The organism is Nitratireductor sp. XY-223, from assembly GCF_004959855.1.
GTDB lineage: Bacteria > Pseudomonadota > Alphaproteobacteria > Rhizobiales > Rhizobiaceae > Hoeflea_A.
This window is the reverse complement of the sequence record NZ_SPNT01000002.1, coordinates 683,261-734,422: the sequence shown is the minus strand read 5'-3', so window position 1 is coordinate 734,422 and position 51,162 is coordinate 683,261. Positions and strand designations below refer to the sequence as shown.

57 protein-coding genes (2 of these 57 only partly in view) are annotated in these 51,162 nt (G+C 63.0%); 26 read left to right on the top strand and 31 right to left on the bottom strand.

Translation table 11 applies throughout. The features are described 5' to 3' along the window. Together ftsY and E4M07_RS10040 are read left to right on the top strand one after the other, a co-directional pair. On the top strand, nucleotides 1–1,218 hold a 1,218-nt coding region (ftsY, locus tag E4M07_RS10045; protein WP_136658491.1), incomplete at its 5' end, for a signal recognition particle-docking protein FtsY. A 14-nt stretch (nucleotides 1,219–1,232) separates the two neighbouring features. Continuing rightward, a complete protein-coding gene (locus tag E4M07_RS10040; RefSeq protein WP_136658166.1) occupies nucleotides 1,233–1,883 on the top strand; it encodes a septation protein A in 651 nt (216 codons plus the stop codon). Here the strand turns inward: E4M07_RS10040 and E4M07_RS10035 are convergent. From E4M07_RS10035 to E4M07_RS10015, 5 genes are all read right to left on the bottom strand, one after another. Continuing rightward, complete coding sequence (locus tag E4M07_RS10035) at nucleotides 1,880–2,578, bottom strand: metallophosphoesterase family protein (protein WP_136658165.1); 699 nt, start codon at nucleotides 2,576–2,578, stop codon at nucleotides 1,880–1,882. The two genes, E4M07_RS10040 and E4M07_RS10035, sit on opposite strands and share 4 nt — an antisense overlap. A 33-nt stretch (nucleotides 2,579–2,611) precedes the next feature. Beyond that, on the bottom strand, nucleotides 2,612–3,232 hold the full coding sequence (locus E4M07_RS10030; RefSeq protein WP_136658164.1) for a DsbE family thiol:disulfide interchange protein: 621 nt from the start codon (nucleotides 3,230–3,232) through the stop codon (nucleotides 2,612–2,614). Beyond that, entirely contained in the window at nucleotides 3,222–3,401 is a 180-nt protein-coding gene (ccmD, locus tag E4M07_RS10025) for a heme exporter protein CcmD (RefSeq protein ID WP_169054181.1), read from the bottom strand. The genes E4M07_RS10030 and ccmD overlap by 11 nt, the downstream gene beginning before the upstream one ends. Continuing rightward, entirely contained in the window at nucleotides 3,395–4,156 is a 762-nt protein-coding gene (locus tag E4M07_RS10020; protein WP_136658162.1) for a heme ABC transporter permease, read from the bottom strand. Before E4M07_RS10020 ends, ccmD begins: the two co-directional genes overlap by 7 nt. 95 nt (nucleotides 4,157–4,251) lie before the next feature. After that, complete coding sequence (locus E4M07_RS10015; protein ID WP_169054155.1) at nucleotides 4,252–5,508, bottom strand: cytochrome P450; 1,257 nt, start codon at nucleotides 5,506–5,508, stop codon at nucleotides 4,252–4,254. A 154-nt stretch (nucleotides 5,509–5,662) separates the two neighbouring features. Between E4M07_RS10015 and E4M07_RS10010 the strand changes: the two genes are divergently transcribed. Then, entirely contained in the window at nucleotides 5,663–6,568 is a 906-nt protein-coding gene (locus E4M07_RS10010; protein WP_169054154.1) for a DMT family transporter, read from the top strand. A 9-nt stretch (nucleotides 6,569–6,577) separates the two neighbouring features. On the opposite strand, the gene E4M07_RS10005 is transcribed toward E4M07_RS10010, so the two are convergent. Together E4M07_RS10005 and E4M07_RS10000 are read right to left on the bottom strand one after the other, a co-directional pair. After that, the gene (locus E4M07_RS10005) at nucleotides 6,578–7,540 is read right to left on the bottom strand and encodes an ABC transporter substrate-binding protein (protein WP_169054153.1); all 963 of its coding nucleotides are present in this window, start codon (nucleotides 7,538–7,540) and stop codon (nucleotides 6,578–6,580) included. A 149-nt stretch (nucleotides 7,541–7,689) separates the two neighbouring features. Further along, nucleotides 7,690–7,914 carry a hypothetical protein gene (locus E4M07_RS10000; RefSeq protein ID WP_136658158.1) on the bottom strand — a complete coding sequence of 75 codons (225 nt, stop codon included), beginning with the start codon at nucleotides 7,912–7,914 and terminating at the stop codon, nucleotides 7,690–7,692. A 70-nt stretch (nucleotides 7,915–7,984) separates the two neighbouring features. Between E4M07_RS10000 and E4M07_RS09995 the strand changes: the two genes are divergently transcribed. Next, nucleotides 7,985–8,860, top strand: coding sequence for a LysR substrate-binding domain-containing protein (locus tag E4M07_RS09995; protein WP_136658157.1), 876 nt, complete (start codon nucleotides 7,985–7,987; stop codon nucleotides 8,858–8,860). Between the two features lie 4 nt (nucleotides 8,861–8,864). Here E4M07_RS09995 and E4M07_RS09990 read toward each other — a convergent pair whose 3' ends face one another. The 3 genes from E4M07_RS09990 to E4M07_RS09980 form a co-directional block, all read right to left on the bottom strand. Further along, nucleotides 8,865–9,305 (bottom strand): hypothetical protein, encoded by a 441-nt coding sequence (locus E4M07_RS09990; protein WP_136658156.1) that lies wholly within the window; start codon nucleotides 9,303–9,305, stop codon nucleotides 8,865–8,867. 167 nt (nucleotides 9,306–9,472) lie between these two features. Then, nucleotides 9,473–10,942 (bottom strand): carboxypeptidase M32, encoded by a 1,470-nt coding sequence (locus tag E4M07_RS09985; protein ID WP_136658155.1) that lies wholly within the window; start codon nucleotides 10,940–10,942, stop codon nucleotides 9,473–9,475. 97 nt (nucleotides 10,943–11,039) lie between these two features. Next, nucleotides 11,040–11,621 (bottom strand): TetR/AcrR family transcriptional regulator, encoded by a 582-nt coding sequence (locus tag E4M07_RS09980; protein ID WP_136658154.1) that lies wholly within the window; start codon nucleotides 11,619–11,621, stop codon nucleotides 11,040–11,042. A gap of 114 nt (nucleotides 11,622–11,735) precedes the next feature. On the opposite strand from E4M07_RS09980, the gene E4M07_RS09975 reads away from it, so the two are divergent. After that, nucleotides 11,736–12,365 (top strand): glutathione S-transferase family protein, encoded by a 630-nt coding sequence (locus E4M07_RS09975; protein ID WP_136658153.1) that lies wholly within the window; start codon nucleotides 11,736–11,738, stop codon nucleotides 12,363–12,365. A gap of 3 nt (nucleotides 12,366–12,368) precedes the next feature. Here the strand turns inward: E4M07_RS09975 and E4M07_RS09970 are convergent, their stop codons facing one another. Genes E4M07_RS09970 through E4M07_RS09960 form a run of 3 tightly spaced genes read right to left on the bottom strand, consistent with a single transcriptional unit; the run spans nucleotide 12,369 to nucleotide 13,749 of the window. Next, on the bottom strand, nucleotides 12,369–12,812 hold the full coding sequence (locus E4M07_RS09970) for a hypothetical protein (protein WP_136658152.1): 444 nt from the start codon (nucleotides 12,810–12,812) through the stop codon (nucleotides 12,369–12,371). Continuing rightward, nucleotides 12,809–13,351 (bottom strand): cytochrome b/b6 domain-containing protein, encoded by a 543-nt coding sequence (locus E4M07_RS09965; RefSeq protein ID WP_136658151.1) that lies wholly within the window; start codon nucleotides 13,349–13,351, stop codon nucleotides 12,809–12,811. Before E4M07_RS09965 ends, E4M07_RS09970 begins: the two co-directional genes overlap by 4 nt. A gap of 29 nt (nucleotides 13,352–13,380) precedes the next feature. Then, entirely contained in the window at nucleotides 13,381–13,749 is a 369-nt protein-coding gene (locus E4M07_RS09960; RefSeq protein WP_136658150.1) for an antibiotic biosynthesis monooxygenase family protein, read from the bottom strand. Nucleotides 13,750–13,831: 82 nt separating this feature from the next. Here E4M07_RS09960 and E4M07_RS09955 point away from each other — a divergent pair, with 82 nt between their 5' ends. Further along, nucleotides 13,832–14,266, top strand: a complete 435-nt coding sequence (locus tag E4M07_RS09955) for a MarR family transcriptional regulator (protein ID WP_136658149.1) — start codon at nucleotides 13,832–13,834, stop codon at nucleotides 14,264–14,266. Here E4M07_RS09955 and ccmB read toward each other — a convergent pair whose 3' ends face one another. After that, entirely contained in the window at nucleotides 14,267–14,926 is a 660-nt protein-coding gene (gene ccmB, locus E4M07_RS09950) for a heme exporter protein CcmB (protein WP_136658148.1), read from the bottom strand. It abuts the gene before it with no gap. Continuing rightward, complete coding sequence (gene ccmA / locus E4M07_RS09945; protein ID WP_136658147.1) at nucleotides 14,926–15,597, bottom strand: heme ABC exporter ATP-binding protein CcmA; 672 nt, start codon at nucleotides 15,595–15,597, stop codon at nucleotides 14,926–14,928. The genes ccmB and ccmA overlap by 1 nt, the downstream gene beginning before the upstream one ends. 281 nt (nucleotides 15,598–15,878) lie before the next feature. On the opposite strand from ccmA, the gene acnA reads away from it, so the two are divergent. Continuing rightward, nucleotides 15,879–18,569, top strand: coding sequence for an aconitate hydratase AcnA (gene acnA / locus E4M07_RS09940; RefSeq protein WP_136658146.1), 2,691 nt, complete (start codon nucleotides 15,879–15,881; stop codon nucleotides 18,567–18,569). Between the two features lie 151 nt (nucleotides 18,570–18,720). Here acnA and E4M07_RS09935 read toward each other — a convergent pair whose 3' ends face one another. Beyond that, a complete protein-coding gene (locus tag E4M07_RS09935; RefSeq protein WP_136658145.1) occupies nucleotides 18,721–19,257 on the bottom strand; it encodes a peroxiredoxin-like family protein in 537 nt (178 codons plus the stop codon). A 105-nt stretch (nucleotides 19,258–19,362) separates the two neighbouring features. On the opposite strand from E4M07_RS09935, the gene E4M07_RS09930 reads away from it, so the two are divergent. Beyond that, nucleotides 19,363–20,130, top strand: a complete 768-nt coding sequence (locus tag E4M07_RS09930; protein ID WP_136658144.1) for an AraC family transcriptional regulator — start codon at nucleotides 19,363–19,365, stop codon at nucleotides 20,128–20,130. Nucleotides 20,131–20,138: 8 nt separating this feature from the next. On the opposite strand, the gene E4M07_RS09925 is transcribed toward E4M07_RS09930, so the two are convergent. Beyond that, nucleotides 20,139–23,213, bottom strand: coding sequence for an efflux RND transporter permease subunit (locus E4M07_RS09925; protein ID WP_136658143.1), 3,075 nt, complete (start codon nucleotides 23,211–23,213; stop codon nucleotides 20,139–20,141). Between the two features lie 10 nt (nucleotides 23,214–23,223). After that, nucleotides 23,224–24,339, bottom strand: a complete 1,116-nt coding sequence (locus tag E4M07_RS09920; RefSeq protein WP_169054152.1) for an efflux RND transporter periplasmic adaptor subunit — start codon at nucleotides 24,337–24,339, stop codon at nucleotides 23,224–23,226. A 265-nt stretch (nucleotides 24,340–24,604) separates the two neighbouring features. On the opposite strand from E4M07_RS09920, the gene E4M07_RS09915 reads away from it, so the two are divergent. Both E4M07_RS09915 and E4M07_RS09910 read left to right on the top strand, forming a co-directional pair. Continuing rightward, a complete protein-coding gene (locus E4M07_RS09915) occupies nucleotides 24,605–25,366 on the top strand; it encodes a thioredoxin family protein (RefSeq protein WP_246660402.1) in 762 nt (253 codons plus the stop codon). Between the two features lie 113 nt (nucleotides 25,367–25,479). Continuing rightward, nucleotides 25,480–25,863 carry a DUF2794 domain-containing protein gene (locus E4M07_RS09910; protein ID WP_136658141.1) on the top strand — a complete coding sequence of 128 codons (384 nt, stop codon included), beginning with the start codon at nucleotides 25,480–25,482 and terminating at the stop codon, nucleotides 25,861–25,863. Nucleotides 25,864–25,866: 3 nt separating this feature from the next. Here the strand turns inward: E4M07_RS09910 and E4M07_RS09905 are convergent, their stop codons facing one another. The 4 genes from E4M07_RS09905 to E4M07_RS09890 all read right to left on the bottom strand — a co-directional run bounded on the left by E4M07_RS09905 (nucleotide 25,867) and on the right by E4M07_RS09890 (nucleotide 30,690). After that, a complete protein-coding gene (locus tag E4M07_RS09905) occupies nucleotides 25,867–26,415 on the bottom strand; it encodes a GNAT family N-acetyltransferase (RefSeq protein WP_136658140.1) in 549 nt (182 codons plus the stop codon). An 85-nt stretch (nucleotides 26,416–26,500) separates the two neighbouring features. Then, the gene (locus E4M07_RS09900; protein WP_136658139.1) at nucleotides 26,501–27,235 is read right to left on the bottom strand and encodes a Bax inhibitor-1/YccA family protein; all 735 of its coding nucleotides are present in this window, start codon (nucleotides 27,233–27,235) and stop codon (nucleotides 26,501–26,503) included. Nucleotides 27,236–27,412: 177 nt separating this feature from the next. Beyond that, nucleotides 27,413–29,911: an ABC transporter permease gene (locus tag E4M07_RS09895; RefSeq protein ID WP_136658489.1), complete on the bottom strand. Its 2,499-nt coding sequence runs from the start codon at nucleotides 29,909–29,911 to the stop codon at nucleotides 27,413–27,415. A gap of 71 nt (nucleotides 29,912–29,982) precedes the next feature. Further along, entirely contained in the window at nucleotides 29,983–30,690 is a 708-nt protein-coding gene (locus E4M07_RS09890) for an ABC transporter ATP-binding protein (protein WP_136658138.1), read from the bottom strand. 72 nt (nucleotides 30,691–30,762) lie between these two features. Here E4M07_RS09890 and E4M07_RS09885 point away from each other — a divergent pair, with 72 nt between their 5' ends. The 3 genes from E4M07_RS09885 to E4M07_RS09875 all read left to right on the top strand — a co-directional run bounded on the left by E4M07_RS09885 (nucleotide 30,763) and on the right by E4M07_RS09875 (nucleotide 32,629). Then, nucleotides 30,763–31,413 carry an arylesterase gene (locus E4M07_RS09885; RefSeq protein ID WP_136658137.1) on the top strand — a complete coding sequence of 217 codons (651 nt, stop codon included), beginning with the start codon at nucleotides 30,763–30,765 and terminating at the stop codon, nucleotides 31,411–31,413. A 148-nt stretch (nucleotides 31,414–31,561) separates the two neighbouring features. Then, a complete protein-coding gene (gene thpR / locus E4M07_RS09880) occupies nucleotides 31,562–32,161 on the top strand; it encodes an RNA 2',3'-cyclic phosphodiesterase (protein WP_136658136.1) in 600 nt (199 codons plus the stop codon). 27 nt (nucleotides 32,162–32,188) lie between these two features. Further along, on the top strand, nucleotides 32,189–32,629 hold the full coding sequence (locus E4M07_RS09875) for a cupin domain-containing protein (protein ID WP_136658135.1): 441 nt from the start codon (nucleotides 32,189–32,191) through the stop codon (nucleotides 32,627–32,629). A gap of 6 nt (nucleotides 32,630–32,635) precedes the next feature. Here the strand turns inward: E4M07_RS09875 and E4M07_RS09870 are convergent, their stop codons facing one another. Continuing rightward, complete coding sequence (locus E4M07_RS09870; protein ID WP_136658134.1) at nucleotides 32,636–33,508, bottom strand: LysR family transcriptional regulator; 873 nt, start codon at nucleotides 33,506–33,508, stop codon at nucleotides 32,636–32,638. A 92-nt stretch (nucleotides 33,509–33,600) separates the two neighbouring features. On the opposite strand from E4M07_RS09870, the gene E4M07_RS09865 reads away from it, so the two are divergent. Further along, entirely contained in the window at nucleotides 33,601–33,966 is a 366-nt protein-coding gene (locus E4M07_RS09865; protein WP_136658133.1) for a cupin domain-containing protein, read from the top strand. Here E4M07_RS09865 and E4M07_RS09860 read toward each other — a convergent pair. Then, a complete protein-coding gene (locus tag E4M07_RS09860) occupies nucleotides 33,963–34,445 on the bottom strand; it encodes a low molecular weight protein-tyrosine-phosphatase (RefSeq protein WP_136658132.1) in 483 nt (160 codons plus the stop codon). The two genes, E4M07_RS09865 and E4M07_RS09860, sit on opposite strands and share 4 nt — an antisense overlap. Nucleotides 34,446–34,469: 24 nt before the next feature. Between E4M07_RS09860 and E4M07_RS09855 the strand changes: the two genes are divergently transcribed. From E4M07_RS09855 to E4M07_RS09835, 5 genes are all read left to right on the top strand, one after another. Next, nucleotides 34,470–34,772, top strand: a complete 303-nt coding sequence (locus E4M07_RS09855) for a 4a-hydroxytetrahydrobiopterin dehydratase (RefSeq protein ID WP_136658131.1) — start codon at nucleotides 34,470–34,472, stop codon at nucleotides 34,770–34,772. A gap of 99 nt (nucleotides 34,773–34,871) precedes the next feature. Next, complete coding sequence (locus tag E4M07_RS09850; protein ID WP_136658130.1) at nucleotides 34,872–35,264, top strand: YkvA family protein; 393 nt, start codon at nucleotides 34,872–34,874, stop codon at nucleotides 35,262–35,264. A 243-nt stretch (nucleotides 35,265–35,507) separates the two neighbouring features. Beyond that, nucleotides 35,508–36,011, top strand: coding sequence for an invasion associated locus B family protein (locus tag E4M07_RS09845; RefSeq protein ID WP_136658129.1), 504 nt, complete (start codon nucleotides 35,508–35,510; stop codon nucleotides 36,009–36,011). A 132-nt stretch (nucleotides 36,012–36,143) separates the two neighbouring features. Further along, nucleotides 36,144–37,385, top strand: coding sequence for a 23S rRNA (adenine(2503)-C(2))-methyltransferase RlmN (gene rlmN, locus E4M07_RS09840; RefSeq protein WP_136658128.1), 1,242 nt, complete (start codon nucleotides 36,144–36,146; stop codon nucleotides 37,383–37,385). 15 nt (nucleotides 37,386–37,400) lie between these two features. Continuing rightward, entirely contained in the window at nucleotides 37,401–37,847 is a 447-nt protein-coding gene (locus tag E4M07_RS09835; protein ID WP_136658127.1) for a hypothetical protein, read from the top strand. On the opposite strand, the gene E4M07_RS09830 is transcribed toward E4M07_RS09835, so the two are convergent. Beyond that, nucleotides 37,844–38,629, bottom strand: a complete 786-nt coding sequence (locus tag E4M07_RS09830; RefSeq protein WP_136658126.1) for an FkbM family methyltransferase — start codon at nucleotides 38,627–38,629, stop codon at nucleotides 37,844–37,846. The genes E4M07_RS09835 and E4M07_RS09830 overlap by 4 nt on opposite strands. 31 nt (nucleotides 38,630–38,660) lie before the next feature. Then, a complete protein-coding gene (locus E4M07_RS09825) occupies nucleotides 38,661–39,302 on the bottom strand; it encodes a LysE family translocator (RefSeq protein ID WP_136658125.1) in 642 nt (213 codons plus the stop codon). 159 nt (nucleotides 39,303–39,461) lie between these two features. Here E4M07_RS09825 and E4M07_RS09820 point away from each other — a divergent pair, with 159 nt between their 5' ends. From E4M07_RS09820 to ppa, 6 genes are all read left to right on the top strand, one after another. After that, the gene (locus tag E4M07_RS09820) at nucleotides 39,462–40,679 is read left to right on the top strand and encodes an argininosuccinate synthase (protein WP_136658124.1); all 1,218 of its coding nucleotides are present in this window, start codon (nucleotides 39,462–39,464) and stop codon (nucleotides 40,677–40,679) included. Nucleotides 40,680–40,797: 118 nt separating this feature from the next. Next, nucleotides 40,798–42,840, top strand: coding sequence for a M3 family metallopeptidase (locus tag E4M07_RS09815; protein ID WP_136658123.1), 2,043 nt, complete (start codon nucleotides 40,798–40,800; stop codon nucleotides 42,838–42,840). A gap of 114 nt (nucleotides 42,841–42,954) precedes the next feature. Next, nucleotides 42,955–44,778 carry a translational GTPase TypA gene (gene typA, locus E4M07_RS09810; RefSeq protein ID WP_136658122.1) on the top strand — a complete coding sequence of 608 codons (1,824 nt, stop codon included), beginning with the start codon at nucleotides 42,955–42,957 and terminating at the stop codon, nucleotides 44,776–44,778. A gap of 171 nt (nucleotides 44,779–44,949) precedes the next feature. Then, nucleotides 44,950–45,456, top strand: a complete 507-nt coding sequence (locus E4M07_RS09805) for a GNAT family N-acetyltransferase (protein WP_136658121.1) — start codon at nucleotides 44,950–44,952, stop codon at nucleotides 45,454–45,456. A 47-nt stretch (nucleotides 45,457–45,503) separates the two neighbouring features. Beyond that, nucleotides 45,504–46,649 carry a hypothetical protein gene (locus tag E4M07_RS09800; RefSeq protein ID WP_136658120.1) on the top strand — a complete coding sequence of 382 codons (1,146 nt, stop codon included), beginning with the start codon at nucleotides 45,504–45,506 and terminating at the stop codon, nucleotides 46,647–46,649. Nucleotides 46,650–46,779: 130 nt separating this feature from the next. Continuing rightward, nucleotides 46,780–47,304 (top strand): inorganic diphosphatase, encoded by a 525-nt coding sequence (ppa, locus tag E4M07_RS09795; protein WP_136658119.1) that lies wholly within the window; start codon nucleotides 46,780–46,782, stop codon nucleotides 47,302–47,304. 5 nt (nucleotides 47,305–47,309) lie between these two features. Here ppa and E4M07_RS09790 read toward each other — a convergent pair whose 3' ends face one another. The 4 genes from E4M07_RS09790 to E4M07_RS09775 all read right to left on the bottom strand — a co-directional run bounded on the left by E4M07_RS09790 (nucleotide 47,310) and on the right by E4M07_RS09775 (nucleotide 49,763). After that, entirely contained in the window at nucleotides 47,310–48,674 is a 1,365-nt protein-coding gene (locus E4M07_RS09790; RefSeq protein WP_136658118.1) for a M23/M56 family metallopeptidase, read from the bottom strand. Further along, a complete protein-coding gene (locus E4M07_RS09785) occupies nucleotides 48,674–49,039 on the bottom strand; it encodes a BlaI/MecI/CopY family transcriptional regulator (protein ID WP_136658117.1) in 366 nt (121 codons plus the stop codon). The genes E4M07_RS09790 and E4M07_RS09785 overlap by 1 nt, the downstream gene beginning before the upstream one ends. A gap of 113 nt (nucleotides 49,040–49,152) precedes the next feature. After that, complete coding sequence (locus tag E4M07_RS09780) at nucleotides 49,153–49,503, bottom strand: DUF167 family protein (RefSeq protein ID WP_246660401.1); 351 nt, start codon at nucleotides 49,501–49,503, stop codon at nucleotides 49,153–49,155. Continuing rightward, nucleotides 49,473–49,763: a YggT family protein gene (locus E4M07_RS09775; protein ID WP_136658116.1), complete on the bottom strand. Its 291-nt coding sequence runs from the start codon at nucleotides 49,761–49,763 to the stop codon at nucleotides 49,473–49,475. The genes E4M07_RS09780 and E4M07_RS09775 overlap by 31 nt, the downstream gene beginning before the upstream one ends. A gap of 151 nt (nucleotides 49,764–49,914) precedes the next feature. On the opposite strand from E4M07_RS09775, the gene E4M07_RS09770 reads away from it, so the two are divergent. Next, nucleotides 49,915–51,162, top strand: partial view of an MFS transporter gene (locus E4M07_RS09770; protein ID WP_136658115.1) — the 5' portion only. The gene runs 9 nt beyond the window's last position; the window shows 1,248 of its 1,257 coding nt (coding positions 1–1,248); its start codon is at nucleotides 49,915–49,917; its stop codon lies off the right edge, out of view. After that, nucleotides 51,157–51,162, bottom strand: partial view of a glutamine amidotransferase gene (locus E4M07_RS09765; RefSeq protein WP_136658114.1) — the 3' end only. 762 nt of this gene lie beyond the right edge of the window; 6 of the gene's 768 nt are visible here — the last part of the coding sequence; the start codon falls outside the window, past its right edge; the stop codon is at nucleotides 51,157–51,159. The two genes, E4M07_RS09770 and E4M07_RS09765, sit on opposite strands and share 15 nt — an antisense overlap.

Here is a 51,162-nt window from a genome sequence, read left to right as displayed (position 1 = left end):
CCTGAGCCTGAGCCTGAGCCTGAGCCTGAGCCTGAGCCTGAGCCTGAGCCTGAGCCTGAGCCTGAGCCTGAGCCTGAGCCTGAGCCTGAGCCTGAGCCTGAGCCTGAGCCTGAGCCTGAGCCTGAGCCTCGAAAGGCTGAATCCCCTGCCGCTGAAATCAACCCCGGCGACGGCCAATCCACAGATGCTGTTCCACGTGAATCCTCCGGCTCTGGCAAAGTGGCGATATCGGCGGGCGTCACACCGCCGGAAGCACCCGCGCCGGAACCGTCGCCCGACGAACAGCCTCGGCCGACATGGTTCCGCAGGCTGCGACAGGGCCTGTCGCGCACCTCGGCGCAGCTCACCGACCAGATCAGCGGCATCTTCACCCGCCGCAAGCTCGACGAGGACACGCTGCAGGACCTGGAGGACGTGCTCATCCAGTCCGACCTCGGTGTCGAGACGGCGCTGCGCATCACCGACACGCTGGCCGCCGGCCGCTACGGCAAGGACATCTCCCCCGACGAGGTGCAGGACATCATGGCGAGCGAGATCGAGAAGGTTCTCGAGCCGGTCGCCCTGCCGCTGGAACTCGACCTTACCCACAAGCCACACGTCATCCTGGTGGTCGGCGTCAACGGCACCGGCAAGACGACGACCATCGGCAAGCTCGCCGCCAAACTCGCCGATGGCGGCCTGAAGGTCATGCTCGCCGCCGGCGACACGTTCCGCGCCGCGGCCATCGAACAGCTGAAGATCTGGGGCGAGCGCACCAATTCGCCGGTGGTCTCGTCAAAGCTCGGCGCCGATGCCGCGGGCCTCGCCTTCGACGCCTTCGAAAAGGCCCGCGAGGCCGGCACCGACGTCTTGATCATCGACACCGCCGGCCGGCTACAGAACAAGGCCGAACTGATGGACGAACTGGAGAAGATCGTCCGCGTTCTCGGCAAGCAGGACCCCGAGGCGCCACACACCGTGCTGCAGACGCTTGATGCGACGACCGGCCAGAACGCGCTCAACCAGGTGGAGATCTTCCGCAACGTCGCCGGCGTCAACGGCCTTGTCATGACCAAGCTCGACGGCACTGCCCGCGGCGGCATCCTCGTGGCGATATCCGCCAAACACAAGCTGCCTATCTATTTCATCGGTGTCGGCGAGAGCGTCGACGACCTGGAGCCCTTCGAGGCGGGCGATTTCGCCAACGCCATCGCCGGCCGCGCGCCGGCCGAAACGTGAGGAGATTGGCCCGCATGAGCCAGCCCGTATTCGAACGCGACCCGTCCGATCCGGACCGCCAGGAGATTAACCCGGTGCTCAAGCTAGCGCTGGAACTGGGCCCGCTGCTGGTCTTCTTCTTCGCCAATGCGCGAGGCGAGTGGCTGGTCGAAAAGTTCCCGCCGCTCGCCGCCTTCGGCGGTCCGATTTTCCTGGCGACGGGCCTGTTCATGATCGCCACGGCCATCGCGCTGACAACCTCCTGGCTCTTGACCCGTACCTTGCCGATCATGCCGCTGGTCTCCGGCATCGTCGTCTTCGTTTTCGGCGCGCTGACGCTGTGGCTGCACAACGACACCTTCATCAAGATGAAGCCGACCATCGTCAACGGCCTGTTCGCCAGCGTCCTTCTCGGCGGCCTCGTCTTCGGCAAATCGCTGCTCGGCTACGTCTTCGACAGCGCCTTCAGGCTCGATGCCGACGGCTGGCGCAAGCTGACCCTGCGCTGGGGCCTGTTCTTCGTGTTCCTCGCCATCGTCAACGAGATCGTGTGGCGCAATTTCTCCACCGATTTCTGGGTCGCCTTCAAGGTGTGGGGCATCATGCCGATCACCATCGCGTTCACGATGAGCCAGATGCCGATGATCATGCGCCACACCATTCCGGACGAGGATGAAAAGGCCTAGGACGCGCTTTCGGCGATCAGGAAACGCGGGCCGTCCGCTTCTCCGAGCACCACGGCCGTCAGCCGCCCGGTAAAGAATGCGCCGGTATCGATGCCGATGCGGTTGGGCCGGATATCCGGCTCGGCGACCGGCGTATGGCCATGGACGACCAGCCGGCCATGGTCCCGGTCGCTGTCGAGGAAACGGTCGCGGATCCACAAGAGGTCCTGCTCCGCTTGCTCCTCAATCGGCCGGCCGGGAACAATGCCGGCATGCACGAACAGATAGTCCGGCGTCGCATGATAGAGCGGCAAACGCCTGAGCCAGGCAAGCCGCTCCAGACCCACGGCACCGATCAGGCTCCCGGACTGTCCGCTGCTGTTCGCATCGAGGCCGAATGAGCGAAGGGTCGCCTCGCCGCCATTGCCCATCCAGTGCAGCCAGGTGCGCGGATCGTCGGCATCGACGCAGGCAAGCAGCATCGCCTCGTGATTGCCCTTCAGGCAGACCAGTTCGAAACCGTCAAGGCCGCGCATCAGCCGGTCGATGACGGCGGCGCTGTCCGGGCCGCGGTCGACATAGTCGCCGACCAGGACCACCGTGGCCGGCCGGTCCGCATGCCGCCGGCCCCGGTCGGAAACGATACGCGCCAGCATCGCCTCCAGGAGATCGTCCCGGCCATGCACGTCGCCGATGGCGTAATGGATCCTGTTCATCGATCATCCGATCGCCGGTTCCGGCGGGATCGCCTAGGACTGTTTGGCGGGCACCGACAGGGCCTTTTCGATCGCCGGCATCAGCCGGTCGCGCACCGCATCCGGGGTAAACGGCCCGATCTGCTTGAAGACGATCGTGCCGTTGCTGTCGAGCAGGAAGGTCTCCGGAATGCCGTAGACACCCCAGTCGATGGCCGCGACCCCCCTCGGATCGATCCCGACCGCCGTGTACGGATTTCCGAGTTCGCCGAGGAAACGCAGTGCGTTGGACGTCTGGTCCTTGTAGTTGATGCCGACGAGGTTGATGCGGCCGTCTTCGGCAAGCGCCATGAGCAGCGGATGCTCCTGCCGGCACGGGAGGCACCAGCTTGCCCAGATATTGACGAGCGTGACCTTGCCCTCGACCTGGGCATCGGTCAGCGCCGGTATCTGGGCGCCGTCGCTTTTCAGGCCTTCGAGCGGCGGCAGGTCGAGCGCTGGCGCCGCGGTGCCGATCAGCACGGACGGCACCTCCGAGACATCGCGTCCCGACGTAAGCTGGCTGTAGAAGATGACCGCCAGCACCGCGAAGGAGATCAGCGGAACGAAGGCGATGAAGCGGCGCTGGCTGCGCCTCGCCGGCGATGCGCCGTTGTTGCCGGTTTCACTGGACATGGCCACCCCCGGCATTTTCCGCGGAACGGCGGCGCACGCCCCGCGCCTCGAGTTCGGCCAGTTCCTGCCGCCGCCCGCGCTGGTCGATAAGAACCCATAAGATGAGCGCCGCAATCGTCAGCGCGGTCGCGCCGTACGCGATCAGGACAAAGGCGAGATGGCTCATGATGCCTGCACCGAACGCGCCGCCTGCCGGCGCAGCGAGGCGACCCGCCGCCGCCAGATTTCATTGCGCATCGCCATCAGGTGCAATGTGAAGAACAGCATCGTAAAGGCGAGCACCATGACAAGCAGCGGATAGAGCATAGTCGGATGGATCGTCGACCCGTCCAGCCGGATGACGCTGGCGGGCTGATGCAGCGTGTTCCACCAGTCGACGGAAAACTTGATGATCGGGATGTTGATCGAGCCGACGAGGATGAGGACGGCGGCGACCCGCGCGGCGCGCGCCGGATCGTCCATGGCCCGGTAGAACGCGATCAGCCCGAGATACATCAAAAACAGCACGAAGACCGAGGTCAGCCGCGCGTCCCAGACCCACCAGGTGCCCCACATGGGCTTGCCCCACAGCGACCCGGTCAGCAGTGCGAGGAAGGTGAAGGCGGCGCCGATCGGCGCGGCCGCCTTGGCCGAGACATCGGCCAGCGGATGCCGCCACACCAGCGTCCCGATCGCCGAGACGGCCATCACAGCGTAGCAGAACATGGCGATATAGGCCGACGGCACATGGATGAACATGATGCGCACCGTCATGCCCTGCTGGTAGTCCTCGGGCGCCTGGAAGCTCATGACGAGCCCGACGGCAAAGAGCACGCCGGTGATGCCCGCCATCCACGGCAGCACGCGCGCCACGGCGTTCAAAAAACGCGTGGGATTGGCGAGGCCCGAGACGAAATTGGCGGCGCTGGTGATCATCGTGGTCATTGTTTACCGTTTGGAAAGGTTCCAGACAATGCTGCAGGCGGCGCAAAATAGGCAATTTGCCGTGATCGCGCGAGGCGCCAATTGCCGCAGCGAATTCAAGCTGCACGCCGTGCCGGCGCCGGCTCGAGGCACACCGGCAGGGCGCTGACGCCGCGTATGCCGAGCCGCTCGATCCATGGCAGGCGATCCGGTTCCTCGATGCGAAGGTCCGGGAACCGCGTATAGAGCTTCAGCAGCGCGCTCTGCGCCTCGACCCGCGCCAGCTGCATGCCGAGGCAGAAATGGATGCCGGAGGAAAACACCAGGTGCGGGTTGGGGAACCGGTCGAGCCGCAGCGTATCGGGCGCCTCGAATTCCGCCGGATCGCAATTGGCCGCTCCGATGAGACCCATGATCAGCTCGCCGCGCTTGAGCGGCTGGTCGAAGAACACCGTGTCCTCGGCCACATAGCGCGCCTTGGTGCCCTGCACCGGCGATGTGAAGCGCGCCAGTTCCTCGACCGCCCGCTCCATGCGCGGGCCGGGATCGGCCAGAAGAAAAGCCTTTTGCCGCGGGTTTTGTTCCAGCGCGATGACGCTGTCGGCGATCAGGTGCGTCGTCGTCTCGAATCCGGCGACGAGCAGCAGGAACACCATCGAGATAAGCTCCTCTTCGTCCAGCTTGTCGCCGTCCTCCTCGGCCAGCACCAGTTCGGAGATGAGGCCCTTGCGCGGTGCCCTGCGACAGTCCTCGATCTGTTCGCGCACGTAACCGACCATCTTCCGGATCGGCCCCAGCGCCCTGAGGAGGCCGGCAATGCCGGTGATCGAGGCGGATGTGCTCATCCATTGGGAGAATTTGTGCCGGTCGCTGTCCGGCAGTCCGAGCAGGTCGCAAATGACCTCGAGCGGCAGCCGCCGGGAAAATTCGTTGAGCAGATCGACTTGCGCCGGCCCGGCGAGTTCATCGAGGATGCCGTCCGCCAGCGCCTCGATATCGCCGCGCATGGCCTGCACGTCGCGGCGCTGGAAGGCGCGGTCGACCAGCTTGCGCAGCCGCCGGTGGTCGGGCTCGTCCTTCAGGAGCATGTTGTTGGCCAGAAGCCGCATCGTCCGCGGCATCCACCACTGCATGCCGGCAACGCCTCTCTTTCCGGCATGGCGGCCCTCCTGCACGAAACGCCGGTTGTCCTTGACCATCGCAATCGTCGCAGCGTGGCTTGTCGTCACCCAGGCCCGCCCGATGAACGGCAGTTTGATCGGAATGACCGGTCCGGCCTCCCGCATCGCCGCGAAGGTCGGGAACGGATCGCTCTTGAAGGCGGCACTCTGAATGTCGAATGCCAGCGGTCTGGAGAGCCGGTATGAAGTCATCGCTGCCTCCGTCTCGGCGCATGGGCCTTTCCAATATATGGTGATTTGCCGGCTCGCCGCCAAACCGGGCGCAGATTTCGGTTGCCCAGCGGGCCGCCGGCCACGTATGAGCCCATCCGGGAATAAACGCCATCGGACCGAACGCCCGAACGCCATGAACGAGACGCAACCGTCAGAACAGTCCCATGCCCCGCTCGGCCTGATGATCGTCGTCGCGGCGACGGTCGCCATCAGCTTTTCCAACGTGCTGACGCCGATGGTCTACGCACTCGGGGTCAACACCGAGACGCTGCTCCTGCTGCGCCTCGCCTGTTTCCTGGTGCTTTGCGGCGCCTGGATTCGCTTTCAGGGCATCTCGCTTCGCATCGGCCGGCAAAACGTCCTGCACTGCATCGGCTCAGGCGTTGCCTATACGATCGGCTCCGGGTCCCTGATCGCGGGATTCTTCTTCATGCCCGTCAGCCTGGTGATCCTGATCTTCTATACATTCCCGCTGCTGATCCGGCTGAGCGAGAGCCTGCTTGACCGCCGGCCACCGGCATTGATGGAGATTGCCTGCCTGCTCAGCGCGTTCCTCGGCCTTGCGATCTGTCTCGGAATCGGGCTCGAGCGCCTCAACGGTCCGGGCCTGTTCTTCTCGATCCTGGCGGCGCTGGCGGTCACCGTGTCATTCCTGTGGAACGGGCGTAAGCTCAAGTCCGTTCCCTCGACCGTTTCGACCTTCTACATGGCCGTTACCGGTTTTGTGCTGGTCCTGGCTTTCGCACCACTGGCCCGCGGCTGGGCGTTGCCGCCGACGGAAGGGTTCGCTTTCTTCATCGTCGCGGCCACCATGCTGACCTTTGCCGGCGCCTTTCTCGGCATGTATGCCGGCGTGCGCCTGATCGGACCGTCGCGCACCGGCCTGATCATGAATCTCGAGCCGGTGCTGACCATTGCGCTGGCTGTCATGCTTCTCGGTGAACAGATGTCGCCGAACCAGTTCCTCGGTGCCGCCCTTGTCGTTGCTGCCATATACACAGCGCAACGCCTGCCGGCCCGCAGCCGGCCCGGTGATTGACGAACCGTCTTAGGGTTCGAGATCGTAGATGTAGCGGTTAAGGGCGGGAATGGCGCTGACAAGCTTGTTGGCCACGAGGAAGGTCGCGAACCGCGCGAAGGCCTGTTGGTCGACCGCTCCCGGATCGGTTGAAAACAGCGGCACCGTCGCATCCCAGGACAGCCTGTTGAGCTCGTTGTCGAGCTTGGGATCGTATTTGATGAACGTCTCCCACCCCGCCTCAGGGTCGTCGACAATGGCCTTCACGCCGCGTTCGACACCGGCCAGGAACATTTCGACAATGTCCGGCTCGATCAGCGCGTCATTCACGATGTAGACCAGTTCGCTGTAGGTCGGCATGGTGCCCGATTCGACGTCGAACACAATCGGCGTTTCGCCGGCAAGCTGCAACTGCAGCGGCTCGAAGTTGCGGTAGACATCCGTCAGCACGTCGACCTTGCCGTCGAGCAGCGCCGGGACCATCGCGAACTCGACATCGACCAACGTGATGTCCTGGCTGGTAATGCCGTGCGCGGCAAGCGCGATCATCAGCAGATCGCGTTCCGTTTTTTCGCTGTCGGCGTATCCGACCCGCTTGCCGCGTATATCCTCGATGGTCTTGATCGGTCCGCCCTCGACCGCGAGCACCACGTTGAGCGGCACCGGAATGAGTGTTCCAACAACCGAGAGCGGGCTGCCGTTGGCGACCTCGATCTGGGTGCGCGGCTGGTCCGACAGGCCGATCGCGACATGGCCGTCGAGCACCATGGTGACATTGTCGATCGTTTCTTCCGGCGTCCGCAGCGTGACATCGAGACCGGCATCGGCGAAATAGCCGCGCTCCAGCGCGACAACCAGCGGACCGTGGTTCGGATTGATGAACCAGTCGACGCCGATATTGACCTTCATCAGATCGCTCGCGGCCGCGAGCGCCGGCAAGACGAGCAGGCTGAAAAAGGCGATCGCCAGGGCGTGGCAGCAGCGACGGATCATGCGGTCCTCCGGGAAAGGGATGTACCGCGCCATGCTAGAGCGTTCCGCCATTGAAATGAAGCGCGTAATTTCCGTACGGATAACATCTCGTTTCACCGCGAAACCGGCAATTGCGGGCGGATGTAAGGCAGAGCGGAACACCCTCCAAACTAACGTCCGTTCACGGGCGGCGTGCCGAGGATCCTTCGGGCATCGAACGGCAGGTCGCCGAGTTCGGTGGCCGTCATGGCCTGAATGTCGGGATGGGAAAGCGGATCGCGGCGCCAGCGCATATGGCGTTCGGTTTCGGCGCGATTCCGGTCGGTGACCGAAGCCGCATCGCTTCCGACGGACACCGTCAGGTGGAATATCTCACGTATCAGAATGTTTAGCATTTCTGTATACTATCACCGGAACAGTACCTGGCTGATCGACTATTTCTTCAATCTGATATAGTTTTTCTATATGAGAAACCTGAACCGCTTGAACCTGACGGGATTGCGTGCCCTGGAGGCGGTGGGCCGGCTGGGAAGCCTTGCCGCCGCGGCCGAGGAACTAGCCGTCACCGTCGGCGCTGTCAGCCAGCAGGTGCAGAAGGCGGAGCGCCAGCTTGGCCGCACGCTGTTCGAGCGCCGGCCGCGCGGTTTGCACAAGACACCACTCGGAGTCGAGGTTACCCGCCGTCTCGGCGTCGCCATGGCCGAGCTGTCGGCGGCGGTGGCGCTGGCCGAAGCCGACCGGCAGGGCACGCTGACCGTTTCCGTTCCGCCGGTGCTGGCCGAGAAATGGCTGGTCAAGCGGCTGAGCCGTTTTCACCGGGCATTCCCGGACATCCGTGTACGTCTCGACGCTTCGCTCGCATTCGTTGATCCGGGAAAGTCCGATGTCGACATCTGCATCCGGTTCGGAAAGGGTGGTTGGCCGGGCGTACGCGCCGAGAAACTGCTGGACCAGAAAGTCTTTCCGCTTTGCTGCCCGGCAATCGCCGAGGATCTCAAGCGGCCCGAACAGATCGCCGAATACCCGATTATCCGCGACCCGGACGCGATGTTCGAATGGGATGTCTGGCTCACGCCGAACGGCCTGACACCGGACATCCTGAAGGAGGGTCCGGACCTTTCCAATGCATCCTTGTGCGTTGACGGCGCGATTGCGGGGCTCGGCGTTTTTCTCGGCTGGGAGCCGATGGCCACCGACGCTATCGGTGCCGGCCAGCTGGTCGCGCCCTTTCCCGACCGGTACCCGACAGGCCTGTCCTACTGGCTCATCGAGGCCGAGGACGGAATCGGCAGCACCGGTGCCCGCGCCTTCAAACGCTGGCTGAAATCGGAAATGTCCTGAACGGCTACTTGTCGCCTTCGGCCTGCTTTTCGAGCACACCGCAGGCCGCGACCATGTGATCGCCGGAGGCGACCTGAACGCAGTATTCCATGGTGCTCGGCGTCAGCATCGTCGCGCTCTTGTAGCCGTCGTCATCGGCCATCAGCAGCGATTTGCCGTCCGCCCGGACGACGCCGACGACATATTCCCGCTCCTCATGATTGCCCATGACGCCGTGAAAGGACCGGTCGTCCTGGCCGACGATCGTCATGGTGATCTCGAGCAGCGGATTGAGCGCGTTGTAGTAGGTCGGGCTCGGATCGTCCGGCAAAACGCGCGCGCCGTTGTCGAGTTTTCCCTTCCAAACGCCCACCAGCTCGGGGCGGTACTGCGCGGCGGCCGGGGCGACAAAGACGGCAAGCGCCAGCGCCGCGGCCATGCAAACAACGGATGGTCTCAATGTCATTTTCCTGCTCCTGAATGCCTCCGGGGCGAAGAGGGTCGGCGCGACCCGGCGGCAACTTTTGCGACGCACTATACCCATGGCGGGGGCATTGAGGCCGCATTTTGACCCGTCGGATCACAAATTCGGTATTTCTGTATCGCCGAGACAGCCGATCGACGAACAAACATTCAAAGTCCGTAGAGCGCGCCGAACTTGGCCTCCAGATAATCCAGAAGCGGCTGTGCGGACGGTGCCTCGCCGGTTGCCTCCGCGATGAGTTGCGGCGCCGGCAGCAGGCGGCCGCGCTTGTGGATCTTTTCGCGCATCCAGTCGAGGATCGGCCCTGTTTCGGCGGCCTGCACCATGGCGTCGCGGCCGGGCAGGTCCCGGCGCATCGCCTTGTCGAGACAGGCGGCATAGATGTTGCCGAGACTGTAGGTCGGGAAATAGCCGAACAGGCCGATCGACCAGTGCACGTCCTGCAGGACGCCGAGGCTCGGATCCGGCACCGTTTCGCCGAAGTCACGGGCAAAACGGCTGTTCCACGCCTCTTCCAGGTCCTCGGCCTCCAGGGTGCCGGCGATCAGTTCGCGCTCCAACTCGAAGCGCAGCAGGATGTGCAGATTGTAGTGCACCTCGTCTGCCTCGGTGCGGATGAAGCCGGAATGCACAGTGTTCACCGCCGCATAAAGCCCATCCGGGCCGTCGAGCGAGAGACTGCCGAAGGCCTCCTGCATGGCCGGATAGAGCCAGTCCATGAACGGACGCGAGCGGCCGATCTGGTTTTCCCAGAAACGCGACTGGCTCTCATGGACGCCCATGGAGCAGTAGTCGGCGGCCGGAAGATACGGGTCCGGCGCACCTTGCGCATAGAGCGCGTGGCCGACCTCGTGGATGGTCGAATAAAGGCAGTTGAGCGGATCGGCCTCGTCGGTCCGGGTCGTGATGCGCACGTCGCCGCCATTGCCGGAACAGAAGGGATGCACCACCGTGTCGATCCGGCCGGCGTCGAAATCATAGCCGATGCGTGTCGCGACCTTCCTGGCAAGCGTCAGCTGGGCATCGGCCGGGAAGCGGCCGGTCAGCGGCCGCGGCGCTTCTTTGCCGGCGATCTTTTCGCGTAGCGCCACCAGGCCCGGCCGCAGGCTCTCGAGCAGCGGCAGCAATTCGGCCGATTTTGCGCCCGGCTCGAATTCGTCGAGCAGGCAGTCGTAAAGGTCTTCGCCCGGCGCGGCCAGGCACGATGCCGCCTCGCGCTTCAGCGCGACATTGCGCTTCAGCGCCGGCGCGAACATGGAAAAGTCCTTCTCGGCGCGCGCCTGCGCCCAGATGCGCTGGCCCTCGGAGGCGGCCTTGGCGCTCTCCTCGGCCAGGCGCGTCGGGATTTTCGTCGCCCTGTCGTAGCTGCGTTGCGCCTCCTCGATATTCCGCAGATCGAATGCCGTCAGGGACGTCCGGTCGATCCCGGCAATCCATTCGGGCACCCGCGGATCGGCGGTGAGGCCGTGGATCACTGAGGCGAGCGCGCCGGTCTGCTCAGCGCGCTGTCCGGCGCCTTCCTTCGGCATCATCGCCTCCTGGTCCCAGGCAATGAGCCCGGCGACTTGGCTGAGCGCTGCGGTTTTCTTCAGGTGATCGAGAAGCTGGGGAAGGGGCATCGGCGGACCTTGCTGATTGAAAGCGTTCGTAACCGCGAGATAGGTTGAAATCGTGTCAAAAGCAACCGCACCCGCCGACGGGCCGGGAGGATCGTCCTCAGCCGTCCGGTCCGATCGCGTCGCAGGCGAATCTGGCCGCCGCCCGGCAGATCTCGTTTTCAAGGTCCACGTTGTCGATGGTGCGCGCCAGCACCATGGCGCCGACGCATGTGGCCGACAGCGCCAGCGCCTGCTCGCGCGGCGAAAGACCGTCGCGCGCCTGAAGGTTCATCTCGAAGAACGACACCATGGTTTCCAGCACCGCCTCATAGGCGGCGCGGGCGCCGGCGCCTGCGTGGGCGACGTCGGACGGCAGGGCCATCAGCGGGCAGCTTGCGTCGAGATCGTCGAGATGGGCGCGCGACACATAGCGGTTGACCATTAGGCGCGCCGTCTCGGAGCCGCATTCCGGCAGGCCCGAATTGTCGTCCTCGCGCCGCTGCGCATAGGCCGACAGCGTTTCGGCGTAAAGATCCTCCTTGGCGCGGAAATGATTGTAGAAACCGCCGCGCGTCAGTCCGGCGCGGGCCATGATCTCGTCGATCGACACGTCCGCGAAACCGCGGCGGTTGAACAGCTGGTGGGCGCTTTCGACGATGCGCCTGCGCGTTTCCTGCTTGTGTTTCGCCGTATAGGGCATGGGCGCTCCTCCGGATTTGTTTGCCCATCATAATGGCGGATTTAATATGTTCTTGAACATATTTAATTCGTGGATCAAGCTGCCGGCAGGCCCCCTATTCCGGAGGAGACAGCGATGAAGCTCTACTATTCCGAGACACCCAATCCCCGAAAACCCTGCGCCGTGGCGAAACATGTGAACGCGCCCGTCGAATTCGTCCGCGTCGAACTCGCCAAGGGCGAGCACAAGACGCCGGCCTACCTGGCGGTCAACCCGAACGGCAAGACCCCGGCGCTGGCGGATGGCGACGTGCATCTGTGGGAGGCGCACGCCATCATGGCTTATCTCGCCCTGAAGAGCGGATCCGATCTGTGGCCGGACAACCCGGTCCTGCAGATCGAGGTCATGAAATGGCTCAACTGGGACACGGCGCATTTTTCAAGGCACGCGGGCCGACTGTGGTTCCAGCGCTTCCTGAAGGGCGCCATCGGCGCCGGCGACCCCGATGCCGCGGAGATCGAGGAGGCCACCGGCTTTTTCAAGCAGTTCGCCGGGATACTCGACGACCACCTGAAGGGCCGCGACCACATCCTCGGCAACCGGCTGACCATCGCCGATTTCGGCGTCGCCACCTTCATCCCGCTCGCCGACCAGGCCGAGCTTCCGCTCGAGCCCTTCGCGGAGCTGCGCCGCTGGGCCGACGGCATGATGGCGATCGATGCCTGGCGCGATCCGTGGCCGTCAGAATATTCAACGCTCGGCTGAAGGTCAGGCGGCCCGGCGGATGCGCCGGGTCATCCTCAGCCCGTCGCGGATATTCAGACCCATCATCGCGATATTGGCGGCGCCGGCGACCAGCTCCAGTGCCTGGATCCCGTAGAACCAGGCGTCGAACAGACCGGCTTCCGCCCGGCCCGCCAGGAAAAACGCCGACGGCACCAGTACGAGAAGGCCGTTCGCCGCGATCAGCGGCATGCGGGTCTTCTTCGCCCTCGTGAGCCGGTCGCGCCGTTTGCGTCCGAGCGACATGCCCGTGGCGCCGACGATCGCCATGGCTGGGACGAGAATGATCATGCCCCTCAATATGGCCGATTTGACGGACGCGACGGCTTCGTGCGAACCGAACAGCTCAACACCCACGGTCGATGTCCAGAAGATGAGGATCGTCAGCAGCGCGACGGCGCCCGCCGCCGCATGGGTCTTCGTTTTCATGGTCGGTCTCGGGTAAACCACATGCGTTGCATGAGGCCGTCTTTCTTGAGGAAATGGTGGTAAAGCGCGGCGCCCGTGTGCAGGACGAAGAGCGCGATCATCAGCCGGGCGCCGAAACCGTGCGCCCGCCGCGGCGGATAGAGGTCGAAATCCGGCAGGTTCGCGGCCGTGCCTTCGAAGATCAGCGGCGCCGCGCCCGAAAGGAACAGCATGCCGATGCCGCTCGCTGTCATGCCGAGGATCACGACGTAGAAGAGGACATGCACCGCGCCTGAAAGCCGGCTCTGCCAGCGCGGAGCCGGAACAGATGTCGGCTTGTTGTCTGCGAACAGCCACCAGGCAATTCGGGCGAGCGTCAGCACCAGGACCGTCAGGCCGAGAGCGATGTGTATCCGAAGCGGGATGATCCTGGCGGCTGCATCCGCCGCGCCATCCGCCCTCAGACCGGAGCCGATCAGCAACACGATAATGAGAGCGCTGATCCAGTGGATGGAAACCGCAACAGAACCGTAGCGCCGCGATGTGCTTTTAAGCGACATGATGCCCTCCGATGTTCGTGTCGCTGACGTCAGGCGACGCAGTGATTGGCCACCGCCAGCTTCCTGAACAGGTGCGGGCGGGCGACGGCGCTCGGCGGATAGTCGGCGATGCGGCGCTGAAACTCCGGATCGGTGAACGCGTTGCGGAAGCTCGCCACATCCTGCCACACGGCGTAATTGACGAAGGTTGAACTGCCGCCGATGCCGCGATGCAGCTGCGTCGAGATGTAACCGGGCCGCGCCTTCATGAAATCGGCATCATGCGCCCAGGCGGCAAGCAGCGCATCCTCGTCCGCCAGATCGACGGTAAAGACGTTGATCAGCACGACCGGGCCTTCATCGGACCGCATCTGCTCGGCGAGGCTGACCACCGCATCGAGTTCTTCAAAACCGGCCATTTCCGTTTCCCTTTCCGAATTTCATTTACATAGCAAGCTATATAATATTGCATAGCATGCTATTCAAGTGAAAATATGCGGCATGCGGTTCGATAAGGAAAAATCGGCGGGTTATCTTGCCAACCACATGGCGCGGCTCTTCGCCCAGGGCCTGCAGGAGCGCATCGCTCCGCTGGGCATCGTGCCGGGACAGTTCCCGGCCCTACTGGCGCTCTGGGAGAAGGACGGCATCACCCAGAAGGAACTGGTGGCAAGGCTCGACATCGAACAGGCGACCATGGCCAACACGCTGACCCGCATGGAGCGGGACGGCCTGATCCGGCGCTCCAAACACCCGTCGGATGCCCGCGCCCAGCAGATCTGGCTCACAGTGAAGGCAAAGCGTATTCGCGACCGTGCCTATGACGCCGCCGATGCGGTGAACGCCCGGGCGCTCTCCGGCCTTGCCGAGGAGGAACGCGCCCTGTTCGTCGGCTTCATGCGCCGGGTGATCGCGGCGCTGCAGAAACCGGACTGATCAGTCCGACGACGCCTTCAGCGCCGCCGCGGCGGCGAGAGGGCCGAGCACGGAAAAGAACAGCGTGAGCGCGCACAGGATGAGGAACGGCGGCAGGAACGGCGCCGGGTCCTGGATCGCCCCGTTCACCGCGCTCACCCCGAAGATCAGCACCGGAATGGCGAGCGGCAGCACCAGCACCGAGACCAGGACGCCGCCGCGCGGCAGCGCCACTGAGACCGCCGCGCCCACGGCGCCGATGAACGTGATCGCCGGTGTCCCGACCAGCAGGGTCGCAGCGACCGCCAGCATGGCCGGCCCGCTGACATTCATGAAAAGGCCGAGCACCGGCGAGGCGATGATCAGCGGCAGGCCGGCCGCGGTCCAGTGCGCCAGGCATTTAACGAGCACCGTTAAAAACATCGGCGTTTCCTGCATCAGCATGATGTCGAGCGAGCCGTCCTCGCGGTCGAGCTGGAACAACCGGTCGAGCCCGAGCAGCGCCGCGAGCAGCGCCCCGATCCACAGCACCGCCGGCCCGATGCGCGACAAGAGGTTGAGATCCGGTCCGACGCCGAAGGGGATGACGGCCACCACCGCCAGGAAGAACAGCACGCCGATCAGCGCGCCGCCGCCGGCGCGCACCGCGAGCCGCAGGTCACGCAGGAAAAGCGCCGGCATCAGGCCGTGGCCTCCGCCGAATATGATCCGCCGGCACTGAGCGCCGCCTCGGCACCCGGCTGGAATACAAGGCTGCGGACATTGCTCAGGCCGAGCGCATGGTGCGTCGCCGCGACCACCAGGCCGCCGCTGTGGAGATGGCTGTCGACAAGGCCCGCGAACATCGCCTGCGACTGTCCGTCGAGAGCAGCGGTCGGCTCGTCGAGGATCCATAGCGGCCGATACGAGACCAGCAATCGCGCCATCGCGATGCGCCGCTGCTGCCCGGCAGAAAGGTAACCGAAGGGCAGGTAATCGACACCGTCCAGTCCGACGGCCGCGATCGCCTCCAGGACAGTCAGCGGCCCGGATGGCCGGCCGGTTTCCGGCTGCCTTGTGAAATCGCGCCAGAATTCCAGGTTCTCGCGCACCGTCAGTTCGCGCTTCATGCCGTTCCGGTGGCCGAGATAGTGGGCGCCTTCCGCAACGGTCTCGCAGTCTGCGCCTTCAAGCCGCACGGAGCCTTCCGCGTCCGGCAGCAGACCGGCCAGCACCCGCAGGAACGTCGATTTGCCGACCCCGTTCGGCCCCGAGACCACCAGGGCCTCGCCCGCGGATAGGGAAAAACTGATACCGGAAAAGAAGACCTGGCCGCTGCGCGCGACGCACAGATTGTCGGCGACGAGCCGCATTAGTCGCCTGCTTTCCGGCCGAAATTGTGCATCACGGAAAAAACTCCAGATTCGACTTAATACGGTCTAGAACCGTTCTATAAAATTATCTATAAGGCCTGCAACCACGCCAGCGGTCGGCGTGAACACCATATTTGCGCCGAACATGGTTGAGGGTCAATCGGACCAGCCACGGACGGACAGCGGAAATGGCCGCACCCGCAGGCTTCTACGTGCGTCTCGCACGTCTTAAGGCGTTCGTTCGGTAGTATTCGGTGAACCAACGAAGATGAGAGCCGCCTGTGACGAAATCACTCGACAGCTTCAACTGCCGCAGCACGCTTAAAGTAGGCGATGCGGAATACACTTATTTCAGCCTGACGGAGGCCGAGAAGAACGGCCTTGACGGCATTTCGGCGCTGCCGTTTTCCATGAAGGTGCTTCTGGAGAACCTCTTGCGCAACGAGGACGGCCGCTCCGTCACCAAGGAAGACATCGAAAATGTCGCCGCATGGCTGAACGACAAGGGCGCCGCCGGCAAGGAAATCGCCTACCGCCCGGCGCGCGTGCTCATGCAGGATTTTACCGGCGTGCCCGCGGTGGTCGATCTCGCCGCCATGCGTGACGCCATGAAGAGCCTCGGCGGCGATCCGGAGAAGATCAACCCTCTGGTTCCGGTGGACCTTGTGATCGACCATTCGGTCATTGTCGACGAGTTCGGTACGCCCACCGCCTTTGCCCGCAATGTCGAGCTGGAATACAAGCGTAACGGCGAACGCTACCGCTTCCTCAAATGGGGCCAGCAGGCGTTCCAGAACTTCCGCGTCGTGCCGCCCGGCACCGGCATCTGCCACCAGGTGAACCTGGAATATCTCGGCCAGACCGTCTGGACGAAGGACGAGGGCGGCGAGACGGTCGCCTATCCCGACACCTGCGTCGGCACCGATTCGCACACCACCATGATCAACGGCCTCGGCGTTCTCGGCTGGGGCGTCGGCGGCATCGAGGCCGAGGCCGCCATGCTCGGCCAGCCGATCTCCATGCTGCTGCCGGAAGTCATCGGCTTCCGCCTGACCGGCAAGCCGAAGGAAGGCATCACTGCCACCGACATCGTGCTGACCGTCGTCCAGATGCTGCGCCAGAAGGGCGTTGTCGGCAAGTTCGTCGAGTTCTTCGGCCCCGGCCTTGAGAACATGACGCTCGCCGACCGCGCGACCATCGCCAATATGGGCCCTGAATACGGCGCCACCTGCGGCTTCTTCCCGGTCGACAGCGAGACCATCAACTACCTGACGATGACCGGCCGCGCCGTGGACCGGCTGGCGCTTGTCGAAGCCTACAGCAAGGCGCAGGGCATGTGGCGCGAGGAAGGTTCCGCCGATCCAGTCTTCACCGACACGCTCGCGCTTGATCTCGGCGACGTCATTCCGGCGATGGCCGGCCCCAAGCGCCCTGAGGGACACACGCCGCTCGAGCAGATTGCGTCTCGTTTCGCGAAGGAACTGGCAGACGAATACAAGAAGACCGTCAATGCCGACAAGCGCTACCCGGTCGAGGGCGAAGACTACGATCTCGGCCATGGCGACGTCGCCATCGCCGCCATCACCTCGTGTACCAACACCTCGAACCCGTCCGTGCTGATCGGCGCGGGCCTGCTTGCCCGCAACGCGGTCGCCAGGGGCCTGAAGACCAAGCCCTGGGTCAAGACCTCGCTGGCGCCCGGCTCCCAGGTTGTCGCCGAATATCTCGACAAGTCCGGCCTGCAGACGGAGCTCGACAAGCTCGGCTTCAACCTCGTCGGCTTCGGCTGCACCACCTGCATCGGCAATTCCGGTCCGCTGCCGGCGCCGATCTCCAAGACCATCAACGACAAGGGCCTGATTGCCGCCGGCGTGCTGTCCGGCAACCGCAACTTCGAGGGCCGCATCTCGCCTGATGTGCAGGCGAACTACCTCGCCTCGCCGCCGCTGGTCGTCGCCTATGCGCTGGCCGGCACCGTCACCAAGGACCTGACCACCGAGCCGATCGGCGACGATAAGGACGGCAACCCGGTCTACTTGAAGGATATCTGGCCTTCCGCGCAGGAGATCCAGAAATTCATTGCCGAGAACGTCACCCGCGAACTGTTCGAAACCAAGTATGCGGATGTCTTCAAGGGCGACGAGAACTGGCAGAATGTCGAGGCGCCGTCCGGCCAGACCTATGCCTGGGACAGCGGTTCGACCTATGTCCAGAACCCGCCCTACTTCGTTGGCATGGGCAAGCAGCCCGGCGGCATCAAGGATATCAACGGCGCCCGTGTGCTCGGCCTCTTCGGCGACAAGATCACCACCGACCACATCTCGCCGGCCGGCTCCATCAAGGCACAGTCCCCGGCGGGCGAATACCTCATGGACCACCACGTCGCTGTCGCCGACTTCAACCAGTACGGTACTCGGCGCGGCAACCACGAGGTGATGATGCGCGGCACCTTCGGCAATATCCGTATCCGCAACCACATGCTCGGGCCGAACGGCAAGGAAGGCGGCTACACGATCCACTATCCTTCGAAGGAAGAGATGTCGATCTACGACGCCGCCATGCTCTACAAGCAGGAAGGCGTGCCGCTGGTTATCTTCGCCGGCGTCGAATACGGCAACGGCTCGTCCCGCGACTGGGCAGCCAAGGGTACGAACCTGCTTGGCGTGCGCGCCGTCATCGCCCAGTCCTTTGAGCGCATCCACCGCTCCAACCTCGTCGGCATGGGCGTCATTCCGTTCGTTCTCGAAGACGGCACGAGCTGGGAGAGCCTTGATCTCAAGGGCGACGAGCGTGTGACCATCGAGGGGCTTGAGCACATCAAGCCGCGCGAGACGAAGGTTGCGAAAGTCACCTATGGCGACGGCACGGTCAGGGAGGTGCCGATCATCTGCCGCATCGACACGCTCGACGAGGTCGACTACGTCAACAATGGCGGCATCCTGCAGACGGTGCTGCGCGACCTCGCCGCCTAGCCGGTACCGCAGAATAAAGAAGGGCCGCTGGATGGGGCGAACATCCGGCGGCCCTCTTTTTTCCCGATTTGATCAGGAGGCGGGAAACGGGTGGCCCGGCCGATCCCTGCGGTTCTCGCGCCTCTGAGACCGCAAGGATCGGCAGAGGTCGTCAGACCTCACCGGCATATTCGCCGCGGGCCGGGTAGTTCTTCTCGATGGCGAAATCGAGCGCGCCGACCAGTTCCGAGAAATGCGGCCGCACGAACGGCATCGTCTGGACGGAGCCGTAATAGAGCGTCTGCTCGGGCGTCACCAGGAAGAGACCCGGCTCCGAGAACAGCGCCGGCTCCTCGATGCCGATCGAGGTCTTGCCGCGCGATGTCGAGATGTAAAGGCCCCATTCGCGCGCCTTGGAGAGGCTGAGGTCGTAACCGAAGCGCAGGTTCTTGGCCTCGATCTTGTCGGCCATGGCCTGGGCGCGCTCCTGGCCGTCGGAACTGATCGCGATCGTCGTCACCCCGCGTTCGGCGAAGGCCGGCGTCTGCTTTTCGAGTTCCTTCAGGTAGTTGGCGCAGATCGGGCAGTGCAGTCCGCGGTAGAAGCAGACCACGACCCCGCGCTCCGACTTTTCCCGGCTGAGGTCGAATTGTTCTCCGGACAGGGTGGGCACCGCAAGGTCCGGCGTTTTCTGGCGTGGCATCAACATGGCGTTCTCATTTTTTGCGTTTGCTTGATCTTGTTCTAGCAGAAGCCATGGTCTAGAAAATCCGAATAATATGATCGAAACACCCAAATTGAGCCGAGGTGAGCCATGAGCAGATTCGACCGCCTGTCCGCCCTGATGCGGCATTTCCAGATGTCGGTCGAGATGGTGGAGCCCGGCGAAGGCAACCTGATCGTCTTCGGGTCGGCGGCAACAGACAGCCCCTGCGGCGTCGAGTTCTGGCCGCGGCACGTCAGGTCCGAGAGCGCCATTGCGCCGCACAAGCGGCTGGTGGAGGCGCGGGCCGACTGGGACGGACGCAGCAATCCCCTGGTCGCCGCCCTGCCGGAAAGCGTGATGATGGAGACACAGGACGACGACGGAACGCAATTGCTGCTGCAGATGGTGATCGCCGAGGCGGCGGACAATCGCTGCGGATCCGCGTCGGCGCTCAACCGTCTGTGCGAGGTTCTGCTGATCCGTCTGCTTCGCCGGCAGATCGAACTGGGCGCGACGACACCCGGCCTGCTGTCCGGTCTCGCCCATGCAAGGCTCAGCCGTGCGCTGGTCGCGTTGCACGACGATCCGGGCCGCAACTGGCGCAATGTCGACCTCGCCGAGGTCGCCGGCATGTCGCTCAGCCGTTTTTCGGAACAGTTCACAGCCCAGGTCGGCGAGACGCCGCAGGCCTACCTGCGGCGCTGGCGCATGATCCTGGCGCGCCAGTCGATCGCCTCGGGCGAGCGTGTGCAGTCGGTCGCCCGGCGCCTGGGATACGGCAGCTCCGAGGCGCTCAGCCGCGCCTTCAACAAGCACTACGGGCAGGCGCCGGTATCGATCCGAAGGGAAGGCCGCGGCCTGTTGGCCGCCGAGTAATCCGCGCTTCAGGCTGAATCCGGCACGGCCTCGGGCGTCTTGCTGCGCCGCCACAAGCCGCCGAACAACATGAAATAGGCTCCCGGCACGAAGAACAGGCTGAGCACCGACGCGATCGCCAGGCCGCCGATCATCAGCGTCGCCATCGGCTCGAACAGCGCCCCGCCGTTGATCGCCATCGGCATCAGGCCGAATATCGTTGTCAGCGATGTCAGGAGGATCGGCGTCACCCGCTTCTTGGCCGCCTCGATGATCGCCTCCTTGAGCGCCATCGTCTCGCGCTCGATATCGATCTGGTCGATCAGCACGATCGCGTTGTTGATGATGATGCCGGCCAGCGAGATGAGGCCCAGTATGGCAAAGAAGGACAACGGCCGTCCGGTTGCAAGTAGCGCCAGCGGCGCGCCGATGATGATCAGCGGCACGGTCATGAACGTCAGCAGCACCCGCCGGATGGAGTTGAACTGGAACATCAGCGCCACCAGCATGACCATCAGCGCGAGCGGCATGCCGGCGCTGAGCTTTTCGTTGACCTCCGCGCTGTTTTCCGTCTCGCCGGCGATCTCCAGCTTGTAGCCGCCGTCCAGATTGAGCTGGTTGAGCGTCGGCCTGATCAGGTCAAGGACGCGATTCGCGGCGAGCGTTTCGCTCTTGCCGGATATCTTGATCAGCCGGACCTGGTTCTCCCGCCGCATCTGCGAGAACTCGAGCTGCGGATCGAAGGTGGCCACCTGGTCGAGCGAAATCAGCTGGCCCTCCGCCGGTATGGCGAGACCCGCGAGTTCCTCAAGGCTGCTCCTGAAACGTTCCTCGGCGCGCACGGCGATGGGGATCGACTGGTCGCCTTCCCGGTAGGTCGACACGTTGGTGCCCGAATAGAACGTGTCCATCAGATCGGAGATTTCCTGCGAGGACACGCCCAGCTCGCGCGCCTTGCTCTGGTCGACGTCGATGACGATCTTGAGCGTCTTGTTGCCCCAGTCGTTTTCGTTCTGGGAGATGCCCGGCACCGCGTCGAAAGCGACCTCCACCTCGTCGGCAAGCATTAGCAGCCGCTCGGCGCCCGGTCCCGAGATCTTGATCTCGACAATGCCGGATTCGCCGCCGCCCATCGACAGCCGCTTGACCTTGAAGCGTCCCGAGGGGTGGTTTTCCACCAGGTACCGCCAGGCCCGGTCCGCCGCCGTGACGGCCCCTTCGAAGTTCTGCGTGTTGACCAGGATGAACGCCGCGGACGGGTCGGTATCGGCCGGGTTCAGCGCCAGGTAAAAGCGCGGACCGCCGTCGCCGACGAACACCGTCGTGTTGACTACCTCGGGATTGGCCTCCTTGTCGAGAAGCCACTCCTCGACCGCCAGCGCCTCGGCGCGCGTCGCCGAGATCGCCGTGCCCTTCGGCATGTTCAGATAGATCATGTATTCGGCGCGCTCCGACAGCGGGAACATCTCGTTCTTGAGGCTGGAGAAAAGGCTGACGGCGCCGAAGACGGCGGCATAGCAGGCAATGATGATAATCGGCCCGAATGCGAGCGTTTTTCCGATGATCGCGCCATAGGTGCGCACGACGACATTGGGCTGCGGGTCCTTGTCGCCCGCCGCCTTGCGGCGCGCAAACCACACGCACAGGGTCGGCAGTATGTAGAGCGCCGTGAACCAGGAGCCGGCAAGCATGATGCCGACGACCGCGCCGAGCGAGAACGCGAATTCGCCCTCGGTTCCCTCGAGCGTCAGCATCGGAATGAACGCCGAAACGGTGGTGATCGACGCCACGGCCAATGGAATGAAGAACTGCCGGCCGGCGCCGAGCGCCGCCTCTTCCGGAGACAGGCCGCGCTTGATGCGCCCCTCGATGTCCTCGACGACGACAAGCCCGTTGTCGACAAGAAGGCCGAGCGAGATGATCACCGCGGCGATGGAAATCTGCTGCAGGTCGATTTCCATCAGGTTCATGCCGATCAGCGCGAAGGTCACGGTGAACGGCACGATGCAGGCGATGATCAGCGCGCCGCGGAATCCGAGGAAGATCATCATCACGACGAGCACCACCGCGAAGGTCTGCGCCACGTTCGTCAGCGCGCTGTTGATCGAGGTGGTGACGTTGGTCTCCTGGAAGGTGGAGAAATTGTAGGTGATGCCGATCGGCTGCGTCAGCTCGAACTGGCCGACCGCTTCCTGCAGGGCCGCGCCGATCTTCTGGATATCTTCGGTGTCGGTCATTTCGACACTGACGATGACCGCCTGCTGGCGGTTGAAATAGACCGGCTTGTTGACCGGATCCTGATAGCCGCGCCGCACGTTCATCAGGTCCTTGAGGCGGATGAATCCGGACAGCCCCTGGACCTTGGTCAGCACGTCCTCGATTTCCTCGACCGAGCGCAGGTCGCCATTCGCCTCGAGGATGAGATTGACGCCGTCGGCGTCGATCTCGCCGGCAGGCAGGATAACGTTCTGCGCCTGCAGGTCGCTGATCACCTGGTTGAGCTGGATGCCGACCGCCGCAAGTTTGCGGCTGTCGATTTCCAGCCAGATGCGCTCCTCCTGGACGCCGAAGAGCGATACCTTCGATATGCCGTCGATCTCGTAGAGATATTCGCGCAGGTCATCGGCCGAATCGCGCAGTTCCGCGTTGCTGAAGCCCTCGCCGGTCACGGCGATCGTGGCGATGGCGACGTCGCCGTAATCGGTGTTGACGAACGGTCCCTCGGTGCCGTCCGGCAGGCTCGGCTTCAAATCGTCCATCTTGTTGCGGATGTCCTCGAAGACCGTGTTGAGCTCAGCTTTCGGCACGTGATCGTAAATCGAAACCGTGACCAGCGTGCTGCCCGTCGAGATCAGCGCATTGATGTCCTCGACCTCGCCGATCTCCCGCGCCTTGCGCTCGATCGGCTTGACGATCAGGTTCTCCATGCGCTCCGGCGACATGCCCGGGAACTGGGCGCTGATCTGAGCGCTGCGGATGGTGATCGCCGGGTTCTCGCGCTTCGGCATGGTGCCGTAGGACAACAGCCCCTGCAGGACGAGCGCGATCATAACCAGCAGCGTCAGGCGTGACTTGGAAATGCCGAAGCGGGTCAGAAATTCCATTTTCCGACCCCTAGGTTTCTTCGGTCAGCGGCTTGACCTCCATGCCGTCCCGCAGGAACGACACGCCGGCGCAGGCGACGAGTTCGCCCGGCTGCAGGCCGTCGACGACGATGAGCTGGTTGTCGCGCAGACCGCCGACGAGCACCTCGCGCAGCTTCACCGTGCCGCTCGCCTCGTCATAGACGAAAAGCTCCAGCGAGCCCGGTTGCTGCGGATCGTCGGGCACTTCGAAATTTCCCTGCATCGGCATGACGGTCAGCGGCAATGTGTAGCCGGCGCCGCGCGGCACCGCGAATTCCAGCGTGATTTCGACAGCCATGCCGGCCTTCAGGAGCGCGTTGGTTTCGTCGAGCGAGACGACGACCGGGAAGGCCGAGACGCTGTCGGCGCGGGAGCCGAGTTCGCTGACATGGCCCGGCAGGATGATCGAGGGATCGTCCGCGAGGCGGATGACGGCCTGCTTGCCGACGGCAAGCTGGTTGACGATGTCGAAGCTGACCGTGAAAGAGGATTCGAACGAGTCGTCGGCGTAGATGGTCGCAACCGGCGAACCGGCGGTCACGTTGGTGAACGATTCGACGTCCACCGAGCTGACGATACCGTCGAAGGGCGCCCTGAGGACCGCCTTTCCCAGGTCCTCCTCGGCGGTCTCGAGCTGCTTGCGCGCCTGAACGAGTTGCGCCTGGCTGGTCTCCATATCCGTTCGCGACTGGTTCGCGTCGGCTTGGGTCACCACACCCCGCTCCACGAGCTGCGACTTGCGCTGGAAGTCCTCCTCGGCGTTGCGGGCGGTCGATTCAGCCTGTTGAACCGCTGCCCGCGCATTGGCAACCTGCAGTTCCAGTGATGTCGGATCGATCTCCGCAATCACGTCCCCGGCGCCGACGCTCTGGCCGACAGCCAGATTGACCTGCATGAGCCGGCCGCTGACCTCGAAGGACAATGTGGTTGTCGATGCCGGCTGCAGAACACTTGGATAGTGCCGCACCGTGGTTTCTTCGACATCCTCGACGAGGCAGGTCTTCAGACCCCTGACGACAGGCTCGATTGCACCCGTGCGGCTGTCATCCTCGCCGCAGCCCGCCAGTGCGACAAGCATCAGACCCGGCATCATCAGTTTACGCATGCAATGTCCCCCAGGAAGGCCGCTGCTGTTTTGGCGCATTTGACCATATCGAAACCGCAGGTCAATGACCGCGTTGACAATTCGCCGGCGCGCGGGCCGGCAGAAGGATCGCCGGTAGCGATACTTTCACCGGAACGTGACTTTATCTTGAACATCTGCACAGGTACAAGATTGCTGGGATAACGGTACATTGTGCGGCGTTGACCCGGCGTTGCGCGACGTGCCCCGGGGGGATATGCGTTGCGTTCGGCAAGCAGGCAATGACATGGCAAAGACCCTTATGAAATTCGCAAAACTGGCAATCGCAATCGGTGCGCTGACCGCGTTGCCCGCGACACTCGCGACAGCCGGAGACAAGGCGCCGGTGGGCGTTGTCGAGCTGTTCACCAGCCAGGGATGTTCCTCGTGTCCGCCGGCCGATGCGGTTCTCGGCGAACTTGTCGGCCAGGGCAATGTGGTCGCGCTCAGCTATCACGTGGACTACTGGAACTATCTCGGATGGGAAGACACGCTCAGCTCCAAGCAGAGCACCGACCGCCAGTATGACTATGCAAGGTCACTCGGGCGCAAAAGCGTCTACACGCCGCAGGTCGTGGTCAATGGCCGCGATCACCTGAACGGCGCCGACAAGCGCGGAATCAACCGCAAGGTGGACGCCTTCGCGGGCGGCGGTCGCGGACTGAGCGTGCCGATCGAGGCAAGCCTCGACGGCGACAAGATGAAGATCAACATCGGCGCCGGACAGGGCAAGGCCAATGTGATCCTCGTCTATTTCGACCGCGAGAACACCATTGACATCCGGCGCGGCGAGAACCGCGGCAGGAACCTTACCTACTGGAATTCGGTGCGCGACATCCAGACGGTCGCCATGTGGGAAGGCGAGGCCGTGGAGCTCGATCTTCCGGTCTCCGTCATCAGCGGCGACGGTTACGACGGCTGCGCCATTTTGCTCCAGACCATGAAATCCAAGGGCGTGCCCGGCGCCATCATCGGCGCGGGCGTGATCATGGACGGCGGCAGCTCCTGATCCCGCATTGCGGGCCCGGGGGTTCCCGGGCTTGCAATTCCTCCCGCATTTGGCAAACTGACACCGTTCTGTCACAGAACCATTGCCGTTAATGCGGAAACAAAGGATCAAACATGGATGGAAATCCGGGAGAGCCAGAGAGTGTGTCAGCGTCTGTTCTGGTCGATCTTAAAGAGTTCCGAAGAAACAAAGAGCAGCTTCCCATAACATTTCAGCGCCGAGAGCTCGACGCCATTTTGCGCCTTTATTCGCGCATGGTGGCGGAGGGGGAATGGCGTGATTACGCCCTGGATCACCTGAAGGACAAGGCTGTCTTCTCGGTATTCAGGCGTGCCAGCGAGGTGCCGATGTTCCGCATCGAGAAGGATCCCAAGCTTGCCCGCAAGCAGGGTGCCTTTTCGGTGATCGCCGCCAGCGGCCTGATCGTCAAGCGCGGTCATGACGTCGCGCAGGTGCTGAAAGTGTTCGACAAGTCGCCGAAACTGGTGCGGGGTTAGCCGCTAGAAAAGTGTGCCCGGGTAGCGCGATGCGTCCGGGTCCGTCTCCTGCCCGTCACCGAGCGCAAGCTGCATGATGACGGTGTCGAGCCAGCGGCCGTGTTTGAAGCCGGTGGCATGCAGGGTCCCGGCATGCTCGAATCCGAGCGCCTTGTGCAGCGCCACTGAAGCCGGGTGCCCGCCGCCGATTATTCCGATCATCCGACGGAAACCGAGCCCGGTGCAGCGCTCGATAAGTTCGCCGAGAAGCGCCCGGCCGATGCCGCGCCCGCGTGAAGCCTCCGGCAAATAGATCGAATCCTCCACCGTCCAGCGATAGGCCGGCCGTGTCCGGTATGCGCCCGCATAGGCGTAGCCGAGCAAGGCGTTGTCCTCTTCGGCAATGATATAGGGATAGCCCTGATCCTTGAGGGCCGTGAAGCGACGGGTCATTTCCGCAAGGTCCGGCGGGTTGAGCTCGTACGAGGCAACGCCGTTTTCCACCGACTCGCGGTAGATCTCGGTAATCGCCTCCAGATCGGAGGGTTCGGCATCGCGCAGCGTGTAGGTCATTCGAATCCTATGAATCGGCCGGGCGCCGAATTCAACAAAAAAGGCGGCCCGTGGGCCGCCTTTTCATCTCGTCTTGTAACTGTGCCTATTCGCGGTTGCCCAGGAACTGGAGCAGGAACAGGAACAGGTTGATGAAGTCCAGATACAGCCGAAGGGCGCCCATGATGGCCTTGCGGCCGGCAACCTCGGAACCGTCGCCTTCATAGTACATTTCCTTGATCTGCTGGGTGTCGTAGGCCGTCAGGCCCGCAAACACCAGCACGCCGATCGCGGAGATCGCGAACTGCAGCGCCGACGACGCCAGGAAGATGTTGACGATCATGGCGATGATGATGCCGATCAGGCCCATGAACAGGAACGAGCCCATGCCCGAAAGATCGCGCTTGGTCGTATAACCCCAGAGCGACAACGCGCCGAAAGACGCGGCGGTGATGAAGAACACCTGTACGACGCTCTGGCCGGTAAAGACCAGGAAGATCGAAGACAGCGAAAGTCCCATCAGGGCCGAATAGACCCAGAATGTCGTCTGTGCTGCACTGACGCTCATCTTGTTGATGCGGAAGCTGAGGAAAAACACCAGCGCCAGCGGCGCAAGCATGACGACCCAGCGCAGCGGGCTTGCATACAGGATCTGGGCAAAGGCCTGGTTACTGGCGGCCATCACATACGTTCCGTAAGCGGCCACACCGGTAATCGCCAGGCCCATCGCCATCAGGTTGTAAACCCGCAGCATGTAGGACCGCAGGCCCTCATCAATCGCAGCACCGGCCTGCGTGCCAACCTGCTGGCCGCGTGCCTGGTAATCACGAAGATCTGCCATATTTACCTCTCAAATAGCCTCGTTTCGTGCGAAATCGTACCCGATTCTCGCCGAAACGGGCACAGTTGACCTGAATATGATGAATCAATCGGGCCACGACAAGACCCGAAAGCACGAATTTCTAGCTCTTTCGTCGTAAAAACAACGTTGCGTTAACACGCCGGCGATGCGCTTCACCTAAAGGTTCCGCAGGATCGGTGCCGCTTTTTGGCCGAGCACCCGCCAGGTACCCGCCAGGCCGACGCCGACCGTGAACACCAGTGCTGCTATGACGGTCATAACGGCAATATCCGGCAGGAAATGTGACGGAAGCGTCATGATGCGCGACACGACAAACCAGGCGGCAACGCCGCCTGCGAACAGCGCGAAGACCGCCGTGGCAAAGCCGAGGATCATGTATTCGTAGGAAAAGGCGCGTATCAGGGTCCGGCGCGTCGCACCGAGCGTCTTGAGCACCACCGCGTCGTGCGCCCGCGCGCGGTTCCCGGCCGCCAGCGCACCTGCAAGCACAAGAACCGAGGCCACCAGCGCCACCGCCGCCGCGGCGCGAATGGCGGTCGCAAGCTGGCCGACGATGCGGTTGACGAGATCGATGGCATCCTTGACGCGCACGCTCGTCACCGTCGGAAATGCGTTGGTCACCGCCCGCAACACTTCGCCCTCTGCGGCGGGATCCGCGTCGGGATCGCTGAGCGTCGCAAGCCACGCGTGCGGTGCGCCGGCAAATGTGTTGGGCGAGAACACCATAACGAAGTTGATCGACATGGATTCCCACTCCACCTCGCGGAAGCTTGCGATGCGGGCCGTCACATTGCGGCCGAGCACGTTGACGGTCACAAGGTCTCCGAGTTTCAGGCCGAGTTCCCTGGCCTCTTCGTCGGAGAACGATACCAGCGGCTCGCCGGTATAGTCGCTGGGCCACCATTCGCCCTCGGTCAGCTGCGAGTTTTCGGGCTGGTTCTTGGTGTAGGTGACGCCGCGGTCGCCGCGCAACACCCACTGGCCGGACGGCGGCACCTCGATCTCGCGGACGTCGACACCGTTGAATTCGGTGATCCGGCCGCGCAGCATGGGAACGCTGACGATCTTTCCGTTCGGCGATTGCTCCCGAATGAGGTCCGTAAACGCATCGATTTCACTGCTCTGCACGTCGACGAAAAAGAAGTTCGGTGCCCGCTCCGGCAGACTGCCGCTGATTTCGCGCCGCAGGTTGCCGTCGATCAGCGCCAGCGTCACCAGCAGCGCCAGGCCCAGTCCCAGCGACAGAACCACTGAAGGCGTCAGCGATCCGGGACGATGGATGTTGCCGATGGCCAGTCTGAGCGGCGTCGAGTTCACTGCCGGTGCGCGCCGAGCCAGATACTCGATGAGCGTCGAGACAAGGCGCAGGATGACGAACGCAAATGCGATGGACCCGATGAATATCGAAGCGATGAAACGGTCATAGGAGGTGAAAACCGCCATCGCGGCAAGAACCGCGACCATCAGCGCGGCGCTGACGAGGTACCGGGTGCGCGGCAGGCCAATGGCGTCGAACCCCTGCTCGCGGAACAGCGCGGTCGCCGGCACGTCGCGGGACCGGCCGAGCGGCAGGATGGCAAAGGCAAGCGCCGTCAGATATCCGAAGACGGCGGCGAATGCCAGAGCACCCGGATAAAGCGCCAATTCCGATGAAACCGGAAGCACTTCCGCCAGCGCGACCGCCGCCAGGATCGGCATGAGCGCGCCGAGCACCAGGCCGAGCGCGATTCCGATGGTCGTGATGATCATGATCTGGATCAGATAGACGGCGAATACGAACCCGCCGGAAGCGCCGAGGCACTTGAACGTCGCAATCACACTGCGTTTCGAATCAAGATAGGCCCGCACCGCGTTGGCCACCCCCACCCCGCCGACAATCAGCGCGGTCAGGCCCACAAGTGTCAGGAACTGCGAGAAACGCACGATGTTGGCGCTGAGTGCCGGCGCCGCGTTGCTGCGACTGCGGACCGACCAGCCAGCCGCCGGAAATTCGCTTTCGGCAGCCGTCCGCAATTGCTGGATGTTTGCGTCACTGGTGCCCGGCGGCAGCCTTAACTTGTAGGCATATTCGACGAGGCTGCCGACCTGGATCAGCCCGGAGGCGGCCAGGCCGTCCCGCGAAAATATCAGGCGCGGCGCAAATCCGAATCCGTCGGAAAGCGCATCCGGTTCGCTGACGATCACGGCGCGGATTTCGAACTCGGCGTTGCCGAGGAGCACTTTGTCTCCCAGCGCCACGCCGAGCCTGTCCAGAAGCAGAGGGGCGACCGCCACGCCATAGACGCCGTCCTTTGCGCTGAACAGCGCATCGAAACCGAGGGACGGTTCCGTTTGCAGGGAGCCGTATAGCGGGTAGCGCGGATCGACCGCCTTGGCCTCGACCAGCGTCTGGTCCGACCCGTCAGGCAGACGGGTCATCGACCTGAGGCCGACCGTCTGCGTCATCTCGCCCTGGCTGTCGAGAAATGAAAGCTCGTCCTCGCTGGCGGCCCGGTTCTGCAATTCGAAGCGGATGTCGGCGCCAAGGATCACCTGGCCTTCTTCGGTAATTGCCGTGGTGATCGAGCGGGACACGGAATTCACACCCGCAATCGCCGCTGTTCCGAGCGCGATACAGGCAAGAAAAATATAAAATCCGGAAAGGCCGCCGCGCATTTCCCGAAGGGCAAGCCGCCAGGCAAGTTTCAGGTCGGCCCCGTTCGAGTTCGTATTGGTCGAGGTGCCGGTCACGCCACTGCCGCCGCTTTGTCGTCGGTGTTTTCCTCTTTGAGGATTTCTCCCGAGCGCACCCGTACCTGCCGTTGGCACCGCGCAGCCAGCTTGTGGTCATGGGTGACCAAGAGCAGCGTCATGCCGCGGTCGGCCTGCTCCTTGAAAAGCAGATCCGCAATCTGCTTGCCGGTCTCGGTGTCGAGATTGCCCGTCGGCTCGTCGGCGATCAGCATGGCGGGATGCGGTGCAAGCGCACGTGCAATGGCGACACGCTGCTGCTCGCCGCCCGACAGTTCGCCGGGATAATGCGTCAGCCGCTCTGCAAGACCCACCGCCGCAAGTTCGTCGCGGGCAACGGCAAAGGCATCGGACCGCCCTGCAAGTTCCAGCGGCACGGCAACGTTTTCAAGGGCGGTCATGTTCGGGATCAGGTGAAACGACTGAAAGACAATGCCGACATTGCGGCCGCGAAAATCCGCGACCTGATCCTCGCTCATCGCGTGGATGGGATTGCCGTCTATGTGGATTTCGCCCGAATCGACCCGCTCGAGGCCGGCGAGCACCATCAAAAGTGTCGACTTGCCGGAACCCGAGGGCCCGACGATACCGACCGACTCGCCACGCTGCACGATCAGGTCCATGCCCTTGAGCACATGCACCGACGATGCCCCGTCGCCCAGCGTCAAATCGGCCTTCTTTAATTCGATGATGGGTTTTGTCAAAGCATCCGCTCGCTATATGTGTAAAAGGAAGCCGGTCCGCCCCGGATGTTCAAAGGAAATAGGAAGCATCCTATGACAATTAAAGCGGCAATTCGAATTTTCGCCATATTTTGCGGACTTGCCGTGTTCGCCGCTCCCGCCGCGCGGGCCGACACGGTCAATATCGTCGGGCTCGGCGACAGCCTGATGGCCGGATACGAGCTCGACCCGTCGGACGCGTTTCCGTCACGGCTCGAGGCCGCGCTCCGCGACAAGGGTTACGACGTGACGATCGCCAATGCAGGCGTATCCGGCGACACGTCGAGCGGCGGGCTGGCGCGGCTCGACTGGTCGGTGCCCGACGGCACCGATGCGGTGCTGCTGGAACTGGGGGCCAACGACGCCCTGCGCGGCATCAGCCCGGAACAGACCCGCGCCAATATCGACGCGATCATCGGCAAGCTGAAGCAGCGCGACATTGATGTGCTTCTGGTCGGCATGCTGTCGCCGCCGAATATGGGCGACGACTATGCCGATCAATTTAACCGGATTTACCCGGAACTGTCCGAAGAACACGGCGTCGGGCTCTATCCGTTCTTTCTCGACGGCGTCGCTGCGCAGCCGGGCCTCGATATCGGCGACGGCATGCACCCCAATCCGAAGGGCGTGGAAGTCATGGTTTCACGGTTTTTGCCATTCGTGGAGGAGTTGATTGTTAATATGTCTGTTATAAACAGCGACTAAGGAACGAACGATCACGACGAAATCACGAATGATTCGGGTTACTTACACCAAATACCGGGCGAAACTCCAAATTATGCGATAACGGGACTTGCTCAAACGGGGCACTCGTGATTCGCTGGATGTGTACATACGAATCGGGGAGGCTGCCATGCCGCGTTTGTTTGTTGCCCTCGAGATTCCGCGCGAAGCCGCACTCAGCTTGTCGCTCCTGCGTGGAGGTCTACACGGCGCCCGATGGATCGATGTCGAAAACTATCACCTGACATTGCGCTTTATCGGTGACGTCGACGCACCCACCGCCGATGAACTGCTGCACGCGCTCGACCGGGTGCGGCGCCACGAATTCTCGCTTTCGCTGATCGGCATGGGCTCGTTCGGGTCGAAAAAACCGCACTCGATCTGGGCCGGCGTATCGGCGTCTGCCGATCTGATCGCCCTGCAGGCGGAAATCGAGCGCATCTGCCAGAGGCTGCGGCTGAAGCCCGATCCGCGCAAATTCACACCGCACGTCACGCTTGCACGCTTGCGCGGTGCCCGCGTCGAGGATGTCGTCGCCTATCTCTCGGCACGCAGCAACTTCTATGCCGACACGTTCACCGTCTCCCGCTTCGTCGTGCTTTCCTCGCGCGAATCGGTGGGCGGCGGTCCCTATGTGACCGAGGAGATCTACCCGCTCATGGGCGGCTTCGCGCCGCAGACGGCGCTGCACGAAGCATCAAGCACATCCGGCCGGATTCGCCAGCCATAGGCACCATCGATTGTCCGGAGTTTCGCCATGATCACGCGTATCGCAGCCCTTGCCGCCTCCATTGCGGTCCTTGGGCTGATTCCTGCCTCCCACGGCAAGGAGGCCACGCAGGACTACCAGCGCGTCGTGCCGCTGCTCAATGACACCACGACCGTTCTCGATCAGCCGCTCGCCTACCCGCAGGATGGCGACGCCAAGATACAGTCGGCCATCGTCACCATGCTGCCGGGCGAGGAAACCGGCGTGCACTCGCACCCCTATCCGACCTATGGCTACATCCTGAGCGGCGAACTCACCGTCACCTACCCGGGCGGCGTCAGGAAGGTCTACAAACAGGGCGAAGCGGTCATGGAAGCGGTGAACACGCTGCACAACGGCCGCAACGACGGTGCCGAACCGGTGCGCATCCTCGTGGTGTTCATGGGCGTCGACGGCGAGGCCAACACGCTCTTTCCCAAAAAGGACTGAAGACGGTTACGTGCCCGTCTTCCGCCGCTGGTCGGAAAGACCCCGCTCCAGATGGTCGGTGAGCGCGGCTGCCGGATGATCGGGCGATGCCTGCCGGGCCGAGAGCGTGACGCTGAACTCGGGCAGATCGGGCAGTTCCGCCGCCTTTTCCACGGCAGTCAGGCGATCCGGCATCGCGGTTTCAAGAAAGGTCCCGACGGCAAGGTCCATGCGCATCATCGCGATGGTCGCTTCGAGATTGTCGCTTTCGTAGACGCACTTCCAGCCCCGGCCCGACCGGTCCAGCGATTCGATCACGTGACGGCGGAACGCGCAGGACTGGCTGACCAGGGAAAGGGGCAGCGGATCCGCGAACGGCGCACGACCGCCCTCGGCGCCGGCCCACACGAGCCGGTCGCGGTAGAGCGTGTTTCCGAACGGCCGGTCCCCGAACTCCTCGAGCACGACGACATCGATTGCGCCGAGCTCGAAATGCGTGCGCAGCCGGGGCGAGGTTCCGCACCTCAGATTGATTTCGATGTCCGGATAGGCGCGGGCGAACAGTCTCAGCACCGAGGGCAGGCGTCCCGAGATGAGATCGATCGGTACGCCGAGCGTCACGCGGCCGGCAAATTGCGGCGTCGTCATGTCGACCCACATCTCGTCGTTGAGCTGCAGCATCCGCAGCGCCTTGCCCGACAGCCGTTCGCCCGTTTCGGTGAGGGCGAGCCCGCCGCGCTGCCGGTGGAACAGCGCCTTTCCGAACTGGGTCTCGAGGCGTTTGATGTGCTGGCTGACGGCGCCCTGGGTCAGGTTGAGAACCCGGGCGGTGCGGGTCATGCTTCCGGTCTCGGCAACCGTCGCAAATGTCCTCAGGAGCTGCGTATCGACGTTTCTCATATATTACAGTTCTTAATGATGCAGATAATAACTATTAGTTATCATAATTTTGTGGATACCGCTACCTTGGCTCCCCGCAAAGGAGACCGGCCATGGACAAGATCAATCTGGAACAGAAGTTTGCGCAGATACCGGATTACTGGAAGCCGCGCGTTGCCGCCGAATCAAACGGCCAGCACGTGCGCCTCGCCAAGCTGAAGGGCGAGTTTGTCTGGCACAGCCATGATGACGAGGATGAGCTCTTTATCGTGGTCAAGGGCCGCTTGAGGGTCCGTTTCCGTGATCAGGACGTCGAGGTTTGCGAAGGCGAGATGCTGGTCATCCCGCGCGGCGTGGAGCACATGCCCGTGGCCGATGAGGAGGTGCATCTCATCAATATCACCAGGGCCGAGACCACCATGACCGGTAATGTCGATTCGGATCGTGCGATACCGATATCGCAGTTGCAGAAGGTCTAGATCCGATCAAGGATCGCGGAACTCCCGCGTTCGAGCATCCGGTAGACGGTCTCGAATCCGTCGGAATCGCCGTAATAGGGATCGGGAACGTCGGACGGATCGTCGAGCGCGAATTCCATGAACCGGAAAAGTCCGGCGTGCGGCCGGTCCGGCGACTTTGTTCTCAGGGTTTCGAGATTGGCGCGATCCATCGCCAGGATCAGGTCGAAGCGCTCGAAATCGGCCGCCGCGAACTGCCGGGCACGCTGACCCGATATGTCGACGCCGTGTTCCGCCGCCTTGGATATGGCGCGTGAATCGGGCGGATCGCCGACATGCCAGGCGCCGGTGCCGGCGGAATCGATCGTCAGGTACCGGCCCAGGTCCCTTTCCCGCACCAGCGACCGGAACACGCCCTCGGCCAGCGGCGAGCGGCAGATATTGCCGAGACAGACGAACAGGATGGACGAAGGCTTGCCGTCGGGGGTCGCTGCAGCCATAATTTCCTCCTGGAGATTGTGCAGATGACAGCTATAGAGATCGGTGAGGCCGAGGCAAGAGAGCGCCTCAAGGAACTGGGCGAAGGCTGGCTGCTGCGGGAAGACGGCAAGGCACTGGAGCGCAAGTTCAAGTTCCGCAACTTCAACGAGGCCTTCGGCTTCATGGCGCGCAGCGCACTGTCGGCGGAAAAGCTCAATCACCATCCCGACTGGTTCAATTGCTGGAACCGGGTGAATGTCGTGCTGACGACCCACGACAAGGGCGGGCTGACCGAGCTGGATTTCCGTCTCGCCAAGGCAATGAACCGCGCGGCGGCAGGGCTTTAGGGCGATTCAGGCGCCCCGGTGAAAGGGCCGGCTAACTTGAAGAACAGGGCCGGAACGACCATATCCGTGTATTGACAGTCGCATCTGGAGGAGCGGACGATGGACGACGTCAAAATCGGCGAAATTCTTGAACCGGGCGACGAGGACACCCGGCAAAGGCGCGAGCGCCGGGTTCGCGACAAATTCTGGAACACGGCCCGCCGCGCAGCGCGCCAGGTCCCGTTCATGGAAGACGTGGTCGCCGCCTATTACTGCGCCTTCGATCTCAACACCCCGCACCGCGTCCGCGGCGTTCTGCTGGCGGCCCTGGCCTATTTCGTCCTGCCCATGGACGCCTTGCCCGATTTCCTCGCCTTTGTCGGATTCTCCGATGACGTCGCCGTCCTGGCGGCGGTCCTTGCCGCGATCCGCGCCCACATAACGCCCGCGCACTACGCCGCGGCGAGGGCAGCCCTTGCCGAGGACGGCCCCGAGAGCACGTCTGACGGCTGATTTCCGGCGCCGCGATCGGAATTTTCATCTGTGCGACTATTGTCGTATATATCGGGCAGCATGGCAGGAAGCCGTTCAATTCAGCCCCGCACCTTGCAAAACTGGGCGTTTCGGGAATATTCGGTTCCTGCGTTGACGGTTTGGTAACCCAAATTTGCGCAAATTGAGTCAAATTGTTGCCAAACCAGCGTGTTCAAGGCATGGCCTTCTTTGAAGGCAATGGAGACAACCGGTAGGTCTATTATGGTTTTGAAGAAATTCGTGCCCGCACTCGTTCTGTCGATCGCGATGGCCGGTGTTGCCATGGCACAGTCGCCGACCCGCATCAGCCAGTTCAATGCCTGGGGTGCCTACTCTTACAACGCTCCGAACGGCAAGGTCTGCTACATCCTGTCATTGCCGACCCGCAAGGAGCCGAGCAACGTGAATCACGGAGACATCTTCTTCCTGATTTCGCAGCGCCCCGGCCAGAACATCAGCTATGAGCCGCAGGCAATGATGGGCTATCCCCTGAAGGAGCAGTCGAAGGTCACCGTCAGCGTCGACGGCAAGAACTATGTGCTGTTCACGAAGGGCGATTCCGCCTGGGTTGAAAACGCCGCTGAGGAACCGGCGCTGGTAGCCGCCATGCGCGCCGGATCGACAATGACGGTCAAGGCGACGTCGCGCCGCGGCACCAACACGACATACACGTTCTCGCTCTCCGGCGTCACCGCGGCGCTCAACGAGATCCAGAACTGCCAGTAGTCCTGTTCACGCGTTTCGTGCGAAAGGCCGGCTTTGCGCCGGCCTTTTGCCGTTGTAGGCTGGCGAAAACAGGGTGACGCGCCGGGCGTTAGGTGATAGGAGCAGCGCGCCCTAACCGCACAAGAGCCTGATATGCCGCTGACCATCGATCTCAAGGACACCGATACCCGCGACGCGCTTGCAGCGCGTGCCGCATCCGGCGCGTCCGGCGAAAAGCCGTCCCTGATCGGCATGAGCCGTGAGGAGATGGGCGATGCACTGCGCGAGATCGGCGTCAAGGACCGGCAGATCAAGATGCGCGTCCAGCAGCTCTGGCACTGGCTCTATGTCCGCGGCGTCTCGGACTTCGCCGACATGCTGAATGTATCGAAGGATCTGCGCGCGGCGCTCGACGAACGCTATTCCATCGCCCGTCCCGAAATCGTCGACGAGCAGATTTCCGCAGACGGCACGCGCAAATGGCTGCTTCGGTTCCCGCCGCGCGGCGCCGGCAAACCGGTGGATATCGAGACCGTCTACATTCCCGAAGAAGGCCGCGGCACGCTGTGCATCTCCAGCCAGGTGGGCTGCACCCTGACCTGTACCTTCTGCCACACGGGCACCCAGAAACTGGTGCGCAACCTCACCGCCGAGGAGATCCTCTCGCAGCTCCTGCTTGCCCGCGACCGGCTCGGCGACTTTCCGGACAAGGACACGCCGCAGGGGGCCATCGTGCCGAGCGAAGGCCGCAAGGTGTCCAACATCGTGATGATGGGCATGGGCGAGCCGCTCTACAATTTCGACAACGTCAAGAAGGCGCTGCTCATCGCCTCCGACAATGAAGGCCTGTCGCTGTCCCGGCGGCGGATCACCCTGTCGACGTCCGGCGTCGTTCCCGAAATCTATCGCACCGGCGAGGAGATCGGCGTCATGCTGGCCATTTCGCTTCATGCCGTGCGGGATGATCTGCGCGATGAGCTGGTACCGATCAACAAAAAGTTCCCGATTGAGCAGCTCATGCAGGCCTGCCGCGATTACCCGGGCCTTTCCAACGCAAGACGCATCACGTTCGAGTATGTCATGCTCAAGGGCGTCAATGACAGCCTCGAGGACGCCCGCGACCTGGTGCGCCTGCTGAAGGGCGTGCCGGCCAAGATCAATCTCATTCCGTTCAATCCCTGGCCGGGAAGCAATTATGAATGCTCCGATTGGGAGCAGATCGAGGTCTTCGCCAACTTCATCAACCAGGCCGGCTATGCCTCACCGATCAGGACGCCGCGCGGCCGCGACATTCTCGCCGCCTGCGGCCAGCTCAAATCGGAATCGGAACGGTTGCGCAAATCGGAGCGCCTGGCCCTCGAAGCGATGATGATCGCCGGCCACGGCGAGGCCTGAGCCTTGGACCGCTATGTGACGTTTCTCGTCCGGCTTTGTGTGATCACCGCCGGCTTCATTGTTGCAGCCACTGTCGCCGGAACGTCGCTTGCCCTGTTGACCCGCCTCCTCACTTTAAAGGAGGCCGCACAGATATCCGACGCCGGTCTCGGCGCCGGCCTGGTGGTGGCGGTAATCGCCTTCGCCAGCCTGGCCGGCTACGCGGCCTTCATCCCCTCGGTGGTCGTCATACTCTACAGCGAATTCGCGAGGCGGCGCGACTGGCTCTTCTACGCGCTTTGCGGCGGCGCCATTGCCGCGATCGCGCCGCTGGTCGTCGCCCTGGCGGGCAGCGGCGCGCGCACCGGCGGGTACGAGTTCCTTTTCATGAGCCTGGCCGCCGGGATGCTCGGCGGCATCGCCTATTGGCTTGTCGCCGGCCGCAAGGCCGGCAACTGGCTGCCCGACCAGCGCACGTCTTAACGCCGCACATACCAGTCATCCATCGCGGAAATCTCGCGGAATTTCCTTGTGTATCCCTTTGACGACAGGAGCGCGAGGATCTTGTCCCTTTGCGGCGTGAAATTGTGCTCGCAGGTGATGACGCGGATATCGTAGCGGTCAAAATCGAAAGCGTTCAGTATCTCGAACTCACTGCCCTCCGTGTCGATCGACAGGTAGTCGATGCGCCGGGGTGCCTTGTGCTGCGCAAGCAGGTCATCCAGCGAAACCGTCTCGACCTGGTAACGCACGGCATTTTTCCGGTCGGCCGCATTTTTGTCCGCATCCTGGAATTGCGAAATCGTGGAAATCTCGCCGTTGTCCGCCTCGCTGAACTCGAGCTCCTGACCCGAGGTGTGCCACAGGCAGCGAAGGTCGATGCTGCATTTGCGGTTCTCCGGCAGGGCGTCATGCCAGCATCGCGCCGGCTCCGCGACGAGCCCGTTCCAGCCATACTGCGTCTCGAGAAGATAGGTATTGCTGTTCACGATACCGTCGGCTGCGCCGAATTCGACAAAATATCCGCCGCGCATCATGTCCAGCTCGGTGAGGACAAAAAGGTCCTGAAGGTTCTGGGAGCTGGAACTGCCGAGCTCGCGGAACGCCTCGGAGATGTGCCGATCGAAAATCCTGGCGGCAATCGCGCGCTGGACAACCGAGTGTCGCTTCAGCTCATTGTGAATGTATCTCGCGCTGCCGAAGCTGACACGCATATCGTCGATCGCGCGGCGCAGTGCCCTGATTTTTACGCTCAAACGGCTCAATTCAGCGATTCCGGTTGACAGTTTGCCGCCGCTATTTTCCCTCGGTCAACAGGATCCGCACGGCGAAGACGGAGAACACTCCGGCAAAGATATAATCCAGCGACCGCATGATGCGCCGATTGCCCCTCAGCCAGCCGGAGAGCCTGTCCGCCGTCAAGACCATCACGATCAGGATCGGAAACGAGATGGCATTGAAGAAGAGGCCGAGGAAGATCAGCTTGCCGCGGATACCCGGATCGTCCGCCGATACGAATTGCGGCAGGAATGTCATGAAGAAGATGATGACCTTCGGGTTCAGCAGATTGACCGCCAGCCCGTGGCTCCAGCTCGCGACCAGTGAACGCCGCCGCGGCGCCGTCTCGTCAAGCCGGAACGTGGCACCGTGCCTCAACGCCTGCAAGGCAAGCCAGAACAGATAGGCGGCGCCCCCGGTCTTCAGGAGCGTAAAGGCCGTGGGCGAGGCGACGACGAGGGCCGAAACGCCGAAGGCGACGAGCAGGGTATGCACCACGACACCGGTCATCGTGCCGGCGACAACGGCAATCGCCGCGGCCCGGCCTTCCGACAGCGCGCGCCCCAGAAACAGCGTCATATCCGGCCCGGGTGTGATGGCGAGCACCAGGCCGGCAACCGAAAAGGCGAGGAGTACGGGAATGTCGGGAATGAACTGCATGGGGCGTCGTCGGATTTCGGGTCAGTTGATTGCGCCCGGTACACGCTGTAAAGAGGCGCTGGCGGGCCGCGCGATCATAGCGGAACGGCACGCCGTTTCCAGCATCAATTCCAACGGGACGGGCAAAGAACCCGTCTTCAAGACACGACGGACAGAAACATGAGCGCTCCGAATGATGTGAAAAAGGTCGTCCTCGCCTATTCCGGCGGACTGGACACGTCAATCATCCTCAAATGGCTGCAGACTGAGCTGAACGCGGAGGTCGTCACCTTTACCGCCGATCTCGGCCAGGGCGACGAGCTGGAGCCGGCGCGAAAGAAGGCGGAGATGCTGGGTATCCGAGAGATCTACATCGAGGACCTGCGCGAGGAGTTCATTGCCGATTTCGTCTTTCCGATGTTCCGGGCGAACACGGTCTATGAGGGCGTCTACCTGCTCGGCACGTCCATAGCCCGGCCGCTGATCTCGAAGCGTCTGATCGAGATCGCCAGGGAAACGGGTGCCGATGCGATTGCCCACGGGGCCACCGGCAAGGGCAATGACCAGGTGCGTTTCGAACTCGCCGCCTACGCCCTCAACCCGGATATCAAGATCATTGCGCCGTGGCGCGACTGGACGCTCAAATCGCGCACGGAACTGATCGATTTCGCCGAAAAGCACCAGATCCCGATCCCCAAGGACAAACGCGGCGAGGCGCCCTTCTCGGTGGACGCCAACATGCTGCACTCCTCTTCGGAGGGCAAGGTGCTGGAGGACCCGTGGGAGGAGCCGCCGGCCTATGTCTACCAGCGCACGATCTCTCCGGAGGAGGCGCCCGACGAGCCGACCAGCATCGAGATCGAGTTCGAGAGGGGCGACGCCGTCGCGCTGAACGGCGAGCGCCTGTCGCCGGCAACCCTTTTTGAGAAGCTCAACGACTACGGCCGCGACAACGGCATCGGCCGCCTCGACCTCGTCGAGAACCGCTTTGTCGGCATGAAGTCGCGCGGCGTCTACGAGACCCCCGGCGGCACCGTCCTCTTGACCGCGCACCGGGCCATGGAATCGATCACGCTCGATCGCGGCGCCGCGCATCTGAAGGACGAGCTGATGCCGCGCTATGCGGAACTGATCTACAACGGGTTCTGGTTCTCGCCGGAGCGCGAGATGCTGCAGGCGGCGATCGATCAGAGCCAGAAGGACGTCGAGGGCAAGGTACGCCTCAAGCTTTACAAGGGCAACGTGATCGTCACCGGCCGTGAATCCGAAAAATCGCTCTACTCCGACCAGCTCGTCACCTTCGAGGACGACCAGGGCGCCTACGACCAGAAGGATGCCGCCGGCTTCATCAAGCTCAATGCCCTGCGCCTGCGGACGCTGGCGGCGCGCGGGATATAGCGGGCCGCTACCGCCTCGGCGTCCGGTAAGCCGTCGACATGCAAACCGGCCGGGCCCTTGTATCGGGCCGGGCCGCCGCCTACATGCGTTGGCACTGTCAGAATAGGGGGCCGTTGTGATGGGCGAAATCAACGCGCGTGTCTTCGATTGGGACGGACCTCTGGGTCTGCCCGAATTCGCCGGCATCGCGGATGACGATCTGGCGGAGGCATTCGAAGAGGCGCTCGGGCGCCACAAGGCGGAAATCGACGCGATCGCCGAAAATCCCGAGCCTGCCGACTATTCGAACACAATCGTTGCGCTGGAGACCTCCGGCCGCGCGCTCGAGCGCGTTTCGGCGCTGTTCTGGAACCGGGCGGGTGCCGACAGCAACGAGGCGATTCAGGCGCTCGAACGCGATATCGCGCCGAAGCTTGCCCGCCATTATTCGGCCATCGCCATGAACGCGCGGCTTTTTGCCCGCATCGATGCCCTGTGGCAGTCGCGGGATGATGGCAATCACAATCCCGAGGCGGCGCGCGTCCTCGAAAAGCACTGGAAGAATTTTGTCCGCGCCGGCGCACGGCTGAACGATGTCGATCAGACCCGTCTTGCCGCCATCAACGAGGAACTGGCGGGGCTTGGCGCCCGTTTCAGCCAGAATGTCCTTGCCGACGAAAAATCCTGGTTCCTGGGCTTGTCGACAGAAGAGGACCTGGACGGCCTTCCGGGTTTCCTGCGTGACGCGATGGCGGCCGCGGCCGCCGAACGCAAGATCGCCGAACCCTACGCCGTGACCTTGTCGCGCTCGATCATCGAACCGTTCCTGACCTTTTCGGAACGGCGCGACCTTCGGGAACAGGCATTTGCGGCCTGGACCTCGCGCGGTGACAATGGCGGCGAGACCGACAACGCCACCACCGTCGCGCGCACCCTTGCCCTCAGGAACGAGAAGGCCGGGCTGCTCGGCTATGGCAGCTTTGCCGAGTTGAAGCTCGACGACACCATGGCCAAGACACCCGACGCGGTCACCGGCCTCTTGATGAAGGTCTGGGACCGCGCCCTGGTTCGCGCCCGCAAGGAAGAGGACGACATCGCCGCGCTGATCGCGGAAGAAGGCCGCAACCACCCGGTCGCGCCGTGGGACTGGCGGCACTACGCCGAAAAGCTGCGCGCCACGAAATACGCGTTCTCGGAAGCCGAGTTGAAGCCCTATCTGCAGCTCGAGAAGATCGTCGAGGCCAGCTTCGCCGTCGCCAACCGGCTCTTCGGCGTGAGCGCTGTTGAACGTGCGGATCTCCAAGCCTATCACCCGGACGTGCGTATTTTCGAGATCCACGACGCCGACGGCTATCTGAAGGGCCTGTTCCTGGGCGACTATTTTGCCCGGCCGAGCAAGCGCTCCGGCGCCTGGATGAGCGGTTTCCAGTCGCAGCACCGCCTCGATGGCGGGCAGACGCCGATCGTCTACAACGTCATGAACTTCGCCAAGCCGCCCGCCGGCAAGCCGGCGCTGCTGTCCCTGGACGATGCCCGCACCCTGTTCCACGAGTTCGGCCACGCACTGCACGGCCTTTTGTCGGATGTCGACCATCCGTCGGTGTCCGGAACCTCCGTGTCGCGCGATTTCGTCGAACTGCCCTCGCAGCTCTACGAGCACTGGCTGACAGTCCCGGAAATCCTGCGCAGCTACGCCGTTCACCACGAGACCGGCGCGCCGATTCCCCAGGACCTACTGGACAAGGTCCTCGCGGCGCGCAATTTCAACAGCGGATTTGCGGCCATCGAGTACACCGCGTCGGCACTGGTCGACATGGCCTTCCATACCGCCGGCCGGATCGACGATCCGCTCGATTTCGAGGCTCAGACACTGACCGATCTCGGCATGCCGAAGGCCATCGTCATGCGCCACCGCACCCCGCATTTCCTGCATGTCTTTTCAGGGGACGGGTACTCGGCCGGCTACTATTCCTACATGTGGTCGGAGGTTCTCGATGCCGACGCTTTCAGCGCCTTCGAGGAAACCGGCGATCTATTCCATGACGGCACCGCCGAGCGGCTTCACCGGCATATCTATGCCGCCGGCGGCAGCGTCGATCCGGAGGACGCCTACATGGCCTTCCGCGGAAAGATGCCGGATGCCGGCCCGATGCTGAAAAAGAAGGGGCTGGCGGCGGCCTAGCGCGCCGAACGCCCCTTTCGCACGCACACAAAACCCTGTATGAGCGCAGCAAACGAATGAAATCGGCCGCGCCCATACGACTGTATGTCCGCGGCGAACCTCCGGGTAAATCAAATGTCACTGCGCAATATTGCGATCATCGCCCATGTCGACCATGGGAAAACGACGCTCGTCGACGAACTGCTCAAGCAGTCCGGCGCGTTCCGTGAAAACCAGCGTGTTGCCGAGCGCATCATGGACTCCAACGAACTGGAGAAGGAGCGCGGCATCACCATCCTGGCGAAGGCGACATCCGTCGTCTGGAACGATGTGCGCATCAACATCGTCGACACGCCGGGCCACGCCGACTTCGGCGGCGAGGTCGAGCGCATTCTCAACATGGTCGACGGTGCGATCGTGCTCGTCGATGCCGCCGAGGGGCCCATGCCGCAGACGAAATTCGTTGTCGGCAAGGCGCTGAAAGTGGGCTTGAGGCCGATCGTCGCCGTCAACAAGATCGACCGGCCCGACGCCCGCGCCGAGGAGGTGGTCAACGAGGTGTTCGACCTGTTCGCGGCGCTCGATGCGGACGATGACCAGCTCGATTTCCCGATCCTCTACGGCTCCGGCCGCGACGGCTGGATGAATGTCGATCCGCAAGGTCCAAGTGACACCGGCCTTGCGCCGCTGTTCGACCTTGTCCTCAGTCACGTGCCCGAGCCTGGCGTCGGCGAAGGCCCTTTCCGCATGATCGGCACCATTCTCGAGGCAAACCCGTTTCTCGGCCGCATCATCACTGGCCGCATCCATTCCGGCGCCATAAAGCCGAACCAGGCGATCAAGGTCATCGACCGCGACGGCGCACTGCTGGAACAGGGGCGCGTCTCCAAGATCCTCGCCTTTCGCGGCATCGAACGCCAGCCGATCGACGAGGGCCGCGCCGGCGACATCGTCGCCATTGCCGGCCTGTCTAAGGGGACGGTCGCCGACACGTTCTGCGTCCCCGAGGTTGAGACGCCGCTGGAGGCACAGCCGATCGATCCGCCGACGGTCACGATGTCCTTTATCGTCAACGATTCGCCGCTCGCCGGCACCGAGGGCGACAAGGTCACCAGCCGGGTGATCCGCGAGCGGCTGCTGAAGGAGGCCGAGGGCAACGTGGCCCTGAAGATCGAGGAATCGGACGACAAGGATTCCTTTTATGTCTCCGGCCGTGGTGAGCTGCAGCTCGCGGTTCTGATCGAGACCATGCGCCGCGAGGGCTTCGAACTTGCCGTCTCGCGGCCGCGCGTCGTCATGCGCAAGGACGGGGACGGCACGCTGCTGGAACCCGTCGAGGAAGTGGTTATCGATGTCGATGACGAGCATTCCGGCGTCGTCGTGCAGAAAATGTCGGAGCGCAAGGCCGAGATGGTCGAGCTGCGCCCCTCCGGCGGCAGCCGCGTCCGGCTGGTGTTCCATGCGCCGACGCGCGGCCTGATCGGCTACCAGTCGGAACTGCTGACCGACACGCGCGGCACCGCCGTCATGAACCGTCTGTTCCACGACTACCAGCCCTACAAGGGCGAAATCGGCGGCCGCACCAACGGCGTGCTGCTGGCCAACGAGGCCGGCGAGGCCGTAGCCTATGCGCTTTTCAACCTCGAGGACCGCGGCCCGATGGTCATCGATGCGGGCGAGAAGGTCTATGAGGGCATGATTATCGGCATCCACACCCGCGACAACGATCTTGAGGTCAATGTGCTGAAAGGCAAGAAACTGACCAATATGCGCGCCGCCGGCAAGGATGAGGCGGTCAAGCTGACTCCGCCCGTTAAAATGACGCTCGAGCGCGCCCTTTCCTGGATCCAGGACGACGAACTCGTTGAAGTTACGCCGAAATCCATCCGCCTTAGAAAACTCTATCTCGACCCCCACGAACGCAAGCGTTTCGAAAAAACCAGGGCGAATGTTGCCTAGAAGCCATCATCGCCTCCGGACAGTTCACCGTGACTGATCAAGCGCTCTTGCCCGAGGGATTAACAATCCGTTAATCTGCCTGTGTACCCGCGGCTTTTACCTGTGGGTATGGGGCCGGCATGAGGCACGCGCCTCTTCGCGTATCTTGCCGGAACGGTTAGGATTTCAGTCATGACGACGCTGGTGGTGGATGTTAGACGTGCGGAACCGGATGACGCGGTAGCGATATCCGAGACCCATCGCGCCGCCTGGCAGCATGCCTACGCCGGACTGATCCCGTTCCGCACCTTGATGGCCATGGTGGAGCGGCGCGGCCACAGCTGGTGGCGGCGTGCCATTCGCGGCTCGACCAGCATCCTCGTTCTCGAGGTGGACGGCGCGGTTGCCGGCTACGCGACGCTCGGCCTCAACCGCGCGCGCTCGCTGCCGCAGGAGGGCGAGATATACGAACTTTACCTGCGCCCCGAATACCAGGGCATAGGCCTTGGCAGCCGGCTGTTCCGCGAGGCACGGCGCCTGCTCGCCTCACTCGGCTGCAGGGGCATGGTTGTCTGGACGCTTGAAGAGAACGACCGGGCAATCAATTTCTACCAGGCGCTTGGCGGAATCGACATCGCCGAAGGTTCCGAGACCTTCGACCGGCGCCCGCTGAAGAAAATCGCATTCGTCTGGCCGTAGCACCGGGGACCGAACGCACGGCCGCACTTGAGGGGGGCAGTCGGTCGATGAGCATGTTGAAAAGCCCTGGCGACCTTGTGGGTGGGCTTCTGCTGGTGATTTACACCGCAACGATCTGCGCCGTCGCGCTGGTCTATCCGCTCGCCAATTGGGACATGATCGCCTATGTCGCATCCGTTCTGGAGGGCGACGGGCTGCTCGGTCACAGCATGCATGCGCAAACCTACGCTCTCGTCCAGAACAAGATCAGCGAAGGCGAATTCCTGGTGCTGACCGCGGACCGGCCTTACCGCATCGCCCAGCACACGGACCCCGACGCCTTCATCTCCATGCTCGGTTTTTATCGGGTCAAGCTGCTTTACGTGGAGTTCGGGCAGTTCTTGACCAACGCGACGGATGCGGTCACGGCCCTGCGCTGGGTCTCGGCGATTTCGGCCGGGCTGTTCGGTCTCATGACGCTGTCGTGGCTGGGCGGCCAGCGCTGCCTTGCCGTTGCACCGCTTGCCATCGTCGCGATGATCGCGACCGGGTTCGGCGACCTTGCGCGCGTTACCACGCCGGATCTGTTTTCCGCGGTCTTCCTGGTCGCCGGCGTCCTGCTCTATGTGCAGGAACGCGGCCTGAGCGCCGGAATAGCGTTTGTCCTGGCGGTGCTTGCCCGCCCGGATCATCTGGCGCTGGTCGGCGTGTTCGCCGTCATGTCGATGGTGATCCGCCCGGTCAGCAAGGGCGTGATCCTCGGCTTCATCGCCGGTCTCGCAGCATACATCGCCATATCGCGCATGAGCGGCCATCCGGGCTGGTGGGTCCAAATGTGGTTCACCAATGTCGAATATGTGCCGACGCTGGAGGGCTTCGATCCGCAGTTCTCGCTGCTGGTCTATCTGAAGATCGTCGTGCAGACCGTCGTCCGTTCGCTGGTCGAGCAGCAATGGCCGGCCGTGCTTGTCGCGGAGATATTCCTGCTTGCCCTGATGCTGCGCAACAATTTTGCCTTCACACGGCGTGAAACGGTCGCCATAACGTCGCTGCTCGTATCGATACCGGCCAAGTTCATTGTCTTTCCGCTTTACGATTCGCGCTTCTTTTTCGCCAACCTGATCGCGCTCGCGCTCATCCTGATCGCCATATACGGCCGGCAGGGATCGCCCGTTTTCTTCTCCGCACCGCCGCCCGTGCCGCAGGAGGACTGAACCCGGAAGCGCAGCGCCCGCGCCACCTCGGTTGCGGGCGCCGCATCCCATCGTGTTGGACCAAAGACATGTTGCGCTGCAGCGCACAAAAGGCTATTTCCGCCGCAGACAATCGAACACAGGATGAATTATGCGCATAGACGCAATCACCATCGGCGACAATCCGCCGGATGACGTCAATGTCATCATCGAGGTTCCGGTTGGCGGGCAGCCCATCAAGTATGAGATGGACAAGGACGCCGGCACGCTTGTCGTCGACCGCTTCCTCTACACGCCCATGGCCTATCCCGGCAATTACGGCTTCGTCCCGCACACGCTGTCGGAGGACGGTGATCCGATCGACGTCCTGGTGTGCAACACCCGCCCGCTGGTGCCGGGCTGCGTGATCAACGCCCGGCCGATCGGGGTGCTGATCATGGAAGACAATGCGGGGCAGGACGAGAAGATCATCGCTGTCCCTTCCTCCCGCCTGACCAAGCGGTACGACAAGGTCGGCGATTTCGACGACATGCCGGAAATCACGCTGCAGCAGATCGAACACTTCTTCGAACACTACAAGGACCTGGAGCCCGGCAAGTGGGTCAAGATCGGCGACTGGCAGGGTGTCGACGTCGCCAAGCGGCTGATTGTCGAGGCGATCGAGCGCGCCAAGTAGACCTGCTAACGCCCCGACATTTTCAGGAACGGCCAGACCGAAGCCGGATCAATGCGCTCGGACCCTCTGTAGACCTCGACATGGACATGCGGCCCGGTGGACTGGCCGGTACTGCCCACGAGACCGAAGAACGCACCCTCTTCCAGCCTGTCTCCCGGCTCGACCCAATAGCTGTGGAGATGGGTGAACCAGCCGATCAGGCCATCGTCGAACTGCAGGACCACGGCCTTGCCCCACCTTGGTTCCGAGCGGAACAGGTCGGTCGCCTGCAGGACCACCGCACCGGCCGGCGCGGCGATCGGCGTCCTCAGCTCAGCCGCAACATCGACGCCCGTGTGGATCCTGAGGTTCTTGCGGGCCACGCCGAAGGGTGACGTGACGTGGCCGCCGGGAATGAAGCGATCAAGTGTGTCAACGGTACCGGGCGTTGTCGCCAGCGCAACCGAACTGCCGACGGCGACCAGGGACCAGGCCAGGCATTGTGCGAGCAGGCCGGTGGCGCTGCGACGGGAGTTTCTGAAATCCTTCAATATGGCACCGATGCGCATTTTGTCTTTCCTTATGCTGCGTGACGATAGAAAGAATGAAACGGGTGCCGGGGTGCTTGCCGATGCGATCCGCATAGCTTCGACAAGCGTTCGGGCGTAGAGCGCGCGCTTTGGCGGCGACGCGCCTCTCAAGGCTTCCGAATCGGCCCGTAACTCGCTCGCAATGTGCCAGCGTTCCACGAAATCCCGCAAAAAGGGATTGAACCAGAAAAGCGCCTTGGCCACCGAGAGCAAAACCGCAACCAAAGGATCGCGGTGACGCAGATGCGCCTCCTCATGGGCGATCACCAGTGCCAACCGGGCCTTCGGCCAGTCGTGCGCCATCTCATCCGGAATCACGATCTTCGCACGGCGTCCACCAACCGCGAACGGCGCAGTCCGGCCATGCGTGACCCAGACCGGCCAGGCCGCGCCGTGCCCTTCAAGCGGTCGTGCCTTTGCCAGCTCGGAACGCAGAACGACGAACCCGCGGCCCATGGCTGCAAAATGAACGGCTGCTCCGGCCAAATAGATCAGGGCAACGACGTCACCCCATCGCAATCCGGACCGTTCCGTATGAGACATGATCCGGTCAACGGATTGAACAATATCCCGGACACGATGCTTGGCCGCGCTTTCGACAAATACGGCGTCGCTCGCACCGGGCACCGGCAATGACCACCCGGTAAGCAGCAGCGCGCTCGGCAGGACAATCGCGGATATAGCCGCCACAAGGACGATCGGATTCCACAATACCGAAGCGCCGCCTCTTGCTGGGAATGCCACGGCAAGCCAGACGGCCATGCCCCAGGCGAGACTGAACAGAACCATCTGAACGAGCATTATTTGCCGCCCTCCTCGTCGAGGAACTTTTCGAGTTCTTCGAGCTCGCTTTCCGACAGGATCCGGCTGCCGGTGAAGGAGGACGCCGGCATCGGGCCCTCGATTTCCAGCACCGACCGGACGAACTGACTGGTCAGCGCCGCAAGCGTCGAGATCTTGTCGACACCGGCGCTGTAGACCCTGACGCCGTGCTGATCGGTGACCTTCACCAGACCCTTCTCGATCATCCGGTCGAGCGTCTTTCGGGTCGAGGACAGCGACCAGCCGAGCTCGTCGCGGACCAGTTCGTGCAATTCGCGTGCGCTGAGCGACCTGTTCGACCACAGGGCTTTCAGCAACGGCAATTCACTTGGGGAAGGGTGCATGGGTTCGTCTCTCGCGGCAACTGTCACAAGTACGCGACAAATGTCGCACGAAGTCAACCCGGCATCGGACACCAATTTTGTCCGCTGGTTACATTGTCTCTATTTCGCTGTTTTTATTGAATATTCTGTTTCAAGACAGAAACGGTGAAGCGGCAGAGTTCGTTCGGGTCGCCTGCAATGAGCAGGCACTTGAGACGCGCGGTCTCACCCGCGGCAATGCTGACCGTGCTTTTCGGCACGCCGAAATGTTTGGCGACGAGCGCGATCAGCGCCCTGTTGGCCCCGCCTTTTTCGGGCACGGCGCGCACCCGGGCCTTGAGATAGATGCGCCCGTCGGCGCGCTGCTCGGTGCCCTCGACGCAATCCCTACCGGCGCCCGGCGTCAGGCGCACGAAGAGTTGCAGGCCGTCCGGAACTTTCCGGAACCAGCCGATCAGCTCAGCAGCGGGAAGATGCTGTTCCACATGAAGACGCGAATGAAATAAATGATCAAAAGCAGGATAATCGGGGAAATGTCCAGGCCGCCCAGATCCGGCAAGATGCGGCGGATCGGCCTGAGCGCCGGGTCCGTGGCCTTGAAGAGAAACTCTCCCACCATGCCAACGAACCTGTTTCCGGTGTTGATGACGTTGAAGGCATAGAGCCAGGAAAAAATGGCGCTGCCGATGATGATCCACATGTAGATCCTCAACGCCAGATCAATCGTCGAAAAGAGGGCAAACATTCCAGTCTCCAGTCAGTGCCTTCCGCTATGTAGCCATTGCATCGCGTCCCGACAAGCCCGCGGCGTGTCAAACGGCTGCAAATGCGGGCTATGCAATTTTTGTTAACACCTTATAAAGACGCCATGCACCTTCAGCCCCATTGCGACTGCCATGCGGCATGACGAATCAGAGGCCGCCGGACGCTTCGCCGCGTTCCGGCATCGCTCATTCAAACGCTACTGGATCGCGCGTTTCCTGTCCGCCTTCGGCATGCAGGTCATCAGTGTCGCGGTCGGCTGGCAGATCTACGACCTGACCCGCAATCCGTTCGATCTCGGACTGATCGGGCTCGTCCAGTTCCTTCCGTCCCTGGTCCTGATCCTTGTGACCGGGGCAGCGGCAGACCGCTACGGCCGGCGCATGATCATGGGCATCTGCGAACTGGTTGCCCTGGGCGCCGCCGCGGCGCTGGTAATCCTGACCCTGCGCGGCCTCACCTCGCCGCTGCCGGTTTTTGCCGTGCTCCTGGTGATGGGCATCGCCCGCGCCTTCTTTGCCCCGGCCTCCACATCGCTGGCGCCGAACCTGGTGCCCGAGGAAGACCTCGCAAATGCGATCGCCTGGAACTCGATGTCCTGGCAGAGCGCCACGATCCTGGGGCCGGTGGCCGGCGGCCTGCTATACGGTCTCGGGGCTTCCGTGCCCTATTGGACGAGCGTCGTCCTCTTCCTCGTCGGCTCGGTCCTCATCTTCTCCATCCCCAGGCCCGAACGGCAGCGCGGCGTACACAACCAGAGCTGGGAGACGCTGTCCGCCGGTTTTCGCTATATCTGGCGCGAGAAGATCGTTCTCGGCGCCATTTCGCTCGACATGTTCGCGGTGCTGCTCGGCGGCGCGGTGGCGCTGATGCCGGTCTTCGCGCGCGACATACTCGAACTCGGCCCCTGGGGCCTTGGCCTTTTGCGCGCGGCGCCCGGTGTCGGCGCGGTGGCGATGGCGCTCTACCTGGCCGCCCACCCGTTCCGCAGCCGCGCCGGCGCCACGATGTTCATCGCCGTCGGGATCTTCGGGGCGGCGACAACCGTGTTCGGCATGTCGACCATCGCCTGGGTGTCGATTGTGGCGTTGGCCGTCATGGGCGCGGCGGACATGATTTCGGTTTACGTGCGCCAGACGCTGATACAGCTCTGGACGCCGGACGCGCTGCGCGGCCGGGTCAGCGCCGTCAACATGGTCTTTATCGGCGCCTCGAACGAACTCGGCGAGTTCCGCGCCGGCGGCATGGCGGCGCTGATCGGTGCCGTGCCTGCGGTCATTGTCGGTGGCGTCGGCGCAATGGGCGTCGCCGGACTATGGGCGGTTCTTTTCCCGGCCCTGCGCAACATCCAGCGGCTGCGCAAGGTGGATCACGAATCACAA

What these genes read in the sequence shown, in the direction of transcription:
- E4M07_RS10040 (WP_136658166.1), top strand. Translation starts at nt 1,233, where the DNA reads ATGAGCCAGCCCGTATTCGAACGCGACCCGTCCGATCCGGACCGCCAG.
- E4M07_RS10035 (WP_136658165.1), bottom strand. Translation starts at nt 2,578, where the DNA reads ATGAACAGGATCCATTACGCCATCGGCGACGTGCATGGCCGGGACGAT.
- E4M07_RS10030 (WP_136658164.1), bottom strand. Translation starts at nt 3,232, where the DNA reads ATGTCCAGTGAAACCGGCAACAACGGCGCATCGCCGGCGAGGCGCAGC.
- E4M07_RS10020 (WP_136658162.1), bottom strand. Translation starts at nt 4,156, where the DNA reads ATGACCACGATGATCACCAGCGCCGCCAATTTCGTCTCGGGCCTCGCC.
- E4M07_RS10015 (WP_169054155.1), bottom strand. Translation starts at nt 5,508, where the DNA reads ATGACTTCATACCGGCTCTCCAGACCGCTGGCATTCGACATTCAGAGT.
- E4M07_RS10010 (WP_169054154.1), top strand. Translation starts at nt 5,663, where the DNA reads ATGAACGAGACGCAACCGTCAGAACAGTCCCATGCCCCGCTCGGCCTG.
- E4M07_RS10005 (WP_169054153.1), bottom strand. Translation starts at nt 7,540, where the DNA reads ATGATCCGTCGCTGCTGCCACGCCCTGGCGATCGCCTTTTTCAGCCTG.
- E4M07_RS10000 (WP_136658158.1), bottom strand. Translation starts at nt 7,914, where the DNA reads ATGCTAAACATTCTGATACGTGAGATATTCCACCTGACGGTGTCCGTC.
- E4M07_RS09995 (WP_136658157.1), top strand. Translation starts at nt 7,985, where the DNA reads ATGAGAAACCTGAACCGCTTGAACCTGACGGGATTGCGTGCCCTGGAG.
- E4M07_RS09990 (WP_136658156.1), bottom strand. Translation starts at nt 9,305, where the DNA reads ATGACATTGAGACCATCCGTTGTTTGCATGGCCGCGGCGCTGGCGCTT.
- E4M07_RS09985 (WP_136658155.1), bottom strand. Translation starts at nt 10,942, where the DNA reads ATGCCCCTTCCCCAGCTTCTCGATCACCTGAAGAAAACCGCAGCGCTC.
- E4M07_RS09980 (WP_136658154.1), bottom strand. Translation starts at nt 11,621, where the DNA reads ATGCCCTATACGGCGAAACACAAGCAGGAAACGCGCAGGCGCATCGTC.
- E4M07_RS09975 (WP_136658153.1), top strand. Translation starts at nt 11,736, where the DNA reads ATGAAGCTCTACTATTCCGAGACACCCAATCCCCGAAAACCCTGCGCC.
- E4M07_RS09970 (WP_136658152.1), bottom strand. Translation starts at nt 12,812, where the DNA reads ATGAAAACGAAGACCCATGCGGCGGCGGGCGCCGTCGCGCTGCTGACG.
- E4M07_RS09965 (WP_136658151.1), bottom strand. Translation starts at nt 13,351, where the DNA reads ATGTCGCTTAAAAGCACATCGCGGCGCTACGGTTCTGTTGCGGTTTCC.
- E4M07_RS09960 (WP_136658150.1), bottom strand. Translation starts at nt 13,749, where the DNA reads ATGGCCGGTTTTGAAGAACTCGATGCGGTGGTCAGCCTCGCCGAGCAG.
- E4M07_RS09955 (WP_136658149.1), top strand. Translation starts at nt 13,832, where the DNA reads ATGCGGTTCGATAAGGAAAAATCGGCGGGTTATCTTGCCAACCACATG.
- ccmB (WP_136658148.1), bottom strand. Translation starts at nt 14,926, where the DNA reads ATGCCGGCGCTTTTCCTGCGTGACCTGCGGCTCGCGGTGCGCGCCGGC.
- ccmA (WP_136658147.1), bottom strand. Translation starts at nt 15,597, where the DNA reads ATGCGGCTCGTCGCCGACAATCTGTGCGTCGCGCGCAGCGGCCAGGTC.
- E4M07_RS09935 (WP_136658145.1), bottom strand. Translation starts at nt 19,257, where the DNA reads ATGTTGATGCCACGCCAGAAAACGCCGGACCTTGCGGTGCCCACCCTG.
- E4M07_RS09930 (WP_136658144.1), top strand. Translation starts at nt 19,363, where the DNA reads ATGAGCAGATTCGACCGCCTGTCCGCCCTGATGCGGCATTTCCAGATG.
- E4M07_RS09925 (WP_136658143.1), bottom strand. Translation starts at nt 23,213, where the DNA reads ATGGAATTTCTGACCCGCTTCGGCATTTCCAAGTCACGCCTGACGCTG.
- E4M07_RS09920 (WP_169054152.1), bottom strand. Translation starts at nt 24,339, where the DNA reads ATGCGTAAACTGATGATGCCGGGTCTGATGCTTGTCGCACTGGCGGGC.
- E4M07_RS09915 (WP_246660402.1), top strand. Translation starts at nt 24,605, where the DNA reads ATGGCAAAGACCCTTATGAAATTCGCAAAACTGGCAATCGCAATCGGT.
- E4M07_RS09910 (WP_136658141.1), top strand. Translation starts at nt 25,480, where the DNA reads ATGGATGGAAATCCGGGAGAGCCAGAGAGTGTGTCAGCGTCTGTTCTG.
- E4M07_RS09905 (WP_136658140.1), bottom strand. Translation starts at nt 26,415, where the DNA reads ATGACCTACACGCTGCGCGATGCCGAACCCTCCGATCTGGAGGCGATT.
- E4M07_RS09900 (WP_136658139.1), bottom strand. Translation starts at nt 27,235, where the DNA reads ATGGCAGATCTTCGTGATTACCAGGCACGCGGCCAGCAGGTTGGCACG.
- E4M07_RS09895 (WP_136658489.1), bottom strand. Translation starts at nt 29,911, where the DNA reads ATGCGCGGCGGCCTTTCCGGATTTTATATTTTTCTTGCCTGTATCGCG.
- E4M07_RS09885 (WP_136658137.1), top strand. Translation starts at nt 30,763, where the DNA reads ATGACAATTAAAGCGGCAATTCGAATTTTCGCCATATTTTGCGGACTT.
- thpR (WP_136658136.1), top strand. Translation starts at nt 31,562, where the DNA reads ATGCCGCGTTTGTTTGTTGCCCTCGAGATTCCGCGCGAAGCCGCACTC.
- E4M07_RS09875 (WP_136658135.1), top strand. Translation starts at nt 32,189, where the DNA reads ATGATCACGCGTATCGCAGCCCTTGCCGCCTCCATTGCGGTCCTTGGG.
- E4M07_RS09870 (WP_136658134.1), bottom strand. Translation starts at nt 33,508, where the DNA reads ATGAGAAACGTCGATACGCAGCTCCTGAGGACATTTGCGACGGTTGCC.
- E4M07_RS09865 (WP_136658133.1), top strand. Translation starts at nt 33,601, where the DNA reads ATGGACAAGATCAATCTGGAACAGAAGTTTGCGCAGATACCGGATTAC.
- E4M07_RS09860 (WP_136658132.1), bottom strand. Translation starts at nt 34,445, where the DNA reads ATGGCTGCAGCGACCCCCGACGGCAAGCCTTCGTCCATCCTGTTCGTC.
- E4M07_RS09855 (WP_136658131.1), top strand. Translation starts at nt 34,470, where the DNA reads ATGACAGCTATAGAGATCGGTGAGGCCGAGGCAAGAGAGCGCCTCAAG.
- E4M07_RS09850 (WP_136658130.1), top strand. Translation starts at nt 34,872, where the DNA reads ATGGACGACGTCAAAATCGGCGAAATTCTTGAACCGGGCGACGAGGAC.
- E4M07_RS09845 (WP_136658129.1), top strand. Translation starts at nt 35,508, where the DNA reads ATGGTTTTGAAGAAATTCGTGCCCGCACTCGTTCTGTCGATCGCGATG.
- rlmN (WP_136658128.1), top strand. Translation starts at nt 36,144, where the DNA reads ATGCCGCTGACCATCGATCTCAAGGACACCGATACCCGCGACGCGCTT.
- E4M07_RS09825 (WP_136658125.1), bottom strand. Translation starts at nt 39,302, where the DNA reads ATGCAGTTCATTCCCGACATTCCCGTACTCCTCGCCTTTTCGGTTGCC.
- E4M07_RS09820 (WP_136658124.1), top strand. Translation starts at nt 39,462, where the DNA reads ATGAGCGCTCCGAATGATGTGAAAAAGGTCGTCCTCGCCTATTCCGGC.
- E4M07_RS09815 (WP_136658123.1), top strand. Translation starts at nt 40,798, where the DNA reads ATGGGCGAAATCAACGCGCGTGTCTTCGATTGGGACGGACCTCTGGGT.
- typA (WP_136658122.1), top strand. Translation starts at nt 42,955, where the DNA reads ATGTCACTGCGCAATATTGCGATCATCGCCCATGTCGACCATGGGAAA.
- E4M07_RS09805 (WP_136658121.1), top strand. Translation starts at nt 44,950, where the DNA reads ATGACGACGCTGGTGGTGGATGTTAGACGTGCGGAACCGGATGACGCG.
- E4M07_RS09800 (WP_136658120.1), top strand. Translation starts at nt 45,504, where the DNA reads ATGAGCATGTTGAAAAGCCCTGGCGACCTTGTGGGTGGGCTTCTGCTG.
- ppa (WP_136658119.1), top strand. Translation starts at nt 46,780, where the DNA reads ATGCGCATAGACGCAATCACCATCGGCGACAATCCGCCGGATGACGTC.
- E4M07_RS09790 (WP_136658118.1), bottom strand. Translation starts at nt 48,674, where the DNA reads ATGCTCGTTCAGATGGTTCTGTTCAGTCTCGCCTGGGGCATGGCCGTC.
- E4M07_RS09785 (WP_136658117.1), bottom strand. Translation starts at nt 49,039, where the DNA reads ATGCACCCTTCCCCAAGTGAATTGCCGTTGCTGAAAGCCCTGTGGTCG.
- E4M07_RS09775 (WP_136658116.1), bottom strand. Translation starts at nt 49,763, where the DNA reads ATGTTTGCCCTCTTTTCGACGATTGATCTGGCGTTGAGGATCTACATG.